The sequence below is a fragment of the Thioclava sp. JM3 genome, assembly GCF_002213185.1.
GTDB classification, from domain to species: Bacteria; Pseudomonadota; Alphaproteobacteria; order Rhodobacterales; family Rhodobacteraceae; genus Thioclava; species Thioclava nitratireducens.
The window spans coordinates 219,452-275,837 of sequence record NZ_NBOB01000005.1; the positions used below are offsets into that span (position 1 = coordinate 219,452).

Below are 56,386 nucleotides of genomic sequence, written 5' to 3' on the forward strand. Positions count from 1 at the left end.
ACCCGTTCTTCATCGCCTACGCTCCCGGCGTTCTGCTGGTGAAGTGATGTCTGTCCTCATCGTCATTCCGGCGCGCTACGCGTCGAGCCGTTATCCCGGCAAGCCGCTGGTCGAACTGACCGGCGCCACGGGCGAGAAAAAGACCCTGATCCAGCGCAGCTGGGAGGCGGCGACGCAGGTCGGCGGCGTCGACCGGGTCGTGGTGGCCACCGATGACGCCCGTATCCGCGACGCCTGCCAGGCCTTCGGCGCGGAGGTGGTGATGACCTCGGAGAGCTGCCGCAACGGGACCGAGCGCTGCGCCGAAGCTGCCGCAACGCTTGGCGGTGACTACGATATCGTGGTGAACCTGCAAGGCGACGCGCCGCTGACTCCCGCTTGGTTCATCGAAGACCTCGTGACGGGGTTGCGCGCCAATGACTGGGCCGAACTCGCGACCCCGGTGCTGCGCTGCGAGGGCGCGATGCTAAAAAGCCTGCTGGAAGATCGCCAGAACGGGCGGGTGGGCGGCACCACGGCGGTGTTCGGCGCAAGCAATCGCGGGCTCTATTTCTCGAAAGAGGTCATTCCATTCACCTCCGAGAGTTACGCGGACGAAGCCCCGACGCCGGTGTTCCACCATGTGGGCGTCTATGCTTACCGACCGGACACGCTGGCGGCCTATGCAGGCTGGCCGATCGGGCCTCTGGAGACGCTCGAAGGGCTGGAGCAATTGCGTTTCCTAGAGAACGGGCGTGCAGTGCTCTGCACAGAGGTCGAGGCGCGCGGACGGCAATTCTGGGAACTCAACAATCCATCAGACGTGGCCCGTATAGAATCCATGATGCAGCGGATGCAGCTCCCCTGACTGCGGCGATTTATCGCCGAACACGCGTAAACCGCGAATTTTCACGGCGTTGAACGAAACAATTTTCGCGTTTGCAGCATTTCTTCCTTTTGGAGTGCTCAACGCGAAAACCGGTCCCTTGTTGGATTGAGGCTTTGGGGACACAATAAACCAACTTCTGACGATTTGATCGTAGCAACCCTATAGGTGACGAATGAAAAGCAAGGTGACGAAGGCGATCTTCCCGGTGGCCGGCCTCGGAACCCGCTTCCTGCCCGCGACGAAATCGATCCCGAAAGAGATCCTCACGCTGGTGGACCGCCCGCTTATCCAATACGCCATCGACGAGGCGCGCGCGGCCGGTATCGAGGAATTCATCTTCGTCACCTCGCGCGGCAAATCTGCGCTCGAGGATTACTTCGACAACGCCCCCGAGCTCGAAAGCGCGCTCTCGCAGAAGGGCAAGACCGAGATTCTCGACGAGTTGAAGAAGACCAACATGGATAGCGGCGCGATTGCCTATGTCCGCCAGAACCAGCCGCTGGGTCTGGGCCATGCGGTCTGGTGCGCGCGCCGTCTGGTGCATGACGAAGCCTTCGCCGTGATCCTGACCGACGACGTCATCGCCGCCGACAAGCCCTGTCTGCAGCAGATGATGGAAGCCTATAACGAGACCGGCGGGAACTATGTCGCGGCGATGGAAGTCCCCGCCGACAAGACCGCCTCCTACGGTGTTCTGGATGTGGGCCCGGGCGACGGTCCGCGCCTGCCCGTCAATGGCATGGTCGAGAAGCCCAAGCCCGAAGATGCGCCCTCGAACCTCGCGGTGATCGGTCGTTACATCCTGACCCCGCGGATCATGTGGAACCTCGATGCGCGCAAGGCGGGAGCCGGTGGAGAGATCCAGCTGACCGACGCCATCGCGCAGGAAATCCACGGCGGCAACTCGGTCTACGCCTATCGCTTCGACGGCCAACGTTACGATTGCGGATCGAAAGCGGGCTTCCTGCAGGCAACGGTGGCCTTCGGCCTCCAGCGCCCGGATCTGAAGGACGAGTTCGGAGAGTATCTCTCAGATCTCTCCGCGATGCGGCAGGCTGCCGAGTAAGCGATGAAGCATGTGTTGGTGACGGGCGGTGCGGGCTATATCGGCTCGCACGCCTGCAAGGCGCTGGCCGCGGCGGGCTACGTCCCGGTCTGTTTCGACAATTTCTCGACCGGCTGGAAAGAAGCGGTGAAATTCAGCCCCGTCGAGGAGGGCGATCTGGCTGATCGTGCCCGGCTCGACGAAGTGTTCGCCAAGTATCAGCCCATCGCTGTAATGCATTTCGCGGCGCTCAGCCTCGTCGGCGAGTCGATGGAAGATCCGGCGAAATATTGGCGCACCAACGTGAATTGCGCGCTGAACCTGATCGAGGCGGCCGTCGATGCAGACTGCCGCAACTTCGTCTTCTCCTCGACCTGTGCGACCTACGGCGATCAGGACGGGGTGGTGCTGGATGAGAACACAGAACAGCGCCCGATCAACGCCTATGGCGGATCGAAACGCGCCATCGAAGACATGCTGCGCGATTTCGGCGCGAGCCACGGGATGAACTCCGTGATCTTTCGCTATTTCAACGTGGCGGGCGCCGATCCCGACGCAGAAGTCGGCGAGCAGCACATCCCCGAGACGCATCTGATCCCGCTGATGCTCGACGCGATCGCGGGCAAACGCCCGGCGCTGACCGTGTTCGGCTCGGATTACGCGACGCGCGACGGCACCTGCATCCGCGATTACGTGCATGTCTCCGATCTGGTCGATGCGCATGTGCTGGGTCTGAAATGGCTCGAGGATGGCAAACCCTCGCGGGTCTTCTGCCTCGGCTCTGGCAACGGGTTCTCGGTGCGCGAAGTGATCGACGCCTCGCGCGCGGTAACCAATCGCGATGTTCCGATCGTCGAGGGGGACCGTCGACCGGGCGATGCGGCGTCGCTTGTGTCGGGCTCGAAACGGGCGACCGAGGAGCTTGGCTGGCAGCCGAAGCGGTCGGACCTGTCCACCATGATTTCCGATGCATGGCGTTGGCATCAGGCGAAAGAGTATGAATACTGACCCCGAGGCAGGGTCAGGAGTATGGATGCCATCGCACCATGAGCTTTGGGAGAGCTACAGGCTGCGCCTCAAGCGCAAGCACTTCCTGTGGCGCGCCCTGCGCAAGCGGCATCAGCTCGACAGCGTCACCAACCGCACCGGCAAGATAAGGCCCTGTGCGATCCTCGCCTTCGCGGTCATGCGCAACGAGGCGCGGCGGCTGCCCTTTTTCCTCAAGCATTACCGCAAGCTGGGCGTCGATCACTTCCTGATCGTCGATAATGGCAGCACGGATGACACCGCCGCGCTGCTGGCGGAAGCGCGCGACGTCTCGCTGTGGCAGACGGCGGGCAGCTACCGGGCCTCGCGTTTCGGGCTCGATTGGGTGACATGGCTGATGCTGCGCTACGGGCACGATCGCTGGTGCCTGACCGTCGATGCGGATGAGCTGCTGATCTACCCTTATCACGACAGCCGCCCCCTGCCCGCGCTGACCGACTGGCTCGACCGGTCCGAGCAGCGCTGTTTCCCAGCGATGATGCTCGACCTCTACCCGAAGGGGCCGCTGGGCGCGCAGCGCTATGAGGCGGGGCAGGACCCGCGCAAGATCCTGAGCTGGTTCGATGCCGGGAATTACATGATGACCCGGCAGGACCGGACCGACGCGCTGTGGATTCAGGGCGGACCCCGGGCACGGGCGTTTTTTGCCCACACCCCCCGGCAAGCGCCGACCCTGTCGAAAATCCCGTTGGTGCGGTGGCATCGCCGGTGGGCCTATCTGAACTCAACCCATGCGCTGCTGCCCCGCCACCTGAACCAGACTTACGACACGGAGGGCGGCGAGGCCATCTCGGGGCTGCTGCTGCACACGAAGTTTCTCGACGAGATCGTGGACAAGTCGAAGGAGGAGAAATCACGCGGCGAGCATTTCGGCCAGCCCGCGGAATTCGACCAGTATTACGACGCGCTGGCCGCCGATCCGGAACTCTGGACGCCGCATTCGACGCGGCTCGGCGACTGGCGACAACTGGAGGCGCAGGGGCTGATGTCGCGCGGCGGGTGGATGTAAATTTGTTGACTTGGGGGCAACAATACTGACGTGAGCGTGAAGCGCGGGCTTCTCAGTTGCAAGCAAACTGGGTAAGTATCGGAAGATATTGATAACCCGTTAAAAACTTGCCGATTTGAACCGGGCGACCTTTAACGATTTGAAAACTACGATACGAGCATCACGGGACCGAAGCGGCACGAAATGACCGCGACGTCGAAGAGGGACGGATATTGGGACTGAGAGAAATCGCCAGACTGCGCCGCAAGCGCAGAATTCGGCAGATTCGGGCTTTCCGGAAAAGCCGCGAACTCTCTCTCTATTCCGATCGCACCGGTGACATCCACCCCGAGGATATCCTCGTCTTCGTCACCGCCCGCAACGAACGCATCCGCCTGCCCTATTTCCTGCGCTATTACCGCGAGATGGGGGTCGGCCACTTCCTGTTTGTCGACAATGGCAGCGACGACGGCAGCGCCGAGTATCTCGCGCAGCAGGAGGATTGCTCGGTCTGGCGCACGGAGGCGTCTTACAAGGCGTCGAATTTCGGCATCGACTGGATGAACTGGCTGCTGCGCAAATACGGCACCGGGCATTGGACGCTGACGCTCGATCCGGACGAGTTCTTCGTCTACCCGTTCTGCGACACGCGGCCCATTCAGGCGCTGACCGACTGGCTCGATACCTATGGCATCCGGTCTTTCCCGGCGATGCTGCTCGATATGTATCCGAAAGGACCGATCGACGCGCAGCCCTATCGCGAGGGGCAGAACCCGTTCGATCTGGCCTGCTGGTTCGATGCGGGCAATTACATGATCTCGCAGAACTCCGAGACCAATAATCTGTGGATCCAGGGCGGACCGCGGGCACGCATCTTTTTTCCCGACGCGCCGAAAAAAGCCCCCTCGCTCAACAAGATACCGCTCGTCAAATGGGAGCGCGGGAATGTCTATATCTCCTCGACCCATGCGCTGCTGCCGCGCGGCCTCAACCAGGTCTACGACACGATCGGCGGAGAAATGGTCTCGGGATGCCTGCTGCACGCGAAGTTCCTCTCGCCGCTCACCGACAAGGTCGAGGAAGAGTTGGAGCGCAAACAGCATTACGCAGGCTCGCGCGAATATCACGCCTATGCCCGCACGATCTCAAAAGAGCCCGATTTGTGGTGCAAATGGTCGGAGAAATATATCAACTGGCGCCAGCTCGAAATCCTCGGGCTGATGTCGAAGGGCAATTGGGCGTGAGGAAACAGGTCTCGTGACGGTCGGATTCATCATGATGTGCCACACCGCGCTCGACCGGGCCGCGCAGGTCGCGCGGTTCTGGTCGGAGGGTGGATCGCCCGTGGTGATCCATGTCGATGCCCGCGTCACCGCGCATGACTATAACGGCTTCAAGAAGATGCTCGCCGATCTGGAGAATGTCTCTTTCTCGCGGCGCTACAAATGCGAGTGGGGCACGTGGTCGCTGGTCGCCGCCAGCCAAGCTGCGGCAGAACAGATGCTGGCACTGCATGCCGACGTGCGCCACGTCTATCTGGCGTCGGGCTCCTGCCTGCCGCTGCGCCCGCTGCACGAGCTGACCGACTATCTCGACGCGCGGCCCTATACCGATTTCATCGAGAGTGTGACCACCACGGAAGTCGGCTGGACGGTTGGCGGGATCGACATCGAACGCTTCACGCTGCGCTTCCCCTTCTCGTGGAAAAAACAGCGGCGGATGTTCGACCGCTATGTCGAGTTTCAGCGCCGCGTAGGCTTCAAGCGACGCATTCCCGACGGGCTGGTGCCGCATTTGGGCAGCCAGTGGTGGTGCCTGACGCGTCAGACCCTGTCGGCCATTCTGGAAGACCCGGATCGCGCGCTTTACGACCGCTATTTCAAGCGCGTCTGGATCCCCGATGAGAGCTATTTCCAGACCCTCGCAAGGCTCTATTCCACCTCGATCGAGAGCCGCTCGCTGACGCTGACCAAGTTCGATTTTCAGGGAAAGCCGCACATCTTCTACGACGATCATCTGCAGCTTCTGCGGCGGTCGGATTGTTTCGTGGCGCGGAAAATCTGGCCCAAGGCGGACAAGCTCTATCGGACCTTCCTCGACAAGAGCCCCGGGCGGTCCGTCATGGCGGAACCGAACCCGGCCAAGATCGACCGGCTGTTTTCCAAGTCGATCGAGCGGCGCACACGCGGGCGGCCCGGCCTCTACATGCAAAGCCGTTTTCCCAGGAAGGACCACGAGAACGGCAAGACCTCGGCACCCTATTCGATCTTCCACGGCTTCTCGGATCTCTTCGAGAATTTCGACGGCTGGCTTGCGAAGTACGTGGGTGCCCGGGTTCACGGTCATCTCTTCGCCCCCGAACGCGCCGAGTTCGCGGGTGGCGAGCGGATGTTCAACGGTTGCCTGACCGACAACGCGGCGCTGCGCGATTACAACCCGCGTGCCTTCCTGACGAACTTGATCTGGAACTCGCGCGGGGAACGGCAATGCTACATGTTCTCGCCGCGCGACAATCAGGCGAATAACTGGTTCACCGCGACCGATCCGAATGCGCAAATCTCGGTCATCACCGGGGCCTGGGCCCTGCCGCTGTCGCGCCGCAACGAGAATTTCACGACGATCCGGCGCGAGGCCGCGATGCTGCAAAAGCGCGAGCTGGAGCATCTGGATATTCTCCGCTCGATGTATGTGAAGGCGCGAGTGCGGATCTGGACCGTCGCGGATTTCATCGAGAACCCGATGGAGCCCCTGCAGACCATCATCGACGAGATCAGCCCCCGCGCCACGCGCCGCCTGACCGAAGCGCCGCAGATGGTCGATCTGTCGGGGTTCAACCAATTCCTGCAAAATCTCAAGAACCAGGGGATGCAGCCACTCGTGATGGGGGATTTCCCGCTCGAGCAAAGCGGGCAGCGCGACGCCGTCCGCCGGGGCCGCCCCTATCTGGTGAAATAACCCATGCCCAAGTTTGAGAGTTTCGTCGTCTTCGCCGAGATGCGCACCGGCTCCAACCTCGTGGAAGCCGCGCTGAACGATCTGGACGGCGTGACGTGCCATGGTGAGGCGTTCAACCCGGCGCTGATCGGGTACCCGAACCGCAAGGAGCTGGTGGGAGTCACCAAGGCGCAGCGCGACGACAATCCTCTGGTGCTGTGGAATGCGATCAAGTCTCAGGATGGGCTGAACGGCTGCCGCTATTTCCACGATCATGACCCGCGGATGCTGGCGGTCTTCGTGAACGATCCGAAATGCGCGAAGATCGTGCTGACCCGTAACCCGATCGAAAGCTATGTCAGCCTGATGATCGCGCGCGCGACGGGCCAATGGAAGCTGGGCGATGCGAAACACCGCAAGGCCACGAAAGCGCGCTTCGATGCGGAGGAATTCGAGGCGCATCTTGAAGGGCTGCAGGATTTTCAGGTGACGTTACTGAACGCTCTGCAACGCTCGGGACAGACAGCCTTCTATATCGATTATGAAGATGCACAGTCCGTCGAAGTGCTTAACGGTCTGGCGAATTGGCTGGGCGTCTCGGGGCGGCTGAAACAGTTGCCCGAGAACCTCAAGGTGCAGAACCCGGAGCCGCTGGAGGCAAAGGTCGCAAATTTCCCGGGGATGGAGGCGTCGCTGGCGCGACTCGACCGATTCAACCTGTCGAAGACCCCGAATTTCGAGCCCCGGCGCGGTCCCGGCGTGCCCGGTTTCATCGCGAGCGAGGCGGGGCTGCTTTATATGCCGCTCCGGCCCGCGATGGATGCGCCGATCCGCGACTGGCTGGCCGCGACCGGAGATCTGGTCGAAGGGTTCAGCCAGAAAACCCTGCGCCAGTGGAAGCGTCGACATTCCGGCCATCGCAGCTTCACCGTGCTACGCCATCCCCTGATGCGCGCGCATCTGGCGTTCAACGCGGTGCTGAACTGGGACACTATGGACGAGACGCGCGCCGTTCTGCGCCAAAGCTACAAGCTGCCAATCCCGAAGGAAGGGCAGAGCATCGCGCAAGACGACTACGCCGAGGCGCTGATCGCTTTCTTGGGCTGGCTCAAATCCAATCTCGCGAACCAGACGAGCCTTCCGGTGAACACGCTCTGGGCCACGCAATCCGCGGCGCTTCAGGGCATCGGCCAGTTCGCGCTTCCCGACCTGCTGGTGCGCGAAGAACGGATGGCCGAGGACTTCGCGTATCTCGCCAGCATGGCCGGGGTGGAGGCGCCTACGTTCGCGCCCGGAGAGACCGACACCGCGGCGATCAAGCTCGCTGATATCTGGACGCCCGATCTCGAGGCCGCCGCGCGCGAGACCTATACGCGCGACATGATGCAGTTCGGCTTCGGAAACTGGCGAGACTGATCTTGGGCCATGAAAAAAGCGCGCCGGGAGGACCGACGCGCTTTTTCGATTTTCATTCGAGACCGGTTCAGGCCGCCTGACGGCTTTGCGCTTCCGTCAGCACTGCGTGCAGCGTAGAGGGATCGGTATTCGCCCGCAGCTTCTCGCAGGTTTCCGGATCGCGCATCGTGCGCGACACGAGGGCCAGCGCCTTGAGATGCTCGACGCCGGAATCCTTCGGCGCGAACAGCGCGAAAACCAGATCGACCGGCAGCCGGTCCACCGCGTCGAAATCGAGCGGCTTTTCCAGACGCAGGAAGACACCCACGACCTCGCTCAGCCCGTCGAGCCGCGCATGCGGAAGCGCAACACCATGGCCGACGCCGGTCGGTCCGAGGCTCTCACGCTCCTGCAGCGCATCGACGGTTTCCGAGGCGTCGATCTTGTAGCACGCCGCCGCGATGTCACCGAGATCCTGAAACAGGCGTTTCTTGCTCGTGACGTTCGACAGCACTTTGACCGCGCCAGGCACGAGAAGTTTAGATAGGTCCATGAACTCGTCTACTCCGCGCCCGTTCCGGGCCGCTCATTTGCTGTTGCGCGGGTCGATCCAGCCGACATTGCCGTCTTCACGCCGATGAACGACGTTGACCCCGCCATGTTTCTCGTTGCGGAAGACGAGTAGCGACGCGTCGGACAGCTCCATCTGCATGACCGCTTCACCGACCGAGAGCGTGGGAACCTTGGTTTCCATCTCGGCTACGATCATCGGAGCGCCTTCGCGCGTCTCGCCGGTATCGTCATCCTCTTCCGAGGCGAGCACATATAGACCTGCAGCTTCGAATTCAACTGGTTCGGCACGGTCGCGGTGATGATCTTTCAATCTGCGTTTGTGGCGCCGCAGTTGCTTGTCCATCTTTTCGCGGGCCGCATCGAAGGCCGCGTAGATTTCGGTGGCATGCCCCTTGGCCGAGGCGGTCAGCCCGGTCGACAGGTGCACCGTCGCTTCGCAGATATATTCATGCGCATCGCGCGAGAAGGTGATCTGCGCGTCGGTGGGACGCTGCATGTATTTCTCGGCGACTTCGCCCAGCTCCGACTTGACGTGAGATTGCAGGGCCTCTCCGACATCGATTTGTTTGCCGGTGATTTGGTAACGCATGGATTTCCTCCTTCACGCATTGGGCCAGTGACCCCAGCCTTGGGGCTGAGGTGTTTCGGGCCGGTTAATCTCTTGAAAAGTCGCGTCGAGTCTGAATTCGCCCGGGCCCTCTTTCGGGGACCTTTCGCGCGCCGGACCCCTCTCGGGGGCCGCAAGCGCGCCCGGGGAGTGGGGGCGAACATCACGCATCTCTTATGTATTTGGGGATGGATCGCAGGGGGTGTCAACGGGTGACCCTCGCTGCGGTGCAAAACTGCCGAGGGTCGGAGTCGCTTGGGCGATCCGTAGAGCATGCTCAGAGGATGCGGAAATGCTGCCCGAGATAGACGCGGCGCACGTTTTCGTCCTGCACAACCTCTTCTGCGGTGCCCGACATCAGCACCGTCCCGTCATGCAGGATGTAGGCCCGATCCACGATCTCGAGCGTTTCGCGGACGTTGTGATCCGTGATCAAAACCCCGATACCGCGATCCTTGAGCTGACCGACGAGGGCGCGAATCTCCGACACCGCGATCGGATCGACGCCCGCGAAAGGCTCGTCGAGCAACAGATATTTCGGATCGGCGGCCAGACAGCGCGCGATTTCGCAGCGACGGCGTTCACCGCCCGACAGCGCCAGCGCGGGCGCGTGGCGCAGGTGGCCGATCGAGAAATCGCCCAGCAGCTCCTCCAGACGTTCCCGCCGCGTGTGCGGGTCCGGCACGGCGACCTCGAGAACCGCCATGATGTTCTCTTCTACCGAAAGCCCGCGGAAAATCGAGGCTTCCTGCGGCAGATAGCCGATCCCGAGCCGTGCACGGCGATACATCGGCAGGCCCGTCACATCGCGTCCGTCGATGAGCACCTCGCCCGCATCGGGACGGATCAGCCCGGCGATATTGTAAAAACAGGTGGTTTTCCCGGAACCGTTGGGCCCCAAAAGCGCCACGACCTCGCCGCGCGACAGATCGAGCGAGACATCGCGAATCACGGGGCGGCGCTTGTAGCTCTTGCGCAGCCCGCGGATCTGCAAACCGCCGTGGCCCGCGACCGGGGCCAGCCCGGCGTCGCTCTTGGCGGCATCCTCGACCATCACTTGCTCCCGGCGGGCTTCAGAAGCGTGCGGACACGTCCATCCATCGTGCCCGTGCCGGTGCTCAGATCGACATTGAGCTTGTTGCCCGACATCACGTTGTTGCCTTGGGTCAGAAGAACCTTGCCCGTCATCACGACGGTGCCCGCCTTCACGTCGTACACGGCTTCCTCTGCCTCGGCGGCTTCGCTGGGCGACACCAGCGTGACACCGCCGGTCGCATGCAGCTTCGTGATCTCGGAGCGTTTGTCGCTGGCGTAGAACACCTCAAGCTCGGCCGCTTTCATATGCATATCGCCTTGGGTGACTTCCACATTGCCGGAGAACACCGCCTGGCCGCTTTGCTGATCGACGTTGAGCGAGTCGGCCGTGACCTCGACCGGGGCGGTCTTGTCGGCGCGCAGACCGCCGAAATTGACGCTCTGCGCCATCACGAGAACCGGGAACGAAACCACCATTGCGCAGGCGGTGAAAAAACGCGCTCGAAACATCCACACCCTCATTGTTGCGGCTGATATACCAGCTTCACACCCTGTTTGAAAACAAGATCGTGACTGCTGCCATCCGCCGTCGGGACGATCTGCATATAGCCCGCATCGAGCGTTCCGAAAGGGGATGTCCCGTGAATCGGGCCGGGCGAGGTCAGAACGCTGCTATCGGTCTGAAGTTCAATTTTCTCGGAATTCACCCGATAGCCGTCGGAGGTCTGCATCGCGACCTTCCCGGTCAGGTCGATACGGTTCGAATTGGGCTGAAACAGACCCTCATTCGCGCTCAGATCAGTCACGTGGCCATCGGGCGCGGTCAGCTTCGCCGCGATCTGATCGGCACTCGCGCCCTGGTCCTGCGCGGGCTGCGTGCGCGCCATCGCCGCGGTCACCGAAAGCGTCGCGCCGGTATCGGTTACGCCGGAATATTCCGGTCGCGTCACCGCGTTTTCCCGCGCGAGTTTCTCGACATCGACTTTGGCATAGGGGATCGCGGCGCTCGGATCGATCCGACGTGAAACGAGGAAGATCGTCGACAACAGCGCCAGCGCGAGCAGCGGCAGGACGATCTTCGCCCAGTTCACCAGTCGCGTATGGCTATTGTCGTACATCATCAGACGATCCCGGCCCTCAGGCAGTCGTGGATCTGCAAGAAGCCCACGGGCTTTTCGTCTTCGACGACGAAAAGCGCGGTGATCTTGCGCTCGTTCATCTGCGCCACGGCAGCCTCGGCCAGTTGCTCCGGCGCGATGGTGCGCGGATTGGCGGTCATCACCTCGGAGACCTTGTGCTCCAGCAGCCCCTGCATATGGCGCCGCAAATCGCCATCGGTGACGATCCCGGTCAGACGGCCCGCCTCATCGGTGACGCCAACGACACCGAAGCCCTTCTGGCTCATCATCAACAGCGCATCGGGCATCGGCGTGTCTTCCGCGACCAGCGGCATATCGCGATGCATCAGGTCCGAGACTTTCGACAGCCGCGCGCCCAGCTTGCCGCCGGGATGGAACGTGCGGAAATGCTCGGCGGTGAATTCGCGATGCTCCATCAGCGCGACGGCCAGCGCATCGCCCAGCGCGAGCGTCATCGTCGTCGAGGTCGTGGGCACCACGCCCGTCCCGCAGGCTTCCTCGGCCTTGGGCAGCACCAGCGCGAGATCCGATTGCCGCAACAGGGTCGAGTCCGGGCGGCTCGCCACTCCGATCAGCGGAATGCGGAAACGCCGCGTATGGGCGATCAGGTCGGCCAGTTCCGGCGTCTCGCCGGAATTGGACAGCACCAGCGCCAGATCGTGCCGGGTGACCATGCCCAGATCGCCGTGGCTCGCCTCCGCCGGATGGACGAAATGCGCGGGCGTCCCGGTCGAGGCCAGCGTCGCCGCGATCTTGCGCCCGATATGGCCCGATTTCCCCATGCCGGAAACGATCACGCGCCCCTCGGTCTCGAGGATCATCGCCACCGCGCGCGAAAACTCGCCATCGAGGCTCGCCGCCAAGGCTTCGAGCCCGGCGACCTCGATGCCGATCACGCGGCGGGCGATGTCGGAATAATCAGTGGTGGAAGATGTCATTGGGTTCATCCCAGCCCAGCAGATCGAGCTTCGCACGCGTCGGCAGGAAATCAAAACAGGCCTGCGCCAGCCCGATCCGGTTCTCGCGCTCCAGCCGCTTGACCAGTTCAGCCTTGATCTGGTGCAGGTAGAGCACGTCCGAGGCCGCGTATTCCATCTGCGCGTCGGTCAGCTCTGCCGCGCCCCAGTCCGAGCTTTGCTGCTGCTTGGAAATGTCGACGCCGACAAGCTCCTGCACCAGCACCTTGAGCCCGTGGCGATCGGTGAAGGTCCGCACCATCTTCGAGGCGATCTTGGTGCAGAAGACCGGCTTCGTCTCAACCCCGAACGCGTTGTAGAGGGCCGCCACGTCGAAGCGCGCGAAGTGGAACAGCTTCTCCACCGACGGATCGGCCAGCATGCGGCACAGGTTCGGCGCTTCGGTCTGACCTTGGGCGATCTTCACCAGATGCGCGTCGCCATCGCCCGCCGAAAGCTGCACGAGGCAGAGCCGGTCGCGGCGCGGGTCAAGGCCCATCGTTTCGGAGTCGATGGCCACGACGGGACCGAGATCGAGCCCGTCGGGAAGGTCGTTTTGATGCAGGTGGATTGCCACGGCGTGTCCTTCTTTAACGTCTTGCCGGGCATATAAGCCTTTTGCCGCGTTCTTGCCAACGCGAGATGGCGAAAGGCAGCCGAGGTATGGCGCTTGCTTCGCCGATCAGCTCTCGCGTGACGGCATGGCGCCGCTCGACTCGTCGGGGTCTTCCAGCGGCTTCCAGGTAATCACGCGGTAGATGTAGAGCAGGACGAGGATCACGATCACGCCGGTCGAGACCGGGTTCACCCAGCTTGCGACTTCGCTGTACTGCTTTCCGAGCAGATAGCCCGCAACGGTCAGCAATGCCGTCCAGAGCGCGCTGCCCACCGTGGTGTAGGCGAGGAACGGCAGGAAGGGCATCCGCGCCATGCCAGCCGGCACCGAGATCAGCGTACGCGCGCCGGGCAGCATCCGCCCGAAGAACACCGCTGCCCAGCCGTGCTTGTCGAACCATTTCTTGGTCCGGGTAATGTCGCGGGGGGTGATGCCGATCCAGCGACCGTGGCGGCTCGAGAGGTGACACAGACGCTTGATCCCGATTTTCAGACCAATCCAGTACCAGAGAAGCGCCCCGATGACTGAGCCGATCGTCCCCGCGACGATCAAACCGATCAGCGAGAATTTCCCTTGCGCCGCCATGTAACCCGCGAGCGGCATGATCAGCTCCGACGGGATCGGAGGAAACACGTTTTCCAGCAACATCAGCCCCGCGATGCCGAAATAGCCGAAGGACGCGATAACGCCGGTAATCCAGTTGAACATGTTGTCTCCTTTGGCGACGAAAACCGGAACGGCGCGTCTTGGTCGGGTGGGTTAAACTGAGGTATCTGTCCGCTTCATTCAGCGGCCTCGTGCGGAGCCTTTGTTTGGCGCCCGTCGCCGCGTTGTTTCAGGCGTAGCTGCCCCAACTCGGCGCCGCGCCCCCGGCGTTTGCCGTCTTCGCCGGTCAGGTAGGCGCGGGCTTCCTGCTCCAGCATCTCCTCCAGCCGCGACGCCAGTTCCCGACGCTTGCGAAAACTGCGCAGCTGCTCGGTCGACAGGCTCTGCGGCAAGAAGCGTTGATGCTCCCCGGCGTTATAAACGTCGAGAGAGAGGCGTCCGGCGACGAGGATATTGTCGCGACTGCTTTCCGCCAGAACGGTGAATACCACGGTTTCCATCTCTTTCGCGTCGTCAGGCAGGCTGGAGAATTCCAGTGCGACATCCACGAGATCTGAAATCCGGCCCAAATCCCGGTACTCCGCAGTGTTCAACGGGCCCTTGATCGACTCGTCGGGTTGGGAATCCCCAAAAGGAGCGAAGCCGCCGGAGTCGCTGGCGATCGAGTGATAGGTTTTCCCGTCGACCACGAGATCGGCGAGAAGCGCTTTCACGAAGATTGGCTCGGCACCCATATTGCCAAGCATCAGATGCCCGCGTTCATGGCCGCCCGCGACCCGGGTGAGCAGCAGTTTCGAGCGCCGTTCACGCCGAAAATTCTGCAGTAGAAGTTGCAGGTAGACCAGCCAGACGAACGCGGTGACGATCTGCACCGCGATGCTTACAACCTGATTATGGTCGACAAGCCACTCCATCTTCATCCTTCTGCATCGGTCGCATGTAGTGTTCTATCGGCAACGCGGCAGAGGGGCGTCCGGGTCCGGAAACCTGAAGAAATGAGGAGCGCAGAACCGGTTTTGCCTCGTCAGTCGGCAAGAACCAGCAGATCCCGGCTCGCTACGCTGACCTCGGCTTCGGTGCCGACCTTGGGCGGCGGGTTGCCGGGGCGGTTGAACGTGTCGAGCGCGATGAGCTGCCCTTCCACTTCCATTTTTACCCGCAGGATCGAGCCGAGGAAATGCGTCTCGACGATCCGCCCGGTGAACACCGTGTCATTGCCCTCGCGGCGGCCCAAGGCCAGAACCTCGGGCCGTGCGGCCAGCGTCACCGGAGTCCCCTGCCCCATGGTGACCGGTTCGGAGAGGATCACCTCGGTATCGCCGACCCGCAATGCGCCCCGCGCGGGATCGGCCACCTCGGCTTCCAGCGCGTTCAGCGTGCCCACGAATTGCGCTACGAAACGGGTCTTCGGCTGATTGTAAATTTCGAAAGGCGCACCGATCTGCTCGGCGACGCCACCATTCATCACCACCACGCGATCCGAGATCGACAGCGCCTCTTCCTGATCGTGGGTGACGAAGATCGTCGTGATGCCCAGACGTCGCTGAATGTCGCGGATTTCCTCACGCAGGCTCACGCGGATCTTGGCATCAAGCGCGGAGAGCGGCTCGTCCAGCAGCAGCACGCGCGGCTGAATCGCGAGCGCCCGTGCGAGCGCCACACGCTGCTGTTGTCCGCCCGACAGCTGGAACGGGTAGCGATTGCCCAGATCGGGCAGGCCGATCAGCGACAGCATCTCGGCGACACGTGCCTTGATCTCAGCGCGCGGACGTTTTGCCACGCGCAGCCCGAAGCCCACGTTCTGCGCGACTGTCAGGTTGGGAAACAGCGCGTAGGCCTGGAACACCATACCGATATTGCGCTGGTTCGCCCCCATATGCGTCACGTCCTGCCCGCCGATGCGGATCGCACCGCCCGAGGGGGACTCGAAGCCTGCCACCATCCGCAGCACCGTCGTCTTGCCGCAGCCCGACGGGCCAAGGAGCGAGATGAATTCGCCCTCTTCGATGGAGAGGTTGAAATCCTTCACAACGCGGTTCGCGCCGAAGGATTTTTCCAGATGTTCGATCTCGAGAGAGGCCATGGGTTACCGCTTTGCGTTCGTATGTTTGGAAAACCGGGTGACGAGTTGAATGAGCCCCATGCAGATCCAGGTGATCGAGAAGGCGATCACCGCAAGCGCGGCGGGCTCGTAAGCCTTGTTCGCGCCGGTCAGCTGCATGTAGGGGCCGAAGGCCGGCCGGTTGAGGAGCGAGGCGAGGACGAACTCGCCGATGACGATGGCGAAGGTGATGAAGGCGCCCGAGAGCACCGCGACCAGCACGTTCGGCAGGATGACGCGGGCGAGAATCGTGCTCCATCCCGCGCCGAGGCTTTGCGCCGCCTCGGTCAGCGTACCGACATCGATGGTGCGCAGGCCGGTATCGACGGCGCGATACATGTAGGGCAGCGAGAGCGTCGCATAGCCCAGCATCAGCAGGACATTGGTGCCCGTCGTCGTGCCGGTCAGCGGCAGGATCGACGATGTGTTATAGAGCCGGATATAGCCGAAAACGATCACGATCGGCGGGATCACCAGCGGCAGCAGCGTGATGAACTCAACCACCGGGCGCCAATGCGGCAGGCGCAACCGCACCCAATAGGCGGTCGGCACCACGATCAGCGCCCCCACGAGGATCGTGAAGATCGCCATCACGACGGAGTAGCTGAAGGTCTCGCGGAATTGCGGATCGGCCAGCACCGAGCGGTAAGCGTCGAGCGAATACACCCCGCGCCGCGCCCGCAGCGAGAATTCCAGCGTACCGAGCAGCGGCAGGGCGAAATAGAGCGCCCCGAACGCCAGCGCGAGCCATGACCAGAGTTTCTTGGATTTCATCGCATCCACCTTTCCGAGCGTACGCGCAGCCAGACATAGGCGAGGTTGGCGAGGCCGGTGATGACGATCATCCCGAAGGCCAGCGCGTAGCCCAGATGCGGGTCCTGCAGCACATCGCCACGGATTTGCGCGTAAAGCATGATCGGCACGATCGACATCGACGAACCGGTGAGCGCATAGGCCGTCGCCACCGCACCGAAGCTATTGGCGAACAGCAGCGCCAGCGTACCCAGCAGCGAGGGCCAGAGGATCGGCAGCGCGACGATGCGCCAATACTGGAAGCCGGTCGCGCCGAGGATGCTCGCCGCCTCTTTCCATTCGCGCTTCAGACCGTCCAGCGCAGGGGTGATGATCAGCACCATCAGCGGGATTTGGAAGAACAGATAGGTGATCGTCAGACCGAAGAAGCTGAGCAGGTTGAAGCCGTGCGTGTAGATGTTGAAGCCGAACCACGACTTCAGCAGCACGGTCACGAGACCCAGACGCCCCAGCGTCGCGAGAAAGGCGAAGGCCAGCGGCACGCCCGCGAAGTTCGAGGCCACGCCCGAGAAGGTCATCACCGGACCGCGCAGCCATTTCGGCAGGCCGCCCAGCGTGACGGCCGCAGCGAGCGCGAACCCGATCAGGCAGCCTACAAGCGCAGTGGCGAGGCTGATCCTGATAGAAATCCAATAGCTCGCGAGGATCGTCGGTTGAAACAGGTTCACGAGGTTCGACAGCGTGAAACCCCCGTCACTCGTCCTAAACGCGCCCACCACGATATACATCGTCGGGGCGATCAGGAACAAAAGCGCGAAGAGCGTGAAGGGAACCATCCCCACCCAAGTCAGCGGCAGCTTGCGGCTTTGCATCGGGCCTCGCCTTACAGAAATTCCAATAAAGTCGCCCCGCGCGATCAAGCGCGGGGCGTTTTCTTATGCCGGTTCGGTTACTGGACGTTCGCGCCGACGACGCTGTCCCAGCCGCCGGTCACGACTTCCTTGTTCGCAGCCTGCGCGTCGAGCGACGGGAAGATCGCCTTGGCATAGCCTTCCGCCGGAGGCATCGCGTCGAGCATCTTCTGCGGAACCTTGCCGTTGGCCGACAGGTCGTTGAAGCGGATCGGGTGGCAATAGCCTTCCAGCCAGCCGAGCTGACCTTCGTCCGAATAGAGGTATTCCATCCAGAGCTTGGCTGCGTTCGGGTGCGGTGCGTAGGCCGAGATCGCCTGAACGTAGACACCGGCGACCACGCCCGATTTCGGCACGACGACGTCGACCGGCGGGTTGCCGTTCAGCGTGTCGCGACCGGCCAGAGCGTTATAGTCCCACTCGATGACGATCGGGGTCGCGCCCTGTGCGAGCGTCCCGGTCTTGCCGATGACCGGCACGAAGTTGCCGTTTTTGTTCATCTCGGCGAAGTACTTCAGGCCAGCTTCACCCGATGCTTTGCCCGGCTCGCCGCCTGCTGCGACGCCCGCGGCCAGAACGCCGAGGATCGCCTGGTTCGAGGCGCGCGGATCGCCCGCCAGAGCTACCGAGTTCGCGTATTCCGGCTTGAGCAGATCCGACCAGTCCTGCGGCACGTTGTCGACGATGTCCTTGTTCACCGCGAACGACAGCACACCGTAATAATCACCGTACCAGTAGCCTTCGGAATCCTTGGCGCTGTCCGGGATCGTGTCCCAGGTCGAGACCTTGTAGGGCTGGATCAGACCTTCGTCCTTGGCCGCCGGGCCGAAGGAAAGACCGACGTCGATCACGTCGGGCGCCTGCGGACCCTTGTTGTCCTTGTTGGCGCGGATCGCCTCGAGTTCGTCGGCCGAGCCCGCATCGGGGTTCAGCTCGTTCACGGTGATCCCGGGGTACTTCTTCTTGAAGCCGTCGATCACGCCCGAGTAGTTGCACCACGAATGCGGCAGCGCGATCGTGGTCAGGCTGCCTTCTTCCTTAGCGGCGGCGTAGAGGTCATCCATGCTGTCGGCGAAGCTGGCGCCGGTGCTGGCAGCCAGGGCCATCGCGCTGGCTGCCGCAAGATAACGGAACTTGAAGGTCATATTCAGGTCTCTCCCCGTTGATGGAGGGCGGTGCCGCATCATGCGGTCCTGTCCCCCGAGCTATGTCTTTCGACGATTGTGCCGTCCGGTTGGCTCCGGCATCGGCGTCCCTTTATGCGGGTCTTGTAACAGAATTTTGGCAAGATTGATCATGCAGTCAATTTACTTATCAACACGAGCCACAGATGCGTGAGCCGCAGGCGCGTGCGACGACCTTCCGGCCGCCGCACGCAGATTTTATAGGCACGCCTCGTAGAGCGCGCGGGTATTGTCGGCGGTCATCTCGACCGGATTGCCGCCACAGGACGGATCTTCCAGTGCCATCTCGACCAGCATGTCGAGATCCTCGCGCTTCACGCCCATCTCGGTCAGGTTAGCCGGGATGGACAGTTCGGTGCGCAGGCTCTCGATGCGGGCCTTGAAGCCGTCGAAGCCGCCCGGGATGCCAAGGTAAGCCGCCGCGCGGTTGATCCGCTCTTCGATGGCTGCGCGGTTGAAGTCGAGCACCATCGGCATCACGCAGGCATTGGTCGTACCGTGATGGGTGCCGTAGACCGCGCCGACCGGATGGCTGAGCGAGTGGATCGCGCCGAGCCCCTTCTGGAAGGCCACCGCCCCCATCGCCGCCGCCGACATCATGTTGGCGCGCGCTTCCAGATCGTCCGGCGTCGTGAAGGCGCGCGGCAGGTTCTCGAAGACCAGCCGCATCCCTTCAAGCGCGATACCCTGGCTCATCGGGTGGTAATGAGGGCTGCAGAACGCCTCGAGACAATGCGCCAGCGCGTCCATCCCGGTGCCCGCCGTGATGAAGGGCGGCATGCCGACCGTCAGCTCCGGATCGCAGATCGTGATCGCGGGCATCAGCTTCGGGTGGAAGATGATCTTCTTCTTGTGAGTCTCGGAATTGGTCAAAACGCCCGCGCGCCCGACCTCCGAGCCGGTCCCGGCGGTCGTCGGTACCGCGATGATCGGCGCGATGGCGTCGCCATTGGCGCGCGTCCACCAGTCGCCGATATCTTCCAGATCCCAGACGCTGAGCGAGCTGTCCTGCCCCGCCATCAGCGCGATCATCTTGCCCAGGTCGAGCGCCGAGCCGCCGCCGAAGCAGATCACGCCGTCATGGCCGCCCGCTTTATAGACCTCGATCCCGGCGGCCATGTTGCCCTCGTTCGGGTTCGGATCGACCTCAGAGAAAACCGCGCGGCCCAGACCCGCGCCGTCCAGAACGTCGAGCGCGGCAGCGGTGATCGGCAGCGCCGCCAGCGCCTTGTCGGTCACCAGAAGCGGCTTGTTCATGCCCACGGATTTGCAGTGATCGGCCAGTTCCGAGATCCGGCCGGGGCCGAACTTGATCGTGGTCGGATAGGACCAGTTTGCGGTGGGGGCAGTCATTTCGTCACCTTCTTGAGATGGTAGGATTTCGGACGCGTCAGCGCGTGATAGCCCAGCACCGAGAGCGAGCCGCCACGGCCCGTTTCCTTGCAGCCGGTCCAGCACAGCGCCGGGTCGAGATAGTCGCAGCGGTTCATGAAGACGGTGCCGGTCTGCAGCCGCTTGCCCATCGCCTCGGCGCGGGCGGGATCGGCGGTCCAGATCGAGCAGGTCAGACCGTAATCGCAATCGTTCATCGCGGCGATGGCTTCCTCGTCATCCTTCACCGGCATGATGCCGACGACGGGACCGAAGCTTTCCTCGCGCATCACGCGCATCTCGTGGTTCACGTCGACGAGGATCTGCGGCGCGAGATAGGCGCCGCCATCGTCTGCCGGGAACAACGAAGGATCGAGCAGCGGCTTCGCGCCATCGGTGATCGCGTCCTCGATCTGGCCGCGCACCACTTCGGCGAAACGCTTGTTCGCCATCGGGCCGAGGGTCGTTTCCGGCTCGAACGGATTGCCGAGGGTCAGCTTGCTTGCCCAGGCTGCGGCCTTTTCGACGAAAGCGTCGTAGAGGCTCGCATGGACGTAGATTCTCTCGATTCCGCAGCAGCACTGGCCCGCGTTGAACAGCGCACCATCCATCAACCCGTCGACCGCCGCGTCCAGGTCGGCGTCTGCGGCGACGTAACCCGGATCCTTGCCGCCCAACTCGAGGCCCAACCCGGTAAAGGTGCCCGCCAGCGCGCGCTCCACCGCGCGACCGCCGCCGACCGAGCCGGTGAAGTTGACGAAATCGAACGCCTTCGCGCCCATCAACTCTTCCGACACCTCATGCGTGAGGTAGACATTCTGGAACACGTCCTGCGGCACGCCCGCCGCGTGGAAGGCTTCGGCGATGCGTTCGCCCACCAGCATCGTTTGCGTCGCGTGCTTCAACATCACCGCGTTGCCCGCGATCAGGGCCGGGACCAGCGAGTTGATCACCGTCATGTAGGGGTAGTTCCACGGCGCGATGATGAAGACGACGCCTACGGGTTCGCGCGCGATCTGGCGCAGGAAGCTGTCGCTCTGCTCGACCACCATCGGGGCCAGCGCCTCTTCGGCGATCGAGGCCATGTAGCCCGCGCGCTCGTTCATGCCGCCGAATTCGCCGCCATAGCGGGTCGGGCGGCCCATTTGCCACGCGAGCTCCTCGACTACGAGGTCTTTCATCTCGTTGAGCTTGGCGATGCCCGCCTCGACGAGCGCGATACGCTCGGACAGCGGGCGCTCGGCCCATGCCGGCTGCGCGGCGCGCAGGCCTGCGGCCAGCGCCTGCGCGTCGGAGGCGCTCAGCGCCTCGCGTTCGGCATAGACCTGCCCGTCGACGGGCGAGATACATTTCAGGGTCTTGGTCATCATGTCTCCTTGCGGGGTGTAGGGCCCCGCGGGTCTGTCAAAACTCAGGCGCGTTCGAAACCGCGCATCCGCTCCCAGTCGGTCACAACTCGGTTCTGTTCTTCGATTTCCCAGCGGGCGGCGCGCACGTAATGGGCCATCACGTCCTCACCGAAGGCGGATTTGAGCATGTCCGAACCTTCCAGAGCGCCCAGCGCCTCGGTCAGGGATTTCGGCACCTCGGTCACTTCGCCCGCCTTGTAGATGTCGCCCGCGGCTTCCGGGCCCGGGTCCATCTGCTGCTCGATCCCGGCGAGCCCCGCCGCCAGAAGCGCGGCGCAGGCCAGATAGGGGTTCAGGTCGGCACCGCCGATGCGACATTCGACGCGGATGGATTTCGTGTCCTCGCCGCAGATGCGGAAACCCGCGGTGCGGTTGTCCAAAGACCAAACCGCTTTCGTCGGCGCGAAAAGCCCCTCGCAGAAACGCTTGTAGCTGTTGGTGTAGGGCGCGAGGAAATAGGTGATGTCACGCGCATGGGCCATCTGCCCGCCGAGATAGTGGCGCATCAGCTCGGACATGCCATTGGGCGCGTCCTTGTCGAAGAAGGCAGGCTTGCCACCCTTCCAGAGCGACTGGTGCACGTGGCTCGAACTGCCCGCCTTGTCGGTGTGATATTTCGCCATGAACGTCGCCGACAGCCCGTGGGACTGGGCGACTTCCTTGGCGCATTGCTTGACCAGCACATGCATGTCGGCGGTCTGCAGACCGGCCGCATATTTCACGTTCAGCTCTTCCTGACCGCGCTCGGCCTCGCCCTTGGAGCATTCGACCGGCACGCCCGCCGCATAAAGCGCGTTGCGCATCGCGCGCATCGCCGGTTCGGCGCGCGAATTGCCCATGATCGAGTAATCGACATTGTAGCGCGCGACCGGGGTCGGCTCCGGATAGCCCGCGTCGAAGAGCTGCGGATAGCTTTCCTCGAACAGGAAGAACTCCAGCTCGGTCGCCATCATCACGTCATAGCCCATGTCCTTCGCGCGCTTGAGCTGCGATTTCAGCATCTGGCGCGGCGCATGGGGAATCGGCTCGTGGCTGTGATGATCGAGCAGATCGCAGATCACCAGCGCCGTGCCCGGAACCCAAGGGATCAGCCGCAGCGTCTCCATGTCGGGCTTCATCACGTAATCGCCGTAGCCGCGTTCCCAGCTGGACGCGTCATAGCCCGGCACCGTGACCATCTCCATGTCGGTCGCCAGCAGGTAGTTGCAGCAATGGGTCTCTTCCCATGCGCTGTCGATGAAATGCGCCGCGTGGAACCGCTTGCCCTGAAGCCGTCCCTGCATATCCACAAGGGCTGCGATGACGGTATCGACCTCGCCAGCATTGACCGCCTTCTTGAGCGCGTCGAACGACATTTTTCGCGACATGAGTTCCTCCGGGATCAGGGTCACCGCGCGAGAGTGCCGCGCGGTGCAAGGCCCTACAAGAGGGCAAATAAGAGCGGGCAGGACGGGCTGCCCGCCGACGAGATCAACCGCAACGGTAGGGCGGGCCTGCCTTGCGCATCGTCTCGTTATACTTGCGGAAAATGTCGACGACTTTCGCCTTCAACTCGCTCTCGGCCGCGATCTCGTCCCAGAACTTGTGCGCCGCATCCTCGACCTTCTGCCATTCGGCATCCGGAATCGTGGTGAGCTGCATGTCCTCGCCATCGACGCGCAGCTTCGCCTCGCCCGACCAGTACCAGTACTGGCGGTGGTAATGCGATTGATCGAAGCAGGTCTTCATCAGCGTCTTCAGACGATCCGGCACTTCGTTCCAACGATCCATGTTGGCGAAGAAGTGGCCGATCCACGCACCCGAGATGTTGTTGGTCAGGAAGTAGGGCGCGTTCTTGCCCCAGCCCGAGGTGTAATCCTCCGTGATGCCCGACCACGCGACGCCGTCAAGCTCGCCGGTCTGCAGCGCGACTTCCACGTCTTCCCACGGAATCGTCACCGGCACCACGCCGAATTGCGCGAGGAAGCGCCCGGCGGTCGGGAAGGTGAAGACCCGCTTGCCGTTCAGATCGTCGAGCGACTTCACCGGCTCTTTCATGGCGAAGTTGCACGGGTCCCACGAGCCCGCCGAGATGTGCTTCACGCCCACGGCCGAATACTGCTCGTCCCAGATCTCGTTGAGACCCCATTCGTTGAACAGCGTCGGCACGTCGAGCGAGTAGCGCAGGCCGAAGGGGAAATAGCCGCCGAAGACGGTGACTTCGGTGGGCGAGGCCATCGAGTCATCGTCGGATTGCACGGCGTCGATCGTGCCCGACTGCATCGCGCGGAACAGCTCGGAGGTCGGCACCAGCTGGTCGGCGTAGTAAAGTTCGATCTCCATCTCGCCATCGGCGATTTCGTTGAAGGTCTTGATGCAGTTATCCACGACCTGTTCAGCCAGCGCGGGGCCGGCATAGGTCTGCATCCGCCACTTGATCGGCGTGGTTTGCGCGACGGCCGGGGCCGCAAGGCCCGCCGCAGCCGCACCCACCGCACCGGTGGTGAGGAACTGTCTTCTTGTCGTCATCACTCTCTCCTTGTTGGTTGATCCCGGTTTTTCCGGGTTATGGTTATCTTCCAAGCACCGCATGCGGCAGCCAGAGCGCCAGCTGCGGAAAGATCATCACGAGGATCAGCGTCAGGACCATCACGCCCACGAAGGGGATCACGGAGGCGTAGATCACCGGCAACGTGAATTCCTTCGGCGCCATCGCCTTCATCAGGAACAGGTTATAGCCGAAGGGGGGCGTGAGATAGGCAACCTGACAGGTGATGGTATAAAGGACACCGTACCAGATCATGTCGAAGCCCAGATGCCGGGCGAGCGAGACATAGACCGGAGCCACGATCACCAGCATCGCCGTGTCGTCGAGGAACATCCCCATCACGAGGAAGCTCAGCTGCATCAGGATCAGGATTTGCCACGGGCCGAGACCGAGGCTGTCGGTGAAGAAATCCTCGATCGCGCGGCCCGCACCCAGACCGTCGAACACCGCACCGAAGGAGAGCGCCGCGGTGATGATCAGCATGAACATCACGGTGATCTTGAGCGTGTTCTCGGTCGCGACCTGGAACACCTGCCAGGTGAAGCGCCGCTTGATAACCGCCGCGAAGACAGCGGCCAGCGCGCCGATCACCGAGGCTTCGGTCAGGCTCGCCCAGCCTTTGAGGAATGGCACCATCATCGCAATGAAGATGAACACCGGCATCAGACCCGCACGCAGCAGACGCAGTTTCTTGCGCATGGTGATCATCGCGCGCTCTTCCGCATCCATCGGCGGCGCGAGGTCGGGGTTCAGTTTGCAGCGGATCACGATATAGGCGACGAAAAGCGTGGCCATCAGAAGCCCCGGCACAGCGCCGGCCAGCCACAGTTCGGAGACCGGCTGGCGTGCGATCAGCGAGAACAGCACCAGCACGACCGAAGGCGGAATCAGGATGCCGAGGCTCGACCCGGCCTGAATGACGCCCGAGATCATCAACTTGTCGTAGTTCCGGCGCAGCAGTTCCGGCAGCGCGATCGTCGCCCCGATCGCCATACCCGCGACCGACAGCCCGTTCATCACCGAGATCATCACCATCAGCATGATTGTCCCGATGGCGAGGCCGCCCGGTAATGGCCCGAACCAGACGTGGAACATCCGATATAGGTCTTCGGCCAGACGGCTCTCGGACATCACATAGCCCATGTAGACGAACATCGGCAGCGTCAGCAGCGGCGTCCATTTCATCAGCTTCATGACCGAGCCGAAGCCCATCTGCGTGCCGCCCGGCCCCCAGAGCCAGAAGGCCGCGACGACCGCGACGAAGCCGATCGCGCCGAAAACGCGCTGACCGGTCAGCATCATCAGCAGCATCGTCGAGAACATCAAAAGGGCGATGGTGTTGTGATCCATCAGATTTCCTCTCCGCGAATAGTCGCGACATCGCGGATCAGAAGCGCCACGGCCTGCAGGAACAGAAGCGCGAAGCCCGTCGTGATGATGACCTTGATCGGCCACAGCACCGGACGCCACGCGGTCGGATTTCGCTCGTTGTATTCGAAGGAATAGACCGTCGAGTCATAGGCCGAGTAGACCATGATCCCGAGATAGAAGAGCAGCGCGAAGACGGTGAAAGCATCCCACCACGCCTGCCCCTTCGCCGACCAGCGGGAATATAGCAGGTCCATCCGCACGTTGGTATCGCCCTGCAGCGTCCACGGCGCGCCCAGCATGTAATAGGCCACCAGCGTGAACTGGGCCATTTCCAGCGTCCAGAGTGCGGGGATCTGCACAATCTTCGTCACCGACGAGAACAGCATGATGCCCATGATGACGTAGAGCAGGTACATCGCCAGTTTGCCGAGCTTGCGATTGAACCCGTCGATCAGGCGGACATAGGCGACACTCCAGCGTGGCATCAGGCGGCCTCCCCGTTATTTGCGGTGATCCGTGACAGCGCGGCTTGCAGTACCGGCGCAAGCGTCGCGGCCATCGCCTCCTGCGCGGCGGGATCGGCGATCAGATCGTTGCGCAGTTCCAGCATGACATTCGGCAGCCCCATCGGCGTCGCTTGCAGCGCCAGCGTATGACAGACGCCATCGGCGCCTGAGTAAGGTTCGTTAAGACGCGTATCGAGCTCGGTGACACGGCGGGCTTCCTCGAGAACCGCCTGCGCAAAGCTCGGATCGGCGTCGTGGATCACGCCGAACTCTACCGCGCGGGGCTGACCGAACCAGATCGGCGTGAAGGAATGCACCGTGACCAGTGCAGTAGCTTGCCCGCGCGCCAGCCGTTCGGCAACGAGACCGCCCAGAGCCGCGTGGAACGGAAGATAAAGCGCCTCGGTGCGGGCGCTGCGGTCGTCCGGTGTCAGCCCCGCATTGCCGGGGATCTCGTGGATCTCCGATTGCACGGGCATGGCTCCGGTATGATGCGGCGGGCGGTTGAGATCGTAGATCAGCCGCGACTGGCAGGCCGCAACCAGCGGCGCCTCCAATTTCGCGGCCAGACCGCGCGCGAGGCCCAGCGCGCCGGGATCCCAGGCGATATGCGCGTCGCGTTGATCGGGGGTCAATCCCAGCTCGCCCCAAGGCGCGGGAAAGGCATTCGACGCATGTTCGCAGACCAGAACGATCTGGCCCGAACGCTCTGCACCTTCGATGTCCACCGCTGCATGCGCGCTGTTCAAACTGGTCCCTTCCTGTTGCAAGGCGCGATTCTGCGTCGCGTCCTTAGAGTCAGGCTCGCCCCGGCACCTCGTGTCTGTCAAGAAAATTTCAGAGAAGAAAATTCTGTTACAATCATTTCTAACGTGATTCGCACGGGAGTGCCCGATTTGTCAGCAGCCACACAAAGCATCGAAGACAGGCTCCGGTCGGGCATCGAAGAGATGACCCGGACCGAGAAGCAGCTCGCCGGACATATCCTGCGTCACTATCCGATGGCGCTTCTGGGATCTGTCGCGCAGCTGGCGCGCGCCGCCGAGGTCTCCTCTCCCACCGTCGTGAGACTTGCCCAGAAGATGGGCTATGGTGGCTATCCGGGACTGCAGCAGGCGGTGCGCGACGAGCTGGAGGCGCAGCTTGTCTCCCCGCTCGTCAAACATGACCGCTGGGCGGGGGATGCGCCCGATACCCATATGATCAACCGCTTCGCCGATACGGTTCTGGGCAACCTGCAGGCGACCCTGAAGCAGATCGACCATGCCGAGTTCGACGCCGCCGCCGCGATGATGGCCGATCCGAAGCGGCGCATTTTCGCGACCGGGGGCCGGATCACCGGCCCGATCGCAGCTTATTTCGTGGCACATATGAAGGTGATCCGGCCCGGGGTCGAGCTGCTCGAACCACTATCGAACAGCTGGCCGCCCGCGCTTCTGGAGATGCAGAAGGGCGACGTGCTGCTGGTATTCGACATTCGCCGCTATGAATCGAGCGTGCTGCAACTGGTGGAGATGGCGGTCGAGCAGGGCGCGGAAGTCGTGCTGATCACCGATCCCTGGGTCTCGCCTGCCGCGGCGCATGCGCGCTATCGGTTTTCGGCGCAGATCGAAGCGCCCTCGGCATGGGATTCGACGGTCGCGATTCAGGTTCTGGTCGAAACCTTCATGGCTGCGATCCAGTCGCTCACTTGGGAGGAAACCTCGGCCCGCATGGCTAGGCTCGAGGCGCTTTACGATCGCGCGCGCTTTTTCCGCAGGAAATAAAGCAAAGCGCGGGCCGCTGCACGAGGACGCGCCACCCGAAAACGAAAAAGTCGCGCAACCCAGATGAGTTGCGCGACTTTTTAGTAGTGGTGCCCAGGAGAGGACTCGAACCTCCACGCCTTGCGGCACACGGACCTGAACCGTGCGCGTCTACCAATTCCGCCACCTGGGCAGGTGCCGTGGAGCGCGAGATACAGAGCGGCGCTGGGACTGTCAACGGGGATCGACACGAAAAATTCGCAAGCTTTCACTCTTCGGGTCTTTGGCCTTGTTCCCGCGGGGGCGAGGCGGTAATCAAAGGACGAAATTCTTGCAAGGAAAGGCCTCTGCCCATGTCCAAGCTGGTTACGATCTACGGCGGTTCGGGGTTCGTCGGGCGGTATATCGCGCGGCGCATGGCAAAGGACGGTTGGCGGATTCGCGTTGCGGTCCGGCGTCCGAACGAGGCGCTCTTCGTCAAACCCTACGGTGCGGTCGGGCAAGTCGAGCCGGTCTTCTGCAATATTCGCGACGATGCCAGCGTGCGCGCAGCGATGCAGGGCGCGGATGCGGTGATCAACTGCGTCGGCATCCTGGTGAACGAAGGCAAGAACAAGTTCGGGGCGGTGCAGGCCGAAGGCGCAGGCCGCGTGGCACGTATCGCCGCAGAGATGAACGTGCCGAAACTGGTGCAGATCTCGGCCATTGGCGCCGATCCGGACAGCCCCAGCGAATATGCCCGCACCAAGGCTGCGGGCGAGAAAGCGGTTCTGGAGGCCTATCCGCAGGCCGTGATCCTGCGTCCCTCGATCATTTTCGGCAACGAGGACGGTTTCTTCAACAAGTTCGCCTCGATGGCGCGCTTCACCCCGATCCTTCCGATCACCGGTGGCAAGACCAAGTTCCAGCCGGTTTTCGTCGACGATGTCGCGAAGGTGGCGGTCATGGGCGCCGACGGGAAAGTCGCGCCCGGCATCTATGAACTCGGCGGGCCGGATGTAGAAACCTTCCACGACCTGATGAAGCAGATGCTGGCAGTGATCCACCGTCGTCGGCTCGTGCTGTCGCTGCCGCGCTGGATCGCAAACATCATGGGCGGCGTCTTCGATCTGGGCCAGGCCGTCACCGGCGGGCTGTTCACCAACCGCATCCTCACGCGCGATCAGGTGAAGAACCTGCAGACTGACAATGTCGTGTCCGAGGGGGCGAAAGGCTTCTCCGATCTCGGGATCCATCCTATGGCAATGGAAGCCGTGATGCCCGGCTACCTGTGGCGCTTCCGTCCCGGTGGCCAGTATGACGACATCAAGGCTTCCGCGAAGAACCTTCGCAAGACCTGACCCACCTCCAAGCGTCGCGTGCGGCGCAGTTCTGACATAGGCGGTATTCTTGAGCTATCTGAACGATGTTCTGCTCGGTGTGATCGAAGGGATCACCGAGTTCCTCCCGATTTCGAGCACTGGCCACCTCATTCTCGCCGAACATTGGCTCGGTACGCGCTCGGATACCTACAATATCGTCATTCAGGCCGGGGCGATCCTCGCCGTCACGCTGATCTACTGGCGCCGCCTGATGGAACTGCTGTTCAACTGGCGCGATCCTGAAAACCGCGACTATTTGGCGAAGCTTACCGTTGCCTTCCTGATTACGGCTGTTCTGGGCCTGATCGTAAAGAAGATGGGCTTCGAGTTGCCGACGGCCATTCAGCCAGTCGCCTGGGCGCTGGTGATCGGCGGCTTCTGGATGCTCTTTGCCGAGCGGGTCGCGGATCGTCAGCCCGATAGCAGCCACGTTTTCTGGCGTGTCGCGATCGCAGTCGGGATCGCGCAGATCGTGGCCGGGGTCTTTCCGGGCACCTCGCGTTCCGCCACGACGATCTTCGTAGCGATGCTTCTGGGCACCTCGAACCGCGCGGCCGCGACTGAATTCGCCTTCCTCGTCGGCATCCCCACCATGTATGCGGCGAGCGGTTACGAATTGCTCAAACAGTTCAAGGACGGGGCCGGCGGCAACGAGGACTGGACCGCGCTCAGCGTTGCCTTCGTCGTCTCGACAATCACGGCCTTTGTCGCGGTGAAATGGCTCCTTGGTTACATTCAGGGGCACCGTTTCACCATCTTCGCGATCTACCGGATCATCTTCGGTGGGCTCTTGCTGAGCCTCGCGGCGGTCGGTGTGCTAAGCTAACGGAGCGCGAATCGCTTTTTGGCGGTGCGTCATCTTCAGGAAAATCAGGGAAAAGCCGCAATAACGTAAACTAAGCTGACCTAGTTTGAGTGATTTTGAGGGGCCTTCTCGCGCACCTCACACAAAAAACGCACATTTAGGTCAGCCTTGCTTACTTTTATTGCTGCGGCAAGCGGTGTAGTCATGCGCACCCACCGGTTTTCTAGGGAGGCGCCACAATGGCCAAGCAACCGATGCTCAAGTTCGTCAAGACGGCGAAAGAGATGCCTCAGAAGCGCGACGCGAACGTGCGCTCCCATGATTTCAACGAAATCTATCGCGAATACGCGGACGAGAAGGCTGCCGAGCAGGCGAGCCGCTGCAGCCAGTGCGGCGTGCCGTATTGCCACACGCATTGCCCGCTCCATAACAACATCCCCGACTGGCTGCGCCTGACCGCCGAAGGCCGTCTGCAGGAAGCCTATGAGATGTCGCAGGCGACCAATACCTTCCCGGAAATCTGCGGTCGCATCTGCCCGCAGGATCGTCTGTGCGAAGGCAACTGCGTGATCGAACAGTCGGGCCACGGCACCGTCACCATCGGCGCGGTCGAGAAATACATCACCGACACCGCTTTCGACATGGGCTGGGTGAAGCCGATCAAACCGGCGACCGAGCGTGCCGAAAGCGTCGGCATCATCGGCGCGGGTCCGGGCGGCCTGGCAGCGGCCGACATGCTGCGTCGCGCAGGCGTTCAGGTCACCGTCTATGACCGCTACGACCGCGCGGGTGGCCTGATGACTTACGGCATCCCCGGCTTCAAGCTCGAGAAAGACATCGTCATGCAGCGCGTGAAGCAGCTGGAAGATGGCGGCGTCGAATTCGTGCTGAACTGCAATGTCGGCACCGACATCTCCTTCGACGCGATCCGCGGCAAGCATGACGCGGTGTTGATCGCAACGGGCGTCTACAAGACGCGCGAACTGACCGACGAGGGGTCGGACGCGGCCGGCATCGTGCGCGCGATCGACTATCTCACCGCCTCGAACCGCAAGAGCTTCGGCGACGAGGTACCGGAATTCGAGGACGGCACGCTCAACGCCAAGGACAAGCGCGTCCTCGTCATCGGCGGGGGCGACACCGCGATGGACTGCGTGCGCACCGCGATCCGTCAGGGCGCCACTTCGGTGAAATGTCTCTATCGCCGCGACCGCGCCAACATGCCGGGCTCGCAGCGCGAAGTGCAGAATGCCGAGGAAGAAGGCGTGGAATTCGTCTGGCTCTCCGCACCGGCCGGCTTCTCGGGCAATCCCGTCACCAACTGCTCGGTGCAGCGGATGCGTCTGGGCGCTCCGGACAAGTCGGGCCGTCAGAGCCCCGAGAAGATCGAGGGCGGCATCTATGACGAAGAGGCCGACCTGGTGATCAAGGCGCTCGGTTTCGAGCCCGAAGATCTGCCCGGCGCGTGGGACGCCGACGATCTGGAAACGACCCGCTGGGGCACCGTGAAGGCCGAGTTCGGCACCCACGCGACCTCGATCCCCGGCGTCTACGCGGTCGGCGACATCGTGCGCGGTGCTAGCCTCGTCGTCTGGGCGATCCGCGACGGGCGCGAAGCGGCTGGCTCGATCCTGGGCTATCTCGAAAACGTGGCGGCGGTGGCAGCGGAGTGATCCGCGCCCTGTCGATCTGAAAAGGAATGCATGCGATGCGGTCGAATTTTCTCGGCATGGCGATCTGCGGGGGGCTCTTCAGCGCCCTGCCCGCCCATGCCGCAGACTTCAAGCCGCCGCAGGGCTGCGAGGTCTTCATGACCGTGCAGATGCATAACTGTCAGGTCGCCAATTACTATCGCTGCGCCGCCGATCCCGAGGGCGATCTCTGGACCGCGTTCGCGGATGGCGAGGGCATCTATTACCTGAGCCATATAGATTCCGAGACCCGCTGGCTCGAAAGCGTGTCGACCGATACCGGCGAGATCGAGATGTTCGATCCGGGCGCGTCGAAGGACGCCCCCTCGTTCTCGGCGCTCCTGTCGGATGGCAAGGACGATTACGATTTCGTCACGCGGTCGAATTACCGGGGCCTGCGCCGCTATGTCGGCAGCGATGCCCTCACCGGCAACTCGCTCAGCATCGACGATGTTCCGCTCGAGACAATCACCTTCGACCTGCGCGAAGACGACCAGAACGGCCAAACCGTCGCGACCCGCACCGGCACGCAATATATCTCGCGCAAGTATCGCGTGTTCTTCAGCGGTGCCGAGCGGTTCGAGAACGATCAGGGCGATGTCGTGAGTTATGACGACAGCCCGGTACGCTTCGACTTTCCCGGCGATCCCGGTTTTTCGACCGAGACGCCTGAATATGACTGCGACCTGATGATGACGGAGGCCGATCTGCGGCCCACGCGCGTCAGCCTCGCCCCCCTTTCCCGCTCTTTCTCCAAGGAGGCACTGCAATGACCAAATATGACGAAGCCTGGGTGGCCGCCGAGGAAGCGAAACGCCAGTGGATGAACGAGAATTCGCTATGGAAGGAAGATGACGAGAAGGCGTCCTGCGGCGTCGGTCTCGTGGTGTCGATCGACGGCAAGGCCTCGCGCCGCGTCGTGGAGAACGGCATCGACGCGCTGAAGGCGATCTGGCACCGCGGCGCGGTCGATGCCGACGGCAAGACCGGCGACGGCGCGGGCATTCACGTCCAGATCCCGGCCCCCTTCTTCTACGACCAGATCCGCCGCACCGGCCACGAGCCGGACATGGAGAAAATGGTTGCCGTCGGTCAGGTCTTCCTGCCGCGCACCGATTTCGGCGCGCAGGAGCGCTGCCGCACGATCGTCGAATCCGAAGTTCTTCGGATGGGTCACTACATCTACGGCTGGCGCCACGTTCCGGTGAACACCGAAGTGCTGGGCGAGAAGGCCAACGCAACGCGTCCCGAGATCGAGCAGATCCTGATCCGCAACGACAAGGACATCGACGAGGAGCAGTTCGAGCGCGAGCTCTACATCATCCGCCGCCGCATCGAGAAAGCGGCGATCGCTGCGCAGATCAATGGGCTCTACATCTGCTCGCTGTCGACGCGCTCGATCATCTACAAAGGCATGATGCTGGCCGAGCAGGTCGCGGAATTCTATCCCGATCTGAAGGATGAGCGCTTCGAATCCGCCTTCGCGATCTATCACCAGCGCTATTCCACCAACACCTTCCCGCAGTGGTGGCTGGCGCAGCCGTTCCGGATGCTGGCGCATAACGGCGAGATCAACACGATCAAGGGCAATACCAACTGGATGAAGAGCCATGAAATCCGCATGGCCTCCTCGGCCTTCGGCGACAGCGCCGAAGACATCAAGCCGATCATCCCGGCAGGTGCGTCGGATTCCGGTGCGCTCGATGCGGTGTTCGAACTGATGGTCCGCTCGGGCCGCAACGCGCCGATGGTGAAGACCATGCTCGTGCCCGAGCCTTGGTCGAAATCCACCGATACGATGCCCTCCGCATGGCAGGACATGTATGCCTATTGCAACGCCGTGATGGAGCCGTGGGACGGCCCCGCCGCGCTGGCGATGACCGATGGCCGCTGGGTCTGCGGCGGTCTCGACCGCAACGGCCTGCGCCCGCTGCGCTATGTCATTACCGGTGACGGCGTCCTGATCGCAGGCTCGGAAGCCGGCATGGTGCCGATCGATGAGGCGACGGTCGTGGAAAAGGGCGCGCTTGGCCCGGGTCAGATGATCGCGGTCGATATGCGCGAGGGCAAGCTCTACCACGACACCGAAATCAAGGACAAACTGGCCGCGGCACAGCCCTTCGGCGAATGGGTCGGCAAGGTTACCGATCTGAACGCGATCCTCGTGGACGTGCCGGAAGAGCCGAAATTCTCCGGCGGCACGCTGCGCAAGCGTCAGGTCGCAGCGGGCTACACGGTCGAAGAGATTGAACAGATTCTCGCGCCGATGGCAGAGGACGGCAAGGAAGCCATCGCCTCTATGGGCGACGACACGCCGCCTGCGGTTCTGTCTAAGCAATACCGTCCGCTGAGCCATTTCTTCCGTCAGAACTTCAGCCAGGTGACCAACCCGCCGATCGACTCGCTTCGTGAAAGCCGGGTGATGTCGCTCAAGACGCGCTTCGGCAACCTGAAGAACGTCCTCGACGAGGACAGCTCGCAGACCGAAATCTGGATCCTCGAAAGCCCGTTCCTCGCGAATTCCGAATTCGACCACATGCTCAAGGAATTCGGCGAGCAGGTGGCGATGATCGACTGCACCTTCCCGGCCAATGCGGATCAGGATGCGCTGCGCGAGGGTCTGACCCGGATCCGTCAGGAAGCCGAAGACGCGGTGCGCTCGGGTGCGCTGCATATCGTGCTGACCGACGAGGAGCAGGACGAGAACAAGGTCGCGATGCCGATGATCCTCGCGACCTCGGCGGTGCATAGCTGGCTGACGCAGAAAGGTCTGCGGACCTTCTGTTCGATCAACGTCCGCTCGGCGGAATGTATCGACCCGCATTACTTCGCGGTGCTGATCGGCTCGGGCGCGACCACAGTGAACGCCTATCTCGCGCAGGACACGATCGCCGACCGGATCGACCGTGGGCTGCTGAGCGGCTCGCTCGTCGATGCGATGCGCAAGTATCGCGATGCGATCGACGCCGGTCTGCTGAAGATCATGTCGAAGATGGGGATCTCGGTGATTTCCTCCTATCGCGGCGGTCTGAACTTCGAAGCCGTGGGTCTGTCGCGCGCGATGGTCGCGGAATATTTCCCCGGCATGCACTCGCGCATCTCCGGCATCGGTCTGCACGGCATCCAGCACGCGCTTGAAGGCGTGCATGCGAAGGGCTGGAAAGGCGGTCAGGACGTGCTGCCGATCGGCGGCTTCTACAAGGCGCGCCGCACCGGCGAAAGCCACGCCTGGGGCGCGCAGTCGATGCACATGCTGCAATCGGCCTGTAACCGCGCGAGCTATGACCTGTGGAAGCAGTATTCCGCGATGATGCGGGCGAACCCGCCGATCCACATCCGCGACATGCTGGACATCAAATCGCTGGGCAAGCCGGTGCCGATCGAAGAGGTCGAGTCGATCACCTCGATCCGTAAGCGTTTCGTGACGCCGGGCATGTCGTTGGGCGCGCTTTCGCCCGAGGCGCACAAGCTCCTGAACGTCGCGATGAACCGGATCGGCGCGAAGTCGGACTCGGGTGAAGGCGGCGAAGACCCGGCGCATTTCGTGCCCGAGCCGAACGGCGACAACCCGTCGGCGAAGATCAAGCAGGTGGCGTCGGGCCGTTTCGGTGTCACCGCCGAATACCTCAACCACTGCGAAGAGCTTGAGATCAAGGTCGCTCAGGGTGCCAAGCCCGGTGAAGGCGGCCAGCTTCCGGGGATGAAAGTCACCGACCTGATCGCGCGTCTGCGGCACTCGACCAAGGGCGTGACCCTGATCTCGCCGCCGCCGCACCACGACATCTACTCGATCGAAGACCTCGCGCAGCTGATCTACGACCTCAAGCAGATCAACCCGAAGGTCAAAGTGACGGTGAAGCTGGTGGCGTCCTCGGGCGTCGGCACGATCGCGGCCGGTGTCGCGAAGGCGAAGGCCGATATCATCCTGATCTCGGGCCACAACGGCGGCACGGGCGCATCGCCCGCGACCTCGATCAAATATGCCGGTCTCCCGTGGGAGATGGGTCTGACCGAAGCGCATCAGGTTCTCGCGATGAACAATCTGCGCGAACGCGTCACCCTGCGGACAGATGGCGGTCTGCGCACGGGCCGCGATATCGTGATGGCGGCAATGATGGGGGCCGAGGAATACGGCATCGGCACTGCCGCCCTGATCGCGATGGGCTGCATCATGGTCCGTCAGTGTCAGTCGAACACCTGCCCGGTGGGCGTCTGCACCCAGGATCCGGAGCTGCGCGCCAAGTTCACCGGCACGGCGGACAAGGTGGTGAACCTCATCACCTTCTACGCTCAGGAAGTGCGCGAAATCCTCGCCTCGATCGGTGCGCGTTCGCTCGACGAGGTGATCGGGCGCGCCGATCTTCTCAGCCAGGTGAGCCGCGGGTCGGCGCATCTCGACGATCTGGATCTCAATCCGCTCCTGATCACCGTCGATGGCTGGGACAAGATCGTCTACGACCGCTCGAAGCCGCGTAACTGGGTTTCGGACACGCTCGACGCCGAGATCATCAAGGACGGTCACCGCTTCTTCGAGGATGGCGAGAAGATGCAGCTCTCCTACGCGGTGCGCAACACGCTGCGCACCATCGGGACGCGCGCCTCTTCGCACATCGTGAAGAACTTCGGGATGCGCAACGCGCTGCAATCGGACCACCTGACGGTGAAGCTGACCGGCTCCTGCGGTCAGTCGCTGGGCGCCTTCGCGGCCCCGGGTCTGAAGATCGAAGTGTCGGGCGATGCCAACGACTATGTCGGCAAGGGCCTCTCGGGTGGCATGATCGTCGTCCGTCCGCCCATGGCTTCGCCGCTGGTGGCCTCCGAGAACACGATTATCGGCAACACCGTGCTTTACGGCGCGACCGAGGGTTACCTCTTCGCGGCGGGCCGCGCAGGCGAGCGCTTCGCGGTGCGTAACTCGGGTGCGAAAGTGGTGATCGAGGGCTGCGGCTCCAACGGTTGCGAATACACGACCGGCGGCGTCGCGGTGATCCTCGGCTCGATCGGCCCGAACTTCGGTGCGGGCATGACCGGCGGCATGGCCTATCTCTACGATCCGGACAATACGGCGGAAGAGCTGATCAATCTCGAAAGCCTCGTCACCTGCGGGCTGGGCCACGAGCATTGGGAAGCCGAGCTGAAAGGCCTGATCGAGCGTCACGTCGCCGAAACGGGATCGCGCAAAGGCGCAGATATTCTCCAGCACTGGGAGACCGAGAAGGCCAACTTCCTGCAGGTCTGCCCGAAGGAAATGCTGGCGCATCTGTCCTATCCGCTCAGCGACGAGCCGCAGGCAGTGCCGGCGGAATAAGGGAACCCACCCCCTCACGGAACCGTTTCAAAGGGCGAGACAAATGTCTCGCCCTTTGTTCTGTCTGGAGGTAACGATGTCCGAATTACTGGTGATGGCGCATGAAACGGAAGCCGCCGGTTTCGCGATGCGCGAGGAACTGACCGCCCTCGAGAAAGAGGGATTTTTCCGGTCGCAGGACATTGTCGTCGTGACCCGCGAGCAAAGCGGCGCGGTCCGGGTCCATGAGAACAGCAATACGGTCGCCCTCGGCGCGATCGGCGGCGCGGTCTGGGGCGGCGTCCTCGGGTTGGTTTTCCTGTCGCCACTGGTCGGGGCAGTAGTGGGCGCCGGGGCCGGGGTGATCTCGGGCAAGTTCACGGATATCGGGCTGAATACCTCCTTCCTGCGCGAAGCGGGAGAGAGCCTGCCGGAAGGCGGCTCTGCGGTTTTCATCATGCTTAAGAAAGCCAGCGCCGCCGAAGTGCTCGACCGAATGCGGACACTGGGCCATGCAAGCGACCGCGTGCTGCAGATTCCCCTGCCGGAAGATTTCCACGAACGGCTGGAAGTCGCGCTCTCCTCTGGGGGCACCACGGCCTTCACCGGCGAGGAAATCAGCGAAGGCTCGACCGGCGGCCTTGCTCGGATGGTCGGCCCCTCTGCGCTCTGAATTGGCCCGTCGCCGGGCTGCCACTTTTTAATCCTGTGTTAATTTTGCGCCTTACAGGCGCCTTCGTGTCGCCCAGATCGCTGCTTACCACGTAACGAATAACCAATAATAACGTTACCAGGGCAGTAAAGATGGCGACTTATTACGATCAGTTCTACGTCATGGACCCGGGCAATCCGCCCACCGCAGGCACCGCCCTGTCTCCGACGACATTCGAAATCGTCGACAGGAACAACGACAACTGGATATCAAGCAGCAACGGTGCCCGCGACACGATCAACGGCCAACGCGTCACCGATGTCTGGCGCGGCGACACGATCACGATCGAACGTGCGAACGGCATGCAGGAAACGATCACCGGCGATACGTTCTACCTGCGCGACGGGACGGCCGTGTTTACGCCCTCGGACGGTACGATCCTCCACAACGCGACCTTCGTCAGCTCGACCTACGTCACGCAAAGCACGCAGGCCCCTGTCGGCGACCTCGGACCCGCCTGTTTTCTCGCCGGCACGCGGGTCGAGACACCCAGTGGTCCGCGTGCGGTCGAAACGCTCTCGGCAGGCGATCTCGTCTCAACCGAAGACGAAGGGCCCAAGCCGCTCCTTTGGGCGGGGGGACGGGTCTGCCGTGGCGCCGGCCTTTACGCGCCGGTCCGCTTCGCCGCCGGTGCCATTGGCAACGAACGTCCGCTCTACGTATCGCAGGAACACCGGATGTTGCTGCGCGGCTGGCGCGCCGAGATCGCCTGCGCGGATAGCGAGGTGCTGATCGCCGCAAAGCATCTGGTGAATGGCAAAAGCGTGCGGATCGAGCCGAGGGCAACCGTCCACTATCGCCATCTGCTCTTCGCGCGGCATCATATTCTTATTGCCGAAGGTGCGCCGAGCGAGAGCCTCTTTCCAGGGAACATGATCCTCGACGAAGATCGCGACCTCGCGCAGGAGATCCGCACCGCGTGGACAGCCGTCTCAGACGCACCGATCGAAACCATGGTAACGGCGCGACAGGTGGCACGCGGGCCGGAATTGGCGCTCCTTGTCGCTTGACCCCTCGGGGCGCGCTGTGACTTATACGCGCATGGCAAAGAGCACGAAAAAAACGGGCAGAAAGCCCGCCAAACGCAGCACGAAATCGAGTGTCTCCACCCGCATGCGAGCGCCGTTTCGCGGCGCTCTTAAATGGGCGCTGCGCGGCCTGCTCGGTCTCGTCGCGCTCGTGCTCGTGCTTATGGTTCTTTTCAAGTTCGTTAACCCACCGACCACCTGGACGATTTGGAGCGAACGCCAGCGGCTCGGTGCGGTGGATCAGAAATGGGTGCCGCTCGAGGATATTGCGCCGGTGCTTGCCCGGTCGGTCGTCGCGGCGGAGGATGCCAATTTCTGCAATCACTGGGGCTTCGACATGCGCGCGATCCGCAAGGCGATCGACGATGGCGCCAATCGCGGCGCCTCGACGATCACCCAGCAGACCGTGAAGAACGTGTTTCTCTGGCAGGGCCGAAGCTGGCTGCGCAAGGCGCTGGAGGCTTCTATGACACCGCTCGCCGAAGCGATCTGGGGCAAGAGACGGATTTTGGAAATCTATCTTAACGTCGCCGAGTTCGATGAGGGAGCGTTCGGGGTGGATGCTGCGGCGCATCGCTATTTCCGCAGCACACCCGACAAGCTGAGCGCCCGGCAATCCGCGCTGATCGCAGGCGTCCTGCCGGACCCGAAGGACCGTTCGGCAGCGAAGCCCGGCAGCTTCCTGTCGCGCCGCGCGCGTTCGATCATGGATGGCGCGGCGACGATCCAGAAAGACGGCCGCGCCAGTTGCTTCGAGTGATCATTCGGCCGGTTCGGTCATCGGCCGCATGACCGCGAACAGCTCCGCCACCTTGATGCCGAATTTGCGCATCTGCGACCGGTTCAGAAGCGTCCCGTCCGGCATCAGGTAAATCCAGTCGGTAACGTCGAGCACATGGCCGCCCGCGTCTTCCGGCAGCCGCAGCCGGTATCGCATCCGCAGCGCGTTGCCCGACTGCTCCATCTCGGCGCGGCCTTCGATATCGTCGGCGGTCGAGCTGATCTCGCCGTTCGGCCCGAACTGAATATTCCATGCCCGGCTCTGGCGACGCCCTGAGGCATATTCGAACTCTTCCTCGATTACGCCACCGTCATTGGTGAACCGCCCCGTCATCACAGCGCGGAAGCGGGAGGTGACGCGGCCGTCGGGCCCGTAGATCATGCCGTGCGCCTCGACGGGACCGTCGAAGGCCCGCCGGATGTCGAATTCCGGGCTCTCTGCCGCGTAATCCGCAGATTTCTGCGCCGGGAAAGAGAAGAAGAAGTGTCGGACCAGCAAAGCCGCAAAGATCAGGGCCGCGACGACAATTAACAATTTCAGCATCATGTTACGCCCTCGCATGTGCCAGTTGCACCTGAACGACATCGGTATGGCCGACCGCGAAAGCCGCCGCGCAGGCTTCGAGATAGTAGGCCCAGTTGCGCAGGAATTCCGGGCCAAAGCCCAGCTCGGCAGCCCGCGCGCTGCGCTCTTTCAAGCGGGCGGCCCATTGCCGGCAGGTTTCGGCATAGTCCTGCCCGAAAGCGAAGCTGTCCTTCACCGCCAGGCCCGCCTTCGCCGCCTGATCCCGGATCACGCCGTCCGACAGGAGCATCCCGCCGGGGAAGGTGTATTGCCGGATGAAATCCGAGGTCTGGCGATATTTCGGAAAGTAGGAATCAGACACTGTTATGGCCTGAATCATTGCCGAACCGCCCTCCGCGAGCCGCTCTTTCAGAGTACGGAAATAGTTCGGCCAGTAGCGCTCTCCGACCGCTTCGATCATCTCGATGGAGACGATATGATCGAACTGCCCCGGCGTACGGCGATAGTCTTGAAGCCGGATATCCGCGCGCCCATCGAGCCGCGCATCGGCATAGCCTTTCTGACTGGGCGAGATGGTGATGCCGGTGACGTGGCGCCCCTGCTCGGCCGCGCGTTCGGCGAAATGTCCCCAGCCGCAGCCGATCTCCAGCACCTGCTCCCCCTCACCCATCCGGTCGAGAATGCGATCGAGCTTGCGGTTTTGGGCCCGGTGCAGATCGCTGTCGCCCGGCGCGAAAAGCGCCGACGAATAACTCATCCCTTCATCGAGCCAGAGTTGATAAAACTCATTTCCGACATCGTAATGCGCCCGAATGTTGCGCGAAGCGCCACGCAGCGAATTGGCCCGCATCAACCGGTCGATCAGGCGGAATTTCAGGTTCGACCAGAAGCCCGCATAGGCATAGCCGTCGACCACATCGAGGTTCTTCAGCGCGAGAGAAAGAAGCGCCTCGATCGAGGAGGTCTCCCATAGCCCCGCAATATAGGCCTCGCCTAGGCCGACATCGCCGCGAGACGCCATCGCCACCACGGCTTGCCAGTCGCGGATTTCCATATCGGCCTGCGGCTCTCCGTGACCAAAGCGGCGAGCGGTGCCGTCGGGCAGGCGCAAATAGAGCGTCCCATGCTCGATCTTCTCGCATGTGGCGAGGAATTCGCTGCGGATGCGGTTGGTCAGGAAAGGCATCATTGGCTGATCTCCTCGGTCGGGGGTGTGGGCCGCGGCAGGTAGCGGGCGCCTTTGAGCTTGAGCCGCAGGGCCTGCCAGTAGATCAGGCCGAGCGTGCGGATTGGGGTGAGCGGACGGCGCAGCGCCATCCCGAGAAGTGCCACCGAGGTGAGTGGACGCCGGTCGGTCACGAGAGTCGCAACCACGCCTTCTTCTCCATTTCGGTGGTCGATGCGGATGCGGATATGTTCCGCCCGGATATCGAAGCGGAAGCGATACTCGCCCGCGATCGTCTGGAACGGGGAAACATGGAAGATCTTCGCAGCGTGAAGCTCGGTTTCCGCAGAAATAGGGTCGAAATCGGGGGTGGCGCAGAGATAGGAGTGCCGATCACCGAAAGTGTTGTTCACCTCCGCGATAACGGCGCGCAGGTCGTCTTGCGCATCATAGGCCAGCCAGAAATTCACAGGGTTGAACCCCGCCCCGAGAATTTTCGGTTGGGTCAGAAGGCGGAGCTTCGCGATCTCCGGCGCACCGAGCCGAGAGAGCTGCTTGCGGACCCACTCCGCGCCTTCCCCATGATGAGGCGTCCCACCATAGTCCTTGTCCTGCACCGTCGCGAGGTTGCGCCCACGTCGTGAGAATACTCTTGGCCAGGGGCCCCGCGAATCCGGATCGATCAGCACGTAATCGACGTGATAGCGGAACTGGTGGGCAATCGCGCCCCGCCGCGCATGGACCGTGTGACCGGGACAGAATTCGCCACTCATGCGGGCACCTTCTCGAACTTGATCTGCGGCTGCGCCCCGCGATTGAGCTCGCGCGCAACCCGAACGGCCGAGGCAAACCCGTCCTCGTGGAAGCCATGACGTAGCCACGCCCCTGCAAACCAGGTCCGATTCAGACCCTGTATCGCCTGGATTTCGCCCTGCGCCCGCAACGCCGCGCGGTCGAAGACCGGGTGCCAGAAGACCTCGTGGTCGTAGATCTTTTCCTCGGCAATTGGTGTGTCGGGGTTCAGTGTGACAAAGAGCGGATCGCGCTCGGGGATGTTCTGCAACTTGTTCATCCAATAGGTCACACCAAGCCGCGTCTCGCTCGCACGGGTCTGCGCCTGGTAGACCCAGCTCGACCAACAAGCGCGCCGGCGCGGCATCTGCGCCTCGTCGCGATGAAGATATACATCGTTTGGCTGATAGCGGACCGCCGAAAGCGCGGCCTGCTCCTGCGGGGTCGGCTTGGCGAGCAGCTTGAGCGCCTGATCGGAATGGGTGGCGATGATCACCTGGTCGAACTGATCCGGAAGGGCCTTTTCCGCCAGAATGGCGACCGAATTTCGCTCCCGCTTGATCGCGGTGACCGGGGTACCGATGCGGAATTCGACACCACGCAGACGCAAGGCCGCCTCCAGCCGCTTTACATATTCGATCGACCCGCCCGAGACTGTCCACCACTGATGCTGACCGGTCGCTGACAACAGCGCGTGGTTCTCGAAGAAGCGCAGCAGGCTTTTCGCGGGAAACGCGCCGATCTGATCGGCGGGCGTAGACCAGATCGCCCCGCAAATCGGCAGCAGGTAATAGCGCCGGAACCAGTCGCCTAAGTTCAACTCGTCCAGCAGGCCGTCGATCGTCACGTCGTCACTCTGCGCGACAGAGACGGCTTTCGCATTGAACTTCGCGATATCCGCGACCATCCGCAGAAATCCCGGCCGGGCGAGGTTGCGCTTTTGCGCCACGAGGCTGTTCAGATCGCGCAGCGCATATTCGATGCGGCCTTGATCGATCGTCACGCCAAAGCTCATGTCGGATTTCTCGACGGGCACGTCGAGCTCGGAGAACAGGCGCGTCAGATGGGGATAATTCGCGTAGTTGAAGACGATGAAACCGGTATCGACCGGCTGATCGCCGTTGCGCCCCGCGACGATCGTCCGCGAATGCCCACCGAGCCGCGGCTCCGCCTCGTAGACGGTAACGCGGTTCTGCGGCGCGAGTTGCCACGCCGCGGCCAGACCGGAAATCCCCGAGCCGATGATCGCGATGCGTTGCGCCTGTGGATGCACGGCATCAAATGACATTCGAATTCTCCCAAGCTCTTGAAGGCTTAACGGTGCATATTACCGTTTGGATCAGAAGTTTTTTCGCGACTCATGTGAACCAGATTCCCATAAGCTGCGTATCGGTCACATGCTGAGAGATGCGACCATCAACTTCGACACCACGGGGACCCCGCCAATCGCGGCGGGACATACCTTTGCCGGGAAGAGTATGGACGACAAGAATTCAGCGAAACCGACGCCAGAGGCGGCATGCGAGCAGACCGACTGGCTCGTCGCCGTTCGTGACAGGCGTGACAAAATGGCCTTCGCGCGGCTTTACGATCACTTCTCGCCGCGGCTGAAGGGGATGCTGGTGCGCTCTGGCATGTCGCAGGCGGCGGCGGAGGATGTGGTGCAGGACGTGATGCTCACGATCTGGCGCAAGGCTCATCTTTACGACGAGACGCGGGCGCGCGCCTCGGCATGGATCTACCGAATTGCGCGCAATCGGCAGATCGATGTGATCCGAAGACGGCCCCGGCCCGTTCCAGACGAGCTGGTCGCCGAAGCGGAAACGCGGGAAACCCGAGAAGCCGACGCGGCGATCGGGTTGGAACAGGAAGCGGCGCAACTGCGTGAAGCGATCAAGGCTCTGCCCGAAGCGCAGCGCGACATTATCGAGCGGGCCTACGTGGGTGAACTCACACAGGCAGAAATACGCGAGGCAACAGGCCTCGCACTTGGGACGATCAAATCGCGGATCCGGCTCGCGCTGGAGAAGCTTAGACACGAGTTAAGGGATCTGAGAGACGAATGACGGAGATTACGCATCATTTGCCCGATTGGTTGGTTCGGTCTTACGCGACCGGCTCGCTGGGTCATGCGTTTTCGCTGGTCGTCGCGGCGCATGTGAGCCAGTGCGACGAGTGTCGCGCAAGGCTTGAAGCAGAGGAACTGGCAGGCGGGCTGGTTCTGGACGAGCTTGAAGGCATGGCGCCGAGCGACGATTTGCGGCGACGTGTGTTTGATGGGCTGGACGACGACGATGTGATCGTCGCGGCGCAACCCGCGCGCGCAGGAATCTATCCGGGCGCCGTGGTCGAGGCGATGGGTGCGGACAACCCGCGCTGGCGTGCCTTGGGCGGCGGCATCAAGCAGGCCATCCTGAGCGAGGACAAGGAGGGGTCGGCACGGCTTCTCTACATCCCACCGGGAATGGCGGTGCCCGATCATACCCATGGCGGCCTGGAACTGACCATGGTTCTGCAGGGCTCCTTCTCGGACGAAACCGGGCGCTTTGGCGTGGGCGATGTGGAAGTGGCGGATGACGATCTCGACCACACGCCGATCGCGGGGATGGAAGATGTCTGCATCTGCCTCGCCGCGACCGATGCGCCGCTGAAGTTCAAGGGGCTCCTGCCGCGCCTTCTGCAGCCGATTTTCCGGATTTGAGACCCTAAATCAGGCGAAACACGGCCCCAATCCAAAGGGCAAGCGTAGCCGCCCGGCTTTGGCGATAGAGCCTCAGCCGGGCGAATTCTTTCATTCGGGTCGAAAAATCTGCCTCGCGCATATTCAAGAAGCGGTTGAAAATGGTCCGGTTTTCGGGCGTGAACCGATGCGCGGAGGCGGTAAGCGCCGCGCATTGGACATCGATCCAACCACGCCATTCACCCTTCAGCAGCCGCTTCAACCGAGAGAGCTTTGCACGCATCGTGAGGTTCGCACCTTCCGCGTTGCGGCCATGCTGTCGATAGAGAAGCGTAGGTTCCGCGTCATAGACGACCCGGACGCCGCAGCCAGTGAACAGTTGATAGATCCACCAGTCATGGCGCGGCGCGACCTGCAATTCGCGCGCCGCAGAGATGGCAAGCCCGGCCCCGGCCGGGTTCAGGAGGATCGTGTTACCGGCCGCGATATTCTGGACCAGAGCGTTACGGAACGATGGCCGATGTGGATGTCGCGCCGAAAGGTGTTTGTTTCCCAAATTAGCGTCACAGACCCATGTGCGGCTGCAATAGAGAGCAGGTTTACCCTCGTCCAAGGCCGAAATCCCCCGCGCGAGCCGATCCGGCAACCAAACATCATCCTGATCGCAGAAGGCGATGAACTCGGTCGTGGCGGGGTCCAAGCCGCTTAGAAGAGATAGGAAATTCACCCCCGCTCCTTTTTGCGGCCCGGCTACAATCCATACCTCATGGCTCCGCGCGAACTCTGCCAATAGATCGTGTGCGGCATCGCTTCGGCTGTCGTCCCCAACAATCAGCCGCCACTCAGGATGCGTCTGCGTCGCGAGGCTTTCGAGCTGATCGCGCAACTCCGGGCCCGGATCGCGTGTCGCCATCAGGATCGTGACCCGTGCCATTGACCATCACTCGATCAGGCGCAGCAGATACTCGCCATAGCTGTTCTTGCCGAACTCATTCGCGCGATCTTTCAGTTGCTCGCCACTGATCCAGCCTTTCTCGAAGGCGATTTCATCCGGCGAGCCGCTTTGCAGCCCCTGTCGCTCTTCCAGCGTTCGCACGAAGTTCCCCGCATCGAGCAGGCTGCCATGCGTTCCGGTGTCGAGCCAGGCAAAGCCCCGGCCCATCTGCGTGACCGAGAGCGCGCCGTCATGTAGGTAGGTTTCCAGAAGCGAGGTGATCTCCAACTCGCCCCGAGCGGACGGCGTGATCGTCTTGGCGCGGTCCGGAGCGGTCTCGTCGAGGAAATAGAGCCCCGTGACCGCGAATTGCGAGGGCGGTACTTCGGGCTTCTCGATGATCGCACGCACTTTGCCGCTCTCGTCGAAATCCACTACGCCGTAGCGTTCGGGATCGCGGACGCGGTAGCCGAAGACGGTGCCGCCCTCTGTGGTCGCATTCGCCGCTTTCAGGATCTCGCCGAGACCCGCCCCGAAGAAGATGTTGTCGCCCAGAACCATCGCCGAAGGGCTGCCCGCGAGAAAATCTTCAGCTAGCAGATAGGCCTGCGCCAGACCGTCGGGCGAGGGCTGGGTGATATAGGTCAGGCTCAGCCCCCATTGGCTGCCATCGCCGAGCGTGCGGATGAACTGCTCCTGATCATGCGGCGTGGTGATCACCGCAATCTCGCGAATGCCGGCCAGCATCAGCGTCGTCAGCGGATAGTAAATCATCGGTTTGTCATAGACCGGCAGAAGCTGTTTTGAGACGCCCATCGTGATCGGATAGAGCCGCGTGCCGGAGCCGCCCGCCAGAATGATCCCCTTGCGCGTCATATCGCCCCCAATTCGGTCAAAACCTCGTCCAATCCCGATCTCCAGTCGGGTCTGTTCAGGCCGAACACGGCCAGATCGCTGCAGTCGAGCCGCGAATTGAGCGGCCGTTTCGCGGGCGTCGGATAATCGGCGGTGGGAATGTCCTCCACCGTCACGTCCCGCCCGGCCCGCGCGAAGATCTCCCGCGCGAAGCCTGCCCAGCTTACATCGGGAGAGCCTGAGAAATGGTAAACGCCGCTCTTCTCGGGCGCGCGCTGCAACTCTTGCGCTATCGTCAGGCAGGCCTCGGCGATGGCCTTGGCCGGAGTCAGGCCACCGATCTGGTCGGCGACGATCGTCAGGTGATCGCGGCTTTCCGACAGGCGCAGCATCGTTTTCACGAAATTCCCGCCATGCGCCGAAAAGACCCAACTCGTGCGCAGGATGGCGAAGGGGCCGCCTGCGGCCCGGATCGCCTCTTCGCCTGCGAGCTTGGTGCGGCCATAGGCGCCCAGCGGCGCGGTCGGATCGGTCGGTTTGAACGGCGCGTCCCCCGAGCCGTCGAAGACGTAATCGGTGGAGATGTGAACGAAGGGGATGCCAAGGTCGCGGCAGGCCTCGGCCATCGCCGCGGGCGCGTCACCGTTGACCGCCTGGGCAAGCGCCTCTTCTTTTTCAGCTTTGTCGACAGCCGTATAGGCCGCGGCGTTGATTACGGCCTCTGGCTTGGCCTCCCGGATCGCCTGTGCGGCGGCGTCGGGATTGCTCAAATCGACCCTATCCCGGCCCAAGAACGCCGCATCGGGTGCGAGGCGCTGCAATTCCTGCGCGACTTGGCCGGTCTGTCCGAAGACGAGGATCATGCCTTGCCCAGCCTTTCACCGACGCCGTGCCGCTCCAGCAGCGGGCGCCACCAGTCCTCGTTCTCGAGATACCAGCGCACGGTGCGCTCGAGCCCCTCTTCGACGGTGACGCTCGGGCGCCAGCCCAGCTCCTCGCGGATGCGGGTCGGGTCGATCGCGTAGCGGGCATCGTGGCCGGGGCGGTCGGTGACGAAGGTGATCAGATCGGCATAGGGCGCGTCGCCCGGACGCAGCTTGTCGAGAATGGTGCAGATCGTCTGGACCAGATCGAGGTTCGACCGCTCGTTCTCGCCGCCGATATTGTAGCTGCGGCCTAAAGCGCCCTTCTCCAGAACCAGAAGCAGCGCATCGGCGTGATCCTCGACATAGAGCCAGTCGCGCACATTCGAGCCGTCGCCATAGATCGGCAGCGGCTTGCCCGCGAGCGCGTTCAGGATCACGACCGGGATCAGCTTTTCCGGGAAGTGATAGGGGCCGTAATTGTTCGAGCAATTGGTGAGCACGACCGGCAGGCCATAGGTCTCGTGCCAAGCGCGCACGAGATGGTCCGAGCCCGCTTTCGAGGCGGAATAGGGACTATTTGGGGCGTAGGGCGTCTCTTCGGTGAACTGGCCGGTGGCCCCAAGCGTGCCATAGACCTCGTCGGTCGAGATGTGATGGAAGCGGAAGCTCTCGGGGCGGCCCGCTCCCTCCCAAAAGCTGCGCGCCGCTTGCAGCATGTTGTAGGTGCCCATCACGTTCGTCTCGATAAAGGCGCCGGGACCGTCGATCGAGCGGTCCACATGGCTTTCGGCGGCGAGATGCATCACCGCGTCGGGCTTGTGGCGAGCGAAGATCGCCGCCAAAGCCTCGGGGTCGCGGATATCGGCCTGCACGAACGCATAAAGCGGGCTGCCCGAGACGGGCGCGACATTCTCGAGGCAGGCGGCATAGGTCAGCGCGTCGAGATTCACGACCTCATGGCCGCGCGAGACGGCGAGGCGGACGACGGCGGAGCCGATGAACCCGGCACCACCGGTGACGAGAATCTTCATGCTGCGCCCTCCCAGGTGAAGGGGCTGTCGAAGGTAGCGAAAAGAGGTGCTTCGGCATCCTTGCCGGACAAAACAGGCTCTATGCCTGCGGAAAGTGGCCAATCTATGCCCAGATCGGGATCGTCCCAGCGGATCGCGCCTTCACACTCGGGCGCGTAGTAATCCGAGCATTTGTAGACGATCTCGGTCCCCGGCTCGAGCGTCACGAACCCATGCGCGAAGCCCGCCGGGATCAGCAGCTGCTTGCCGTTCTCGAAGCTCAGCTCCGTGCCGAACCATTGCCCGTAAGTCGGGCTGCCCTTGCGGATATCAACCGCGACATCCCAGAGCCGCCCGCGTCCGCAGCGCACCAGTTTCGCCTGAGCGTGGGGCGGGGCCTGAAAATGCAACCCGCGCACGGTGCCCACGGTCTCCGAGACCGAATGGTTGTCCTGCACGAAATCGATCTCGATCCCGGCTTCGGCAAATCGCTTCGCCGAATAGCTCTCGGAGAAAAATCCGCGGTGATCGCCGAATCGCTTCGGGGTGATCACAAGAACGCCGCTGAGGGGTGTTGCTTCGACCTGCATGCGCCCTGCCTTCATTGCTTCGGGAAAGTTGTGCCAAAGCACGGGCCGAAAGGCCAGCGACATCGCCAAAAGCCAAGAAATCAGGGAAAATCGGGAAATGGTCGGAGCGAGAGGATTCGAACCTCCGACCCCCTGCTCCCGAAGCAGGTGCGCTACCAGGCTGCGCTACGCTCCGACCGTGGGCGGGGAATTAGCGGCTTGCGCGGGGTTTTGCAAGGGGGTCTTGATCAGCTTCTTGAATTGGGTGCGCGAAGGCCCAAAACGCGGCCCAGAAGCGACGAACGCGGCGCGGTCGCGGTTTCCGAACGTCCCCGCGTGCGCAGCACCGGCTGGTTCGTGGAGACGCGGGTCTCGCGGATCACGATGTAGATGCCGGACAGGATCACGACGCCGGCGCCGACGAGCGTCGGGATATCCACGCTCTCGTGGAAAATGATCCAGCCGTAAAAGACCGCCCAGAGGATCTGCGAATATTGCATCGGCGCGACGATTGCGGCCTCTCCCGCGCGATAGGCGAGGATTTGCAGGAAGGACGCGGTCAGGCCGAACATCGCGATCACCGCCATCAGGCCGAGATCGGTAATCTGAAGCGGCTGCCAGACGAAAGGGAGAAGGATCGCCATGACGATCACGTTGCCCAGAAGCGGCGAGAGCAGGAGGACGACAGAACGCTCCTCCGAACCGATCTTGCGCACGATCACCGAGGCGAGGGCGCCGGTCACCGCCGCCGTCATCGCCGCGAAATGGCCCGGCGCGAGTTCCGCCTGTCCGGGGCGCATCACGATCACCACGCCGATCAGGCCGAGGATGACAGCGGCCCAGCGGTGGATACCGACCCGCTCGCCGAGGATCGGGATCGAGAAGACGGTGACCAGCAGCGGCATCGCGAAGAGAAGCGGATAGACCTGCGCCAGTGGCAGGGTCGAGAAGGCGTAGAACGCGCAGAGCCCAGTGACGACGGTGGTGACGACACGCCCCACGACCCAACCGGGATGAACCGGGCGCAGGCTGCCCTCGCGCTTGTCGTTGAGCAGGATCACCGAGAGCAGCGGGAAGGATAGAAGCGCCGCGAAGAACACGATCTGAACCGGCGAATAGGTCTGGCCAAGATGTTTGATGATGACGTCATGCGTGGCATAGATCGCCATCGATGTCAGGCCGAGCGCGGCGCCGCGCGCGTTTGATTTTCCGCCAAAATCGGGCATGGAAGGCTCCCGGTGTTATCGCTCGCATCTTGGGCGGATGTTCGGGAGTTGCAAGGCCGCGGCATGAAAAAGGCGCAAGCTTTCGCCCGCGCCTTTTCATGAGACTGTTCTCTTGGATCAGAGCGAGGCGTCGAGCGCTTCGATGATCTTGTCGCCCATCTCGGCGGTCGAGACCGGGGTGCCGCCTTCGGGGCCCATCAGGTCCGCGGTGCGCACGCCATCGGCCAGCACTTTCTCGATCGCGTTTTCCAGGCGGGTCGCCTCGTCGCCCTGATCGAAGCTGTAGCGCAACGCCATCGCGAAGCTGAGGATACAGGCGATCGGGTTGGCCTTGCCCTGCCCCGCAATATCGGGCGCCGAACCGTGAACGGGCTCGTACATCGCTTTCGGGCGGCCATTCGCCATCGGCGCGCCGAGGCTCGCCGAAGGCAGCATCCCGAGCGAACCGGTCAGCATCGCCGCGCAGTCAGACAAGATGTCGCCGAACAGGTTGTCGGTGACGATCACGTCGAACTGCTTGGGCGCGCGCACGAGCTGCATCGCGCCGTTATCCGCATACATGTGGCTCAGTTCGACTTCCGGGTAGTCCTGACCGACGCGGGTCACGACTTCGCGCCAGAGGATGCCCGACTCCATCACGTTGGCTTTCTCCATCGAGCAGAGCTTCTTGTTGCGCTTCATCGCCAGTTCGAACGCGGCACGGGCGGCGCGCTCGATCTCGGACTCGGTGTAGCGCTGGGTGTTGATGCCGACGCGCTCGTTGCCTTCTTCGAAGATGCCGCGCGGCTCGCCGAAATAGACGCCCGAGGTCAGTTCGCGCACGATCATGATGTCGAGGCCTGCGACCACGTCCTTCTTCAGCGAGGAGAAATCGGCGAGCGCGTCGAAGCATTGCGCGGGGCGCAGGTTCGCAAACAGGTCCATCTCTTTGCGCAGACGCAGCAGGCCGCGCTCCGGCTTCACCGAGAAGTCGAGCGTGTCGTATTTCGGGCCACCCACGGCGCCGAGCAGAACCGCGTCCACTTCCTGCGCCTTCGCCATCGTCTCATCGGCCAGCGGCACGCCGTGCTTGTCATAGGCCGCGCCGCCGACGAGGTCTTCGCTCACGTCGAAGGCGAGGTCGCGCTTGGCACCGTACCAATCGATGACTTTGCGAACCTCGGCCATGACTTCGGGGCCGATCCCGTCGCCGGGCAGGATGAGGATGGAAGGGTTGGTCATTAGGATAATCTCCCGAGAAAACAGGGTCTCGAAGGGGGTATCCCCTGCCCGCCCCCTGGTCAAGCGGCACAGGTCGCGAAACCGTGTCTGGACGATCGGCAAGCGGTTGCCGAGGCTTCGGCGGGCTTTTGCGGATCAAGTGGTTGGCGAGTGGCCCCCGCGCGCGTATGAGCGCATGCTAGAGTTTAGAGCAGGCAGACGACACATGAGGGCGAAATGAATCGCAGGGTACTGATCCTGGGAATGGGCGGTTTGTTCGGATCAGCTGCGGCACGGTCCTTCCGAGCGGCTGGCTGGGACGTCGATCGCTATCGCCGGGGCACCGATATGGCGATCGCGGCGCGCGGCGCGCGGTGGATCGTGAATGCGATGAACCCGCCGAATTACCACGACTGGGCGAACCAGATCCCGCAGATCACCAAGCAGGTTCTGACCGCGTCGCGCGATAGCGGCGCATCGGTGATGGTGCCGGGCAACGTCTATGTTTACGGGCGCGAGCCGTCTCCGTGGAGCGCCTCGACCCCGCATCACGCCTGCACCCGCAAGGGCAATATCCGCGCCGAGATGGAGGCGCGCTATCGCGCCCATGCCGAGGAGGGCCGTTCGGTTGTGATCCTGCGCGGCGGCGATTTCATCAATGCCGAGGCGCCCGATACGCTGCTCAACCGGGTGATGCTGAAGGATTTGCGCAAGGGCAAGATCACCGCGCTCGGCAAGCCCGATGCGCAGCGCGTCTACGCCGATCTCGAGGACATGACGCGTGTCGCGGTGCAACTTGCCGAGACCGAAGATCACTCGCCCGGTCTTCTCGATCTCGGGTTCCCCGGAACCCGGTTCTCCGTTCGCGAGCTGGCCGAGGAATTCTCCCGCCAGATGGGGCGCGACATCTCGATCAAGAAATTCCCGTGGACGGCGCTTCTGCTCGCATCGCCCGCGTGGGAACTGGCACGCGAACTACGCGAGATGCGCTACCTGTTCGACATGAGCCACGAAATCGACGGCACCGATTTCCACGCACGCTTCCCGGAATTCACGCCGAAGACGCTGCAGCGCGTGGTGTTCGAGCATCTCTATATCCGGGGCCTCAAGGTCGTGCCCGATCAGGGCAATACAATGTCTAGCCAGACCATCTTGTGACGCGAGGCGGCGCGTGCCGCCTCCGCCAAGGGCGCGACCGGCTCGGGCCAGACGACGCCCGCCGCCTCTACATGCAGATCATTCGACGGCAGAACGTAGTCGAGCCGTAGGTTACCCGGGCCGTCGTAATCGGCGGTATCAAGGCTCGGGTCGCCCCTATGATCAGGATCCGCCGCAGCTTTCGCCCCCGCGCTCCGCGGCTGGGGGTCTTGGAAATGCGGACCGTTCAGCAGCAGATCGAGCGCATCGCGCCGCCCCTCCCCGTCCTTCGGGTCGAGGTTGGCGTCGCCCATCAGGATCACCGGCGATTCGGGCGGCAGCGCGTCGAGCTCCCCATCCAGATAGCGCAGCCAGAAGGCGATCTCATCACGATTGCGGCGCCCGTTGCGATCTTCCGGCCCATCGAACACCGGCGGCGTCGCGGAGAAGGCCAGAAGATGAAGGCGCTCGCCCGACGGCAACTTGAGCGGCACGTCCCAATGCCCCGTCGAACTGAGGCGCTGTACCGCCATCGCGTCGGGCGACAGCTCCGCCCCGGCGATCCTCCCGTCGGGCAGGTCCTTCCACAGCATCCTGGAGAAGTCGCGCACACGGTCGGCCTCGATCGGATAACGCGACAGAAGCGCCATGCCGCCCTGCCCCGGAAATCGTCCGTAGCCTTGGGCATCCCGCGCTTCGCCAAGCTTTCCGTTGCCGTCGAGATCGGCCCCGCTCGGCCAGCCGCTATTGGGGCGCGACGCGAAAAGGTGCGGATAGGGCTGCGCGAGGCGTTCGTTCAGCGCCTCCAGCGACAGCCCGTCGAGATCCCAGTCGATCCCGGTCAGCAGCAGAACATCCGGCGCGATCGTGTCCACGATCCGCGTCGCCGCCGCGACCTGCGCCTCGCCTTTGCGGATGTCTTTCAGAAGAAGGCCCGGACCCCGGCGCGACAGCCCAGCATCCCATGTCGCCACACGCAGAGTCTCTGCCGTGGCGGGCAGCGCGAAACAGAGCGCGATCAGGCCGGCAAGTAGTCGCTCGCCCCGGAGGCGAGACGCTTGTTCTCGATCATTTGCGCGACCCGGGCCAGCGCGATGCCGCGCATGAACAGGCTTGCGGGAAGGAAGGCCCATGCCGTCACCATCCAGATCATCGTGTGTGGCACTTCCAGCGTCACGATCACGAAACTGACCGAAACGAGTTTGAGCACCGCCGGAATAAGGAAGGGTAAAAGAAATCCGAGTGCAATGTTGAACCACGCGTCGCGGCGCAGGCGCTCGACCACGTCGCCGCCCGCGGTGGGGTCGAAGGTCGGCAGATTTACCCAGACGTTGAATTTGGTATGCGCCTGCGGCCAGCCCATGATCCGCATGACGATGACGAAATAGCCGAGGGTCAGCAGCGAGATCAGGTAGGCCATCCCCGCCGCGGTGCGCACCAGCGCGACCTGATGCAAAGAGGCATCCGCCGGCAGCGCGAGCTGCAATAGGCGCACGGGGCTGTAAGGCACATCGATGGAGCTTGCGACCGTAGTGCCTAGAACCTCGATCAACCGGGTCAGCGTCGACGCGTGATATTGCGACTGTACCGCAAGAGAGAGCAGGCCGACGGTTAGAAACAGCGACATGAACCGAATGCGGTTGAAGGGCGGCGCGTCGCGAAACTCGATCAGACCGGGATAGACCGAGGCGTATTCGAACAGGGTCAGCGCAAATCCGAACAGCGCCATCAACGCCACGATCTGGGCGGTGTCGCTACTGGTATCGGGCTGTATGAGCGCGGGGATGCAAATCACCACCGCAACGAGGATCGCGCGAAAGAGCGCCCCTGAGAGACGTGAAAACACAGTTACCCTACCCTTCCCTGCGGTCGGATTCGATACATTGCCGATCCTTTTACCCGCAAGACGCGCGCCAAATGTGACCCGCTGCCTCAAACTTGCCATGATTTTGCCCAAGTTCCCGATCCAAGCAAATACTGTTTTCAGACTCTCTGCCGTATTCGGGCGTTTTCTGGAAAGACCTGGTGCGACATTGCATCAATAAAGGTGCAAAATTGTGGCAAACTAGGGAGCGGAACCATATTTTGTGGATCAAGGGCTTAGCCGGTCAAAAGCCCTCAGGAGTCGCGACTGGCAAAGCCGAGTGCGGCAAGACCGACACCATCCGCGAGAAGCTGGATGCCCAGCAAAAGCCCGAGGATCTGCGTCGCGATCTGATCGAAGGCCGCGAAGATCAAAAGCCCGAGAAGGATCGAAACCGCGCCCGATAGGACCAGCATCCAGCGCAGGCGCGGCGCCGCGAGGCGCAGGCCGATCAGCAGGCGCAACGCCCCCATCAGCAGGAAGAGCACGCCGACCACCGCTGCGAGCGAGACCGTGCCGGACATCGGATCGGCGATCAGCCAGACGCCGACGACGATATTGAGAAGCGCGATCAGCCCGTGCCACGCGCGATGCGCCCCGTCTCGGTCGTTGAAGGCGAGCCACGCCTGCACCACCCCGGCAATCAGGAACAGTATGCCCACGAAGGTAGTCAGGGCCAGAGAGGTCGCGAAGGGATTCGTGATGGCCGCGACGCCGAGAACAATCAGCACGAGGCCGGTCATCAGAAACAGGGTCGAAACGCGCATCGCATCATCCTCTCGGTCTACGTCAAATGATGAACGATACCACGGGCGGTGCGTTCCCGCGCCCCCTCCTCACGAAAAAAGCCGCCCGGGTCGGGGCGGCTTTTCCTGTTCTTATGGTATCGGGTATTACACCCAGGGACGCGCCTGATGCATCTGCGTCTCGAAGCTGTCGATGGCTGCGGCCTTTTCAAGCGTCAGGCCGATATCGTCGAGACCTTCGAGCAGGCAATGCTTCTTGAAAGCGTCGACATCGAACTTGATCGTCTCGCCTTCCGAGGTCGTGATCTCCTGGTTCTCGAGATCGACGGTCATCCGTGCGTTCGAGCCCTTCTCCGCATCCTTCATCAGGATATCGACCTGCTCCTGCGGCAGCACGATCGGCAACATCCCGTTCTTGAACGAGTTGTTGTAGAAGATGTCGGCGAAGGAGGTCGAGATGATCACCTTGATGCCGAAATCCGCGAGCGCCCACGGGGCGTGCTCACGCGAGGAGCCGCAGCCGAAGTTGTCGCCGACCACGAGGATCTGCGCTTCCCGATATTGCGGCTTGTTGAGAACGAAGTCGGGGTTCTCGTTGCCCTGACGGTCGTAACGCATCTCGTCGAACGCATGCACGCCGAGCCCGGTACGCTTGATGGTTTTCAGGAAACCCTTGGGGATGATCATATCGGTATCGATATTGACCAGCGGCATGGGCGCGGCGATCCCGGTAACTTTTTCGAACTTTTCCATTCTCGTCGCTCCTTACGCGTCTTCCATTTCCATCAGCTTCCGAACATCCGTCAGATGACCGGTGACGGCAGCGGCGGCGGCCATGGCCGGGCTCATCAGATGGGTGCGGCCCTTGTAGCCCTGACGCCCCTCGAAGTTACGGTTCGAGGTCGATGCGCAACGCTCGCCCTCTGCCAGCTGGTCGGGGTTCATCGCGAGACACATCGAGCAGCCCGCCATGCGCCATTCGAACCCGGCGTCGAGGAAGATCTTGTCCAGACCCTCTTCTTCGGCCTGAGCCCGCACGAGACCCGAGCCCGGCACGACCATCGCGCGGACGCCGTCGGCCAGCTTGCGGCCTTTGACGACTTCGGCGGCGGCGCGCAGATCCTCGATCCGGCCGTTGGTGCACGAGCCAATGAAGACCACGTCGATCTTGATGTCAGTCAGCTTGGTGCCCGCTTCGAGGCCCATGTAGTCGAGCGCGCGCTTGGCCGCTTCGACCTTACCGCCCTTGAAGTCTTCCGGCGCGGGCACGGAGCCCGAGATCGGCAGCACGTCCTCGGGCGAAGTGCCCCAGGTCACGACGGGCTCGATCTCTTCGGCCTTGATGGTGACGACCTTGTCGAAATGCGCGCCCTCGTCGGTGTAGAGCTGCTTCCACCAATGCAGAGCCGCCTCCCATTGCGCACCTTTCGGAGCGTGAGCCCGGCCTTTGACGTATTCGAAGGTC

At 62.7% G+C, this 56,386-nt stretch carries 56 protein-coding genes and 2 tRNA genes (2 of these 58 cut by a window edge); 20 read left to right on the top strand and 38 right to left on the bottom strand.

What is annotated here, in order from left to right:
* The 8 genes from cysQ to B6V73_RS11090 form a co-directional block, all read left to right on the top strand.
* Positions 1-47, top strand: the 3' portion of a protein-coding gene (gene cysQ, locus B6V73_RS11055) for a 3'(2'),5'-bisphosphate nucleotidase CysQ (RefSeq protein ID WP_075775194.1). It extends 748 nt beyond the left edge of the window; only the last 47 of its 795 coding nucleotides appear in the window; the start codon falls outside the window, past its left edge; it ends in the stop codon at positions 45-47.
* Positions 47-847 carry a 3-deoxy-manno-octulosonate cytidylyltransferase gene (gene kdsB / locus B6V73_RS11060; protein WP_088725259.1) on the top strand — a complete coding sequence of 267 codons (801 nt, stop codon included), beginning with the start codon at positions 47-49 and terminating at the stop codon, positions 845-847. The genes cysQ and kdsB overlap by 1 nt, the downstream gene beginning before the upstream one ends.
* A gap of 193 nt (positions 848-1,040) precedes the next feature.
* Positions 1,041-1,934, top strand: a complete 894-nt coding sequence (gene galU, locus B6V73_RS11065; RefSeq protein WP_075775192.1) for a UTP--glucose-1-phosphate uridylyltransferase GalU — start codon at positions 1,041-1,043, stop codon at positions 1,932-1,934.
* A 3-nt stretch (positions 1,935-1,937) separates the two neighbouring features.
* Positions 1,938-2,921 (top strand): UDP-glucose 4-epimerase GalE, encoded by a 984-nt coding sequence (gene galE, locus B6V73_RS11070; protein ID WP_088725260.1) that lies wholly within the window; start codon positions 1,938-1,940, stop codon positions 2,919-2,921.
* A 25-nt stretch (positions 2,922-2,946) separates the two neighbouring features.
* Complete coding sequence (locus tag B6V73_RS11075; RefSeq protein ID WP_088725261.1) at positions 2,947-3,969, top strand: glycosyltransferase family 2 protein; 1,023 nt, start codon at positions 2,947-2,949, stop codon at positions 3,967-3,969.
* Between the two features lie 212 nt (positions 3,970-4,181).
* The gene (locus B6V73_RS11080) at positions 4,182-5,192 is read left to right on the top strand and encodes a glycosyltransferase family 2 protein (RefSeq protein WP_088725262.1); all 1,011 of its coding nucleotides are present in this window, start codon (positions 4,182-4,184) and stop codon (positions 5,190-5,192) included.
* 13 nt (positions 5,193-5,205) lie between these two features.
* Positions 5,206-6,903 (top strand): beta-1,6-N-acetylglucosaminyltransferase, encoded by a 1,698-nt coding sequence (locus B6V73_RS11085; RefSeq protein ID WP_088725263.1) that lies wholly within the window; start codon positions 5,206-5,208, stop codon positions 6,901-6,903.
* A gap of 3 nt (positions 6,904-6,906) precedes the next feature.
* Positions 6,907-8,298: a nodulation protein NodH gene (locus B6V73_RS11090; protein ID WP_088725264.1), complete on the top strand. Its 1,392-nt coding sequence runs from the start codon at positions 6,907-6,909 to the stop codon at positions 8,296-8,298.
* A gap of 67 nt (positions 8,299-8,365) precedes the next feature.
* Here the strand turns inward: B6V73_RS11090 and B6V73_RS11095 are convergent, their stop codons facing one another.
* From B6V73_RS11095 to B6V73_RS11190, 20 genes are all read right to left on the bottom strand, one after another.
* Positions 8,366-8,830 carry a PTS sugar transporter subunit IIA gene (locus B6V73_RS11095; RefSeq protein ID WP_075775186.1) on the bottom strand — a complete coding sequence of 155 codons (465 nt, stop codon included), beginning with the start codon at positions 8,828-8,830 and terminating at the stop codon, positions 8,366-8,368.
* Positions 8,831-8,863: 33 nt separating this feature from the next.
* On the bottom strand, positions 8,864-9,439 hold the full coding sequence (raiA, locus tag B6V73_RS11100) for a ribosome-associated translation inhibitor RaiA (protein WP_075775185.1): 576 nt from the start codon (positions 9,437-9,439) through the stop codon (positions 8,864-8,866).
* Between the two features lie 295 nt (positions 9,440-9,734).
* Entirely contained in the window at positions 9,735-10,511 is a 777-nt protein-coding gene (gene lptB / locus B6V73_RS11105; RefSeq protein ID WP_075775184.1) for an LPS export ABC transporter ATP-binding protein, read from the bottom strand.
* A complete protein-coding gene (lptA, locus tag B6V73_RS11110; RefSeq protein WP_240504127.1) occupies positions 10,511-11,002 on the bottom strand; it encodes a lipopolysaccharide transport periplasmic protein LptA in 492 nt (163 codons plus the stop codon). Before lptA ends, lptB begins: the two co-directional genes overlap by 1 nt.
* An 8-nt stretch (positions 11,003-11,010) precedes the next feature.
* Entirely contained in the window at positions 11,011-11,613 is a 603-nt protein-coding gene (gene lptC, locus B6V73_RS11115) for an LPS export ABC transporter periplasmic protein LptC (RefSeq protein ID WP_143597895.1), read from the bottom strand.
* Entirely contained in the window at positions 11,613-12,569 is a 957-nt protein-coding gene (locus B6V73_RS11120; RefSeq protein WP_088725266.1) for a KpsF/GutQ family sugar-phosphate isomerase, read from the bottom strand. Before B6V73_RS11120 ends, lptC begins: the two co-directional genes overlap by 1 nt.
* Entirely contained in the window at positions 12,550-13,164 is a 615-nt protein-coding gene (locus B6V73_RS11125) for a ribonuclease D (protein ID WP_075775180.1), read from the bottom strand. Before B6V73_RS11125 ends, B6V73_RS11120 begins: the two co-directional genes overlap by 20 nt.
* Before the next feature lie 105 nt (positions 13,165-13,269).
* A complete protein-coding gene (locus B6V73_RS11130; protein ID WP_075775179.1) occupies positions 13,270-13,911 on the bottom strand; it encodes a DedA family protein in 642 nt (213 codons plus the stop codon).
* A gap of 74 nt (positions 13,912-13,985) precedes the next feature.
* Positions 13,986-14,681, bottom strand: coding sequence for a hypothetical protein (locus B6V73_RS11135; protein WP_141104917.1), 696 nt, complete (start codon positions 14,679-14,681; stop codon positions 13,986-13,988).
* 152 nt (positions 14,682-14,833) lie between these two features.
* Entirely contained in the window at positions 14,834-15,892 is a 1,059-nt protein-coding gene (locus tag B6V73_RS11140) for an ABC transporter ATP-binding protein (protein WP_088723201.1), read from the bottom strand.
* Between the two features lie 3 nt (positions 15,893-15,895).
* Positions 15,896-16,684, bottom strand: coding sequence for an ABC transporter permease (locus B6V73_RS11145; RefSeq protein WP_075775176.1), 789 nt, complete (start codon positions 16,682-16,684; stop codon positions 15,896-15,898).
* Positions 16,681-17,535 (bottom strand): ABC transporter permease subunit, encoded by an 855-nt coding sequence (locus tag B6V73_RS11150; RefSeq protein WP_075775175.1) that lies wholly within the window; start codon positions 17,533-17,535, stop codon positions 16,681-16,683. The genes B6V73_RS11145 and B6V73_RS11150 overlap by 4 nt, the downstream gene beginning before the upstream one ends.
* Positions 17,536-17,612: 77 nt before the next feature.
* Positions 17,613-18,719, bottom strand: a complete 1,107-nt coding sequence (locus tag B6V73_RS11155) for an ABC transporter substrate-binding protein (RefSeq protein WP_088719921.1) — start codon at positions 18,717-18,719, stop codon at positions 17,613-17,615.
* A 237-nt stretch (positions 18,720-18,956) separates the two neighbouring features.
* On the bottom strand, positions 18,957-20,111 hold the full coding sequence (locus B6V73_RS11160; protein WP_088723202.1) for an iron-containing alcohol dehydrogenase: 1,155 nt from the start codon (positions 20,109-20,111) through the stop codon (positions 18,957-18,959).
* Complete coding sequence (locus B6V73_RS11165; protein WP_088725268.1) at positions 20,108-21,496, bottom strand: aldehyde dehydrogenase family protein; 1,389 nt, start codon at positions 21,494-21,496, stop codon at positions 20,108-20,110. The genes B6V73_RS11160 and B6V73_RS11165 overlap by 4 nt, the downstream gene beginning before the upstream one ends.
* A 44-nt stretch (positions 21,497-21,540) precedes the next feature.
* Positions 21,541-22,905: a glutamine synthetase family protein gene (locus B6V73_RS11170; protein WP_088723204.1), complete on the bottom strand. Its 1,365-nt coding sequence runs from the start codon at positions 22,903-22,905 to the stop codon at positions 21,541-21,543.
* 103 nt (positions 22,906-23,008) lie between these two features.
* Positions 23,009-24,046, bottom strand: coding sequence for a TRAP transporter substrate-binding protein (locus B6V73_RS11175; protein ID WP_075775171.1), 1,038 nt, complete (start codon positions 24,044-24,046; stop codon positions 23,009-23,011).
* A gap of 43 nt (positions 24,047-24,089) precedes the next feature.
* Complete coding sequence (locus B6V73_RS11180) at positions 24,090-25,415, bottom strand: TRAP transporter large permease subunit (protein WP_088725269.1); 1,326 nt, start codon at positions 25,413-25,415, stop codon at positions 24,090-24,092.
* Positions 25,415-25,921, bottom strand: a complete 507-nt coding sequence (locus B6V73_RS11185) for a TRAP transporter small permease subunit (protein WP_075775169.1) — start codon at positions 25,919-25,921, stop codon at positions 25,415-25,417. Before B6V73_RS11185 ends, B6V73_RS11180 begins: the two co-directional genes overlap by 1 nt.
* A complete protein-coding gene (locus tag B6V73_RS11190) occupies positions 25,921-26,691 on the bottom strand; it encodes an N-formylglutamate amidohydrolase (protein WP_075775168.1) in 771 nt (256 codons plus the stop codon). The genes B6V73_RS11185 and B6V73_RS11190 overlap by 1 nt, the downstream gene beginning before the upstream one ends.
* A 138-nt stretch (positions 26,692-26,829) precedes the next feature.
* On the opposite strand from B6V73_RS11190, the gene B6V73_RS11195 reads away from it, so the two are divergent.
* A complete protein-coding gene (locus B6V73_RS11195; protein ID WP_240497113.1) occupies positions 26,830-27,708 on the top strand; it encodes a MurR/RpiR family transcriptional regulator in 879 nt (292 codons plus the stop codon).
* A gap of 87 nt (positions 27,709-27,795) precedes the next feature.
* On the opposite strand, the gene B6V73_RS11200 is transcribed toward B6V73_RS11195, so the two are convergent.
* Positions 27,796-27,880: transfer RNA gene (locus B6V73_RS11200), tRNA-Leu, on the bottom strand.
* A gap of 160 nt (positions 27,881-28,040) precedes the next feature.
* On the opposite strand from B6V73_RS11200, the gene B6V73_RS11205 reads away from it, so the two are divergent.
* From B6V73_RS11205 to mtgA, 8 genes are all read left to right on the top strand, one after another.
* Positions 28,041-29,027 carry a complex I NDUFA9 subunit family protein gene (locus tag B6V73_RS11205; RefSeq protein ID WP_088725270.1) on the top strand — a complete coding sequence of 329 codons (987 nt, stop codon included), beginning with the start codon at positions 28,041-28,043 and terminating at the stop codon, positions 29,025-29,027.
* A gap of 49 nt (positions 29,028-29,076) precedes the next feature.
* Positions 29,077-29,874, top strand: coding sequence for an undecaprenyl-diphosphate phosphatase (locus tag B6V73_RS11210; protein WP_088725271.1), 798 nt, complete (start codon positions 29,077-29,079; stop codon positions 29,872-29,874).
* A 218-nt stretch (positions 29,875-30,092) separates the two neighbouring features.
* Complete coding sequence (locus B6V73_RS11215; RefSeq protein WP_088725272.1) at positions 30,093-31,526, top strand: NAD(P)-dependent oxidoreductase; 1,434 nt, start codon at positions 30,093-30,095, stop codon at positions 31,524-31,526.
* A gap of 35 nt (positions 31,527-31,561) precedes the next feature.
* Complete coding sequence (locus B6V73_RS11220; RefSeq protein WP_233243063.1) at positions 31,562-32,317, top strand: hypothetical protein; 756 nt, start codon at positions 31,562-31,564, stop codon at positions 32,315-32,317.
* Positions 32,314-36,852 carry a glutamate synthase large subunit gene (gltB, locus tag B6V73_RS11225; RefSeq protein WP_088725273.1) on the top strand — a complete coding sequence of 1,513 codons (4,539 nt, stop codon included), beginning with the start codon at positions 32,314-32,316 and terminating at the stop codon, positions 36,850-36,852. Before B6V73_RS11220 ends, gltB begins: the two co-directional genes overlap by 4 nt.
* 76 nt (positions 36,853-36,928) lie before the next feature.
* Complete coding sequence (locus tag B6V73_RS11230; protein WP_168174887.1) at positions 36,929-37,504, top strand: DUF1269 domain-containing protein; 576 nt, start codon at positions 36,929-36,931, stop codon at positions 37,502-37,504.
* 131 nt (positions 37,505-37,635) lie between these two features.
* Entirely contained in the window at positions 37,636-38,553 is a 918-nt protein-coding gene (locus tag B6V73_RS11235) for a Hint domain-containing protein (protein WP_088725275.1), read from the top strand.
* A 31-nt stretch (positions 38,554-38,584) separates the two neighbouring features.
* Positions 38,585-39,331 (top strand): monofunctional biosynthetic peptidoglycan transglycosylase, encoded by a 747-nt coding sequence (gene mtgA / locus B6V73_RS11240; RefSeq protein ID WP_075775159.1) that lies wholly within the window; start codon positions 38,585-38,587, stop codon positions 39,329-39,331.
* On the opposite strand, the gene B6V73_RS11245 is transcribed toward mtgA, so the two are convergent.
* Genes B6V73_RS11245 through B6V73_RS11260 form a run of 4 tightly spaced genes read right to left on the bottom strand, consistent with a single transcriptional unit; the run spans position 39,332 to position 43,122 of the window.
* Positions 39,332-39,898, bottom strand: coding sequence for a DUF3833 domain-containing protein (locus tag B6V73_RS11245; RefSeq protein WP_233243064.1), 567 nt, complete (start codon positions 39,896-39,898; stop codon positions 39,332-39,334).
* A gap of 1 nt (position 39,899) precedes the next feature.
* Positions 39,900-41,063 (bottom strand): cyclopropane-fatty-acyl-phospholipid synthase family protein, encoded by a 1,164-nt coding sequence (locus B6V73_RS11250; protein ID WP_075775449.1) that lies wholly within the window; start codon positions 41,061-41,063, stop codon positions 39,900-39,902.
* Positions 41,063-41,815: a DUF1365 domain-containing protein gene (locus B6V73_RS11255; protein ID WP_088725276.1), complete on the bottom strand. Its 753-nt coding sequence runs from the start codon at positions 41,813-41,815 to the stop codon at positions 41,063-41,065. The genes B6V73_RS11250 and B6V73_RS11255 overlap by 1 nt, the downstream gene beginning before the upstream one ends.
* Positions 41,812-43,122: an FAD-dependent oxidoreductase gene (locus B6V73_RS11260; protein WP_088725277.1), complete on the bottom strand. Its 1,311-nt coding sequence runs from the start codon at positions 43,120-43,122 to the stop codon at positions 41,812-41,814. Before B6V73_RS11260 ends, B6V73_RS11255 begins: the two co-directional genes overlap by 4 nt.
* Positions 43,123-43,312: 190 nt before the next feature.
* Between B6V73_RS11260 and B6V73_RS11265 the strand changes: the two genes are divergently transcribed.
* Positions 43,313-43,900 carry a sigma-70 family RNA polymerase sigma factor gene (locus B6V73_RS11265; protein WP_075775156.1) on the top strand — a complete coding sequence of 196 codons (588 nt, stop codon included), beginning with the start codon at positions 43,313-43,315 and terminating at the stop codon, positions 43,898-43,900.
* Positions 43,897-44,535 (top strand): ChrR family anti-sigma-E factor, encoded by a 639-nt coding sequence (locus B6V73_RS11270; RefSeq protein ID WP_075775155.1) that lies wholly within the window; start codon positions 43,897-43,899, stop codon positions 44,533-44,535. Before B6V73_RS11265 ends, B6V73_RS11270 begins: the two co-directional genes overlap by 4 nt.
* Before the next feature lie 4 nt (positions 44,536-44,539).
* On the opposite strand, the gene B6V73_RS11275 is transcribed toward B6V73_RS11270, so the two are convergent.
* The 8 genes from B6V73_RS11275 to leuB all read right to left on the bottom strand — a co-directional run bounded on the left by B6V73_RS11275 (position 44,540) and on the right by leuB (position 51,195).
* Positions 44,540-45,448, bottom strand: a complete 909-nt coding sequence (locus tag B6V73_RS11275) for a glycosyltransferase (protein WP_088725278.1) — start codon at positions 45,446-45,448, stop codon at positions 44,540-44,542.
* Between the two features lie 6 nt (positions 45,449-45,454).
* A complete protein-coding gene (gene rfbA, locus B6V73_RS11280) occupies positions 45,455-46,324 on the bottom strand; it encodes a glucose-1-phosphate thymidylyltransferase RfbA (protein WP_088725279.1) in 870 nt (289 codons plus the stop codon).
* Positions 46,321-47,166 carry a dTDP-4-dehydrorhamnose reductase gene (gene rfbD, locus B6V73_RS11285; protein ID WP_088725280.1) on the bottom strand — a complete coding sequence of 282 codons (846 nt, stop codon included), beginning with the start codon at positions 47,164-47,166 and terminating at the stop codon, positions 46,321-46,323. Before rfbD ends, rfbA begins: the two co-directional genes overlap by 4 nt.
* Complete coding sequence (gene rfbB, locus B6V73_RS11290; RefSeq protein ID WP_088725281.1) at positions 47,163-48,200, bottom strand: dTDP-glucose 4,6-dehydratase; 1,038 nt, start codon at positions 48,198-48,200, stop codon at positions 47,163-47,165. The genes rfbD and rfbB overlap by 4 nt, the downstream gene beginning before the upstream one ends.
* The gene (rfbC, locus tag B6V73_RS11295) at positions 48,197-48,769 is read right to left on the bottom strand and encodes a dTDP-4-dehydrorhamnose 3,5-epimerase (RefSeq protein ID WP_168174888.1); all 573 of its coding nucleotides are present in this window, start codon (positions 48,767-48,769) and stop codon (positions 48,197-48,199) included. The genes rfbB and rfbC overlap by 4 nt, the downstream gene beginning before the upstream one ends.
* Positions 48,770-48,867: 98 nt before the next feature.
* Positions 48,868-48,944 (bottom strand) — tRNA-Pro (locus B6V73_RS11300).
* Positions 48,945-48,996: 52 nt separating this feature from the next.
* A complete protein-coding gene (locus B6V73_RS11305; protein ID WP_088725283.1) occupies positions 48,997-49,974 on the bottom strand; it encodes a DMT family transporter in 978 nt (325 codons plus the stop codon).
* 117 nt (positions 49,975-50,091) lie between these two features.
* Positions 50,092-51,195: a 3-isopropylmalate dehydrogenase gene (gene leuB / locus B6V73_RS11310; protein ID WP_088723490.1), complete on the bottom strand. Its 1,104-nt coding sequence runs from the start codon at positions 51,193-51,195 to the stop codon at positions 50,092-50,094.
* Positions 51,196-51,411: 216 nt separating this feature from the next.
* On the opposite strand from leuB, the gene B6V73_RS11315 reads away from it, so the two are divergent.
* Positions 51,412-52,332 (top strand): hypothetical protein, encoded by a 921-nt coding sequence (locus tag B6V73_RS11315; protein ID WP_075776752.1) that lies wholly within the window; start codon positions 51,412-51,414, stop codon positions 52,330-52,332.
* Here the strand turns inward: B6V73_RS11315 and B6V73_RS11320 are convergent.
* From B6V73_RS11320 to leuC, 5 genes are all read right to left on the bottom strand, one after another.
* A complete protein-coding gene (locus B6V73_RS11320) occupies positions 52,296-53,285 on the bottom strand; it encodes an endonuclease/exonuclease/phosphatase family protein (RefSeq protein WP_346426026.1) in 990 nt (329 codons plus the stop codon). The genes B6V73_RS11315 and B6V73_RS11320 overlap by 37 nt on opposite strands.
* A 44-nt stretch (positions 53,286-53,329) precedes the next feature.
* Complete coding sequence (locus B6V73_RS11325) at positions 53,330-54,157, bottom strand: hypothetical protein (RefSeq protein WP_143597896.1); 828 nt, start codon at positions 54,155-54,157, stop codon at positions 53,330-53,332.
* A gap of 272 nt (positions 54,158-54,429) precedes the next feature.
* The gene (locus B6V73_RS11330) at positions 54,430-54,942 is read right to left on the bottom strand and encodes a DUF308 domain-containing protein (RefSeq protein ID WP_075776749.1); all 513 of its coding nucleotides are present in this window, start codon (positions 54,940-54,942) and stop codon (positions 54,430-54,432) included.
* A gap of 126 nt (positions 54,943-55,068) precedes the next feature.
* Positions 55,069-55,674 carry a 3-isopropylmalate dehydratase small subunit gene (gene leuD / locus B6V73_RS11335; protein ID WP_075776748.1) on the bottom strand — a complete coding sequence of 202 codons (606 nt, stop codon included), beginning with the start codon at positions 55,672-55,674 and terminating at the stop codon, positions 55,069-55,071.
* Positions 55,675-55,686: 12 nt separating this feature from the next.
* On the bottom strand, positions 55,687-56,386 hold the end of the coding sequence (gene leuC / locus B6V73_RS11340; RefSeq protein ID WP_075776747.1) for a 3-isopropylmalate dehydratase large subunit. Its footprint extends 722 nt past the window's final position; 700 of the gene's 1,422 nt are visible here — the last part of the coding sequence; its start codon lies beyond the right edge, outside the window; it ends in the stop codon at positions 55,687-55,689.

Excerpts from the sequence above, each read along its gene's own strand:
- B6V73_RS11120 (WP_088725266.1), bottom strand. The coding sequence starts at position 12,569 with ATGACATCTTCCACCACTGATTATTCCGACATCGCCCGCCGCGTGATC.
- B6V73_RS11275 (WP_088725278.1), bottom strand. The coding sequence starts at position 45,448 with ATGGCACGGGTCACGATCCTGATGGCGACACGCGATCCGGGCCCGGAG.
- B6V73_RS11170 (WP_088723204.1), bottom strand. The coding sequence starts at position 22,905 with ATGTCGCGAAAAATGTCGTTCGACGCGCTCAAGAAGGCGGTCAATGCT.
- B6V73_RS11165 (WP_088725268.1), bottom strand. The coding sequence starts at position 21,496 with ATGACCAAGACCCTGAAATGTATCTCGCCCGTCGACGGGCAGGTCTAT.
- rfbA (WP_088725279.1), bottom strand. The coding sequence starts at position 46,324 with ATGACGCGCAAGGGGATCATTCTGGCGGGCGGCTCCGGCACGCGGCTC.
- leuD (WP_075776748.1), bottom strand. The coding sequence starts at position 55,674 with ATGGAAAAGTTCGAAAAAGTTACCGGGATCGCCGCGCCCATGCCGCTG.
- B6V73_RS11230 (WP_168174887.1), top strand. The coding sequence starts at position 36,929 with ATGTCCGAATTACTGGTGATGGCGCATGAAACGGAAGCCGCCGGTTTC.
- B6V73_RS11145 (WP_075775176.1), bottom strand. The coding sequence starts at position 16,684 with ATGAAATCCAAGAAACTCTGGTCATGGCTCGCGCTGGCGTTCGGGGCG.
- kdsB (WP_088725259.1), top strand. The coding sequence starts at position 47 with ATGTCTGTCCTCATCGTCATTCCGGCGCGCTACGCGTCGAGCCGTTAT.
- B6V73_RS11095 (WP_075775186.1), bottom strand. The coding sequence starts at position 8,830 with ATGGACCTATCTAAACTTCTCGTGCCTGGCGCGGTCAAAGTGCTGTCG.
- rfbD (WP_088725280.1), bottom strand. The coding sequence starts at position 47,166 with ATGATCCTCGTCTTCGGACAGACCGGCCAAGTCGCGCAGGAATTGCAG.
- B6V73_RS11180 (WP_088725269.1), bottom strand. The coding sequence starts at position 25,415 with ATGGATCACAACACCATCGCCCTTTTGATGTTCTCGACGATGCTGCTG.
- B6V73_RS11130 (WP_075775179.1), bottom strand. The coding sequence starts at position 13,911 with ATGTTCAACTGGATTACCGGCGTTATCGCGTCCTTCGGCTATTTCGGC.
- B6V73_RS11185 (WP_075775169.1), bottom strand. The coding sequence starts at position 25,921 with ATGCCACGCTGGAGTGTCGCCTATGTCCGCCTGATCGACGGGTTCAAT.
- B6V73_RS11160 (WP_088723202.1), bottom strand. The coding sequence starts at position 20,111 with ATGACTGCCCCCACCGCAAACTGGTCCTATCCGACCACGATCAAGTTC.
- mtgA (WP_075775159.1), top strand. The coding sequence starts at position 38,585 with ATGGCAAAGAGCACGAAAAAAACGGGCAGAAAGCCCGCCAAACGCAGC.
- B6V73_RS11330 (WP_075776749.1), bottom strand. The coding sequence starts at position 54,942 with ATGCGCGTTTCGACCCTGTTTCTGATGACCGGCCTCGTGCTGATTGTT.
- B6V73_RS11220 (WP_233243063.1), top strand. The coding sequence starts at position 31,562 with ATGCGGTCGAATTTTCTCGGCATGGCGATCTGCGGGGGGCTCTTCAGC.
- B6V73_RS11205 (WP_088725270.1), top strand. The coding sequence starts at position 28,041 with ATGTCCAAGCTGGTTACGATCTACGGCGGTTCGGGGTTCGTCGGGCGG.
- B6V73_RS11245 (WP_233243064.1), bottom strand. The coding sequence starts at position 39,898 with ATGATGCTGAAATTGTTAATTGTCGTCGCGGCCCTGATCTTTGCGGCT.
- B6V73_RS11260 (WP_088725277.1), bottom strand. The coding sequence starts at position 43,122 with ATGTCATTTGATGCCGTGCATCCACAGGCGCAACGCATCGCGATCATC.
- gltB (WP_088725273.1), top strand. The coding sequence starts at position 32,314 with ATGACCAAATATGACGAAGCCTGGGTGGCCGCCGAGGAAGCGAAACGC.
- B6V73_RS11075 (WP_088725261.1), top strand. The coding sequence starts at position 2,947 with ATGCCATCGCACCATGAGCTTTGGGAGAGCTACAGGCTGCGCCTCAAG.
- B6V73_RS11150 (WP_075775175.1), bottom strand. The coding sequence starts at position 17,535 with ATGCAAAGCCGCAAGCTGCCGCTGACTTGGGTGGGGATGGTTCCCTTC.
- B6V73_RS11265 (WP_075775156.1), top strand. The coding sequence starts at position 43,313 with ATGGACGACAAGAATTCAGCGAAACCGACGCCAGAGGCGGCATGCGAG.
- B6V73_RS11235 (WP_088725275.1), top strand. The coding sequence starts at position 37,636 with ATGGCGACTTATTACGATCAGTTCTACGTCATGGACCCGGGCAATCCG.
- B6V73_RS11215 (WP_088725272.1), top strand. The coding sequence starts at position 30,093 with ATGGCCAAGCAACCGATGCTCAAGTTCGTCAAGACGGCGAAAGAGATG.
- raiA (WP_075775185.1), bottom strand. The coding sequence starts at position 9,439 with ATGCGTTACCAAATCACCGGCAAACAAATCGATGTCGGAGAGGCCCTG.
- galU (WP_075775192.1), top strand. The coding sequence starts at position 1,041 with ATGAAAAGCAAGGTGACGAAGGCGATCTTCCCGGTGGCCGGCCTCGGA.
- B6V73_RS11270 (WP_075775155.1), top strand. The coding sequence starts at position 43,897 with ATGACGGAGATTACGCATCATTTGCCCGATTGGTTGGTTCGGTCTTAC.
- leuB (WP_088723490.1), bottom strand. The coding sequence starts at position 51,195 with ATGACCAACCCTTCCATCCTCATCCTGCCCGGCGACGGGATCGGCCCC.
- B6V73_RS11140 (WP_088723201.1), bottom strand. The coding sequence starts at position 15,892 with ATGGCCTCTCTCGAGATCGAACATCTGGAAAAATCCTTCGGCGCGAAC.
- rfbB (WP_088725281.1), bottom strand. The coding sequence starts at position 48,200 with ATGAAGATTCTCGTCACCGGTGGTGCCGGGTTCATCGGCTCCGCCGTC.
- B6V73_RS11250 (WP_075775449.1), bottom strand. The coding sequence starts at position 41,063 with ATGCCTTTCCTGACCAACCGCATCCGCAGCGAATTCCTCGCCACATGC.
- B6V73_RS11315 (WP_075776752.1), top strand. The coding sequence starts at position 51,412 with ATGAATCGCAGGGTACTGATCCTGGGAATGGGCGGTTTGTTCGGATCA.
- B6V73_RS11090 (WP_088725264.1), top strand. The coding sequence starts at position 6,907 with ATGCCCAAGTTTGAGAGTTTCGTCGTCTTCGCCGAGATGCGCACCGGC.
- lptA (WP_240504127.1), bottom strand. The coding sequence starts at position 11,002 with ATGTTTCGAGCGCGTTTTTTCACCGCCTGCGCAATGGTGGTTTCGTTC.
- B6V73_RS11255 (WP_088725276.1), bottom strand. The coding sequence starts at position 41,815 with ATGAGTGGCGAATTCTGTCCCGGTCACACGGTCCATGCGCGGCGGGGC.
- B6V73_RS11155 (WP_088719921.1), bottom strand. The coding sequence starts at position 18,719 with ATGACCTTCAAGTTCCGTTATCTTGCGGCAGCCAGCGCGATGGCCCTG.
- rfbC (WP_168174888.1), bottom strand. The coding sequence starts at position 48,769 with ATGCAGGTCGAAGCAACACCCCTCAGCGGCGTTCTTGTGATCACCCCG.
- lptC (WP_143597895.1), bottom strand. The coding sequence starts at position 11,613 with ATGATGTACGACAATAGCCATACGCGACTGGTGAACTGGGCGAAGATC.
- galE (WP_088725260.1), top strand. The coding sequence starts at position 1,938 with ATGAAGCATGTGTTGGTGACGGGCGGTGCGGGCTATATCGGCTCGCAC.
- B6V73_RS11305 (WP_088725283.1), bottom strand. The coding sequence starts at position 49,974 with ATGCCCGATTTTGGCGGAAAATCAAACGCGCGCGGCGCCGCGCTCGGC.
- B6V73_RS11175 (WP_075775171.1), bottom strand. The coding sequence starts at position 24,046 with ATGACGACAAGAAGACAGTTCCTCACCACCGGTGCGGTGGGTGCGGCT.
- lptB (WP_075775184.1), bottom strand. The coding sequence starts at position 10,511 with ATGGTCGAGGATGCCGCCAAGAGCGACGCCGGGCTGGCCCCGGTCGCG.